The sequence below is a fragment of the Lentzea nigeriaca genome, assembly GCF_016907955.1.
Classification (GTDB): Bacteria; Actinomycetota; Actinomycetes; order Mycobacteriales; family Pseudonocardiaceae; genus Lentzea; species Lentzea nigeriaca.
Window position 1 is genome coordinate 632511 of the sequence record NZ_JAFBCX010000004.1, and the last position, 56248, is coordinate 688758.

Annotated in this window: 64 protein-coding genes (2 of these 64 only partly in view); 12 read left to right on the top strand and 52 right to left on the bottom strand. The window is 66.8% G+C overall.

Going from position 1 to position 56248, the window contains the following annotated elements; all coding sequences use genetic code 11:
* On the bottom strand, nt 1–378 hold the start of the coding sequence (gene eccCa, locus JOD27_RS17450; RefSeq protein WP_204763269.1) for a type VII secretion protein EccCa. 3633 nt of this gene lie to the left of the window's left edge; only the first 378 of its 4011 coding nucleotides appear in the window; it begins with the start codon at nt 376–378; the stop codon falls past the left edge of the window.
* A gap of 234 nt (nt 379–612) precedes the next feature.
* Between eccCa and eccD the strand changes: the two genes are divergently transcribed.
* Nucleotides 613–2016, top strand: coding sequence for a type VII secretion integral membrane protein EccD (gene eccD, locus JOD27_RS17455; RefSeq protein ID WP_204763270.1), 1404 nt, complete (start codon nt 613–615; stop codon nt 2014–2016).
* 8 nt (nt 2017–2024) lie between these two features.
* Nucleotides 2025–3425: a type VII secretion-associated serine protease mycosin gene (gene mycP, locus JOD27_RS17460; RefSeq protein ID WP_239567181.1), complete on the top strand. Its 1401-nt coding sequence runs from the start codon at nt 2025–2027 to the stop codon at nt 3423–3425.
* 69 nt (nt 3426–3494) lie between these two features.
* Here the strand turns inward: mycP and JOD27_RS17465 are convergent, their stop codons facing one another.
* From JOD27_RS17465 to eccB, 3 genes are all read right to left on the bottom strand, one after another.
* A complete protein-coding gene (locus tag JOD27_RS17465) occupies nt 3495–4580 on the bottom strand; it encodes a WXG100 family type VII secretion target (RefSeq protein WP_204763272.1) in 1086 nt (361 codons plus the stop codon).
* A gap of 11 nt (nt 4581–4591) precedes the next feature.
* Nucleotides 4592–4909: a type VII secretion target gene (locus JOD27_RS17470; protein ID WP_204763273.1), complete on the bottom strand. Its 318-nt coding sequence runs from the start codon at nt 4907–4909 to the stop codon at nt 4592–4594.
* A gap of 77 nt (nt 4910–4986) precedes the next feature.
* Complete coding sequence (gene eccB / locus JOD27_RS17475) at nt 4987–6600, bottom strand: type VII secretion protein EccB (RefSeq protein ID WP_204763274.1); 1614 nt, start codon at nt 6598–6600, stop codon at nt 4987–4989.
* Nucleotides 6601–6864: 264 nt separating this feature from the next.
* Here eccB and eccE point away from each other — a divergent pair, with 264 nt between their 5' ends.
* From eccE to JOD27_RS17490, 3 genes are all read left to right on the top strand, one after another.
* A complete protein-coding gene (gene eccE, locus JOD27_RS17480) occupies nt 6865–8079 on the top strand; it encodes a type VII secretion protein EccE (protein ID WP_372441705.1) in 1215 nt (404 codons plus the stop codon).
* Nucleotides 8076–8801 (top strand): hypothetical protein, encoded by a 726-nt coding sequence (locus JOD27_RS17485; protein WP_204763276.1) that lies wholly within the window; start codon nt 8076–8078, stop codon nt 8799–8801. The genes eccE and JOD27_RS17485 overlap by 4 nt, the downstream gene beginning before the upstream one ends.
* Nucleotides 8802–9021: 220 nt before the next feature.
* Nucleotides 9022–10584, top strand: a complete 1563-nt coding sequence (locus tag JOD27_RS17490; RefSeq protein ID WP_204763277.1) for a S8 family peptidase — start codon at nt 9022–9024, stop codon at nt 10582–10584.
* Nucleotides 10585–11032: 448 nt separating this feature from the next.
* Here JOD27_RS17490 and truA read toward each other — a convergent pair whose 3' ends face one another.
* The 37 genes from truA to rpsL all read right to left on the bottom strand — a co-directional run bounded on the left by truA (nt 11033) and on the right by rpsL (nt 35207).
* Nucleotides 11033–11824: a tRNA pseudouridine(38-40) synthase TruA gene (truA, locus tag JOD27_RS17495; protein WP_204763278.1), complete on the bottom strand. Its 792-nt coding sequence runs from the start codon at nt 11822–11824 to the stop codon at nt 11033–11035.
* Between the two features lie 59 nt (nt 11825–11883).
* Nucleotides 11884–12441: a 50S ribosomal protein L17 gene (gene rplQ / locus JOD27_RS17500; RefSeq protein WP_204763279.1), complete on the bottom strand. Its 558-nt coding sequence runs from the start codon at nt 12439–12441 to the stop codon at nt 11884–11886.
* A 48-nt stretch (nt 12442–12489) separates the two neighbouring features.
* Nucleotides 12490–13548 (bottom strand): DNA-directed RNA polymerase subunit alpha, encoded by a 1059-nt coding sequence (locus JOD27_RS17505; RefSeq protein ID WP_109628746.1) that lies wholly within the window; start codon nt 13546–13548, stop codon nt 12490–12492.
* A 163-nt stretch (nt 13549–13711) separates the two neighbouring features.
* A complete protein-coding gene (rpsD, locus tag JOD27_RS17510) occupies nt 13712–14317 on the bottom strand; it encodes a 30S ribosomal protein S4 (protein WP_189257492.1) in 606 nt (201 codons plus the stop codon).
* A gap of 23 nt (nt 14318–14340) precedes the next feature.
* Nucleotides 14341–14748, bottom strand: coding sequence for a 30S ribosomal protein S11 (gene rpsK / locus JOD27_RS17515; protein ID WP_030472036.1), 408 nt, complete (start codon nt 14746–14748; stop codon nt 14341–14343).
* A 37-nt stretch (nt 14749–14785) separates the two neighbouring features.
* On the bottom strand, nt 14786–15166 hold the full coding sequence (gene rpsM, locus JOD27_RS17520) for a 30S ribosomal protein S13 (protein WP_189257491.1): 381 nt from the start codon (nt 15164–15166) through the stop codon (nt 14786–14788).
* Nucleotides 15167–15384: 218 nt separating this feature from the next.
* A complete protein-coding gene (rpmJ, locus tag JOD27_RS17525) occupies nt 15385–15498 on the bottom strand; it encodes a 50S ribosomal protein L36 (protein WP_010148647.1) in 114 nt (37 codons plus the stop codon).
* Nucleotides 15499–15523: 25 nt separating this feature from the next.
* The gene (gene infA / locus JOD27_RS17530) at nt 15524–15745 is read right to left on the bottom strand and encodes a translation initiation factor IF-1 (protein WP_005166804.1); all 222 of its coding nucleotides are present in this window, start codon (nt 15743–15745) and stop codon (nt 15524–15526) included.
* Nucleotides 15746–15867: 122 nt separating this feature from the next.
* Nucleotides 15868–16542 (bottom strand): hypothetical protein, encoded by a 675-nt coding sequence (locus JOD27_RS17535; protein WP_204763280.1) that lies wholly within the window; start codon nt 16540–16542, stop codon nt 15868–15870.
* Nucleotides 16543–16650: 108 nt separating this feature from the next.
* Nucleotides 16651–17433, bottom strand: coding sequence for a type I methionyl aminopeptidase (gene map, locus JOD27_RS17540; RefSeq protein WP_204763281.1), 783 nt, complete (start codon nt 17431–17433; stop codon nt 16651–16653).
* Nucleotides 17434–17486: 53 nt separating this feature from the next.
* The gene (locus tag JOD27_RS17545) at nt 17487–18047 is read right to left on the bottom strand and encodes an adenylate kinase (protein ID WP_204763282.1); all 561 of its coding nucleotides are present in this window, start codon (nt 18045–18047) and stop codon (nt 17487–17489) included.
* Nucleotides 18048–19358: a preprotein translocase subunit SecY gene (secY, locus tag JOD27_RS17550; protein ID WP_204763283.1), complete on the bottom strand. Its 1311-nt coding sequence runs from the start codon at nt 19356–19358 to the stop codon at nt 18048–18050.
* Nucleotides 19359–20663: 1305 nt separating this feature from the next.
* On the bottom strand, nt 20664–21104 hold the full coding sequence (gene rplO, locus JOD27_RS17555; protein ID WP_204763284.1) for a 50S ribosomal protein L15: 441 nt from the start codon (nt 21102–21104) through the stop codon (nt 20664–20666).
* A complete protein-coding gene (rpmD, locus tag JOD27_RS17560; RefSeq protein WP_189259764.1) occupies nt 21101–21283 on the bottom strand; it encodes a 50S ribosomal protein L30 in 183 nt (60 codons plus the stop codon). Before rpmD ends, rplO begins: the two co-directional genes overlap by 4 nt.
* A gap of 2 nt (nt 21284–21285) precedes the next feature.
* Nucleotides 21286–21894 carry a 30S ribosomal protein S5 gene (gene rpsE, locus JOD27_RS17565; RefSeq protein WP_030473451.1) on the bottom strand — a complete coding sequence of 203 codons (609 nt, stop codon included), beginning with the start codon at nt 21892–21894 and terminating at the stop codon, nt 21286–21288.
* Between the two features lie 34 nt (nt 21895–21928).
* Nucleotides 21929–22330 carry a 50S ribosomal protein L18 gene (gene rplR / locus JOD27_RS17570; RefSeq protein ID WP_239567182.1) on the bottom strand — a complete coding sequence of 134 codons (402 nt, stop codon included), beginning with the start codon at nt 22328–22330 and terminating at the stop codon, nt 21929–21931.
* 1 nt (nt 22331) lies between these two features.
* Complete coding sequence (rplF, locus tag JOD27_RS17575; RefSeq protein WP_204763285.1) at nt 22332–22871, bottom strand: 50S ribosomal protein L6; 540 nt, start codon at nt 22869–22871, stop codon at nt 22332–22334.
* 12 nt (nt 22872–22883) lie between these two features.
* Nucleotides 22884–23282 (bottom strand): 30S ribosomal protein S8, encoded by a 399-nt coding sequence (gene rpsH / locus JOD27_RS17580; RefSeq protein WP_204763286.1) that lies wholly within the window; start codon nt 23280–23282, stop codon nt 22884–22886.
* Between the two features lie 138 nt (nt 23283–23420).
* On the bottom strand, nt 23421–23606 hold the full coding sequence (locus tag JOD27_RS17585; RefSeq protein WP_109628763.1) for a type Z 30S ribosomal protein S14: 186 nt from the start codon (nt 23604–23606) through the stop codon (nt 23421–23423).
* Nucleotides 23607–23610: 4 nt separating this feature from the next.
* Entirely contained in the window at nt 23611–24174 is a 564-nt protein-coding gene (gene rplE / locus JOD27_RS17590; protein ID WP_090046580.1) for a 50S ribosomal protein L5, read from the bottom strand.
* Between the two features lie 2 nt (nt 24175–24176).
* Entirely contained in the window at nt 24177–24491 is a 315-nt protein-coding gene (gene rplX / locus JOD27_RS17595) for a 50S ribosomal protein L24 (RefSeq protein WP_030473457.1), read from the bottom strand.
* Between the two features lie 2 nt (nt 24492–24493).
* A complete protein-coding gene (gene rplN, locus JOD27_RS17600; RefSeq protein WP_089949053.1) occupies nt 24494–24862 on the bottom strand; it encodes a 50S ribosomal protein L14 in 369 nt (122 codons plus the stop codon).
* 70 nt (nt 24863–24932) lie between these two features.
* Nucleotides 24933–25214, bottom strand: a complete 282-nt coding sequence (gene rpsQ / locus JOD27_RS17605) for a 30S ribosomal protein S17 (RefSeq protein WP_189259760.1) — start codon at nt 25212–25214, stop codon at nt 24933–24935.
* Nucleotides 25211–25453, bottom strand: a complete 243-nt coding sequence (gene rpmC, locus JOD27_RS17610) for a 50S ribosomal protein L29 (protein WP_030473460.1) — start codon at nt 25451–25453, stop codon at nt 25211–25213. Before rpmC ends, rpsQ begins: the two co-directional genes overlap by 4 nt.
* The gene (gene rplP, locus JOD27_RS17615) at nt 25453–25872 is read right to left on the bottom strand and encodes a 50S ribosomal protein L16 (RefSeq protein ID WP_030473461.1); all 420 of its coding nucleotides are present in this window, start codon (nt 25870–25872) and stop codon (nt 25453–25455) included. The genes rpmC and rplP overlap by 1 nt, the downstream gene beginning before the upstream one ends.
* A 3-nt stretch (nt 25873–25875) precedes the next feature.
* Nucleotides 25876–26700 (bottom strand): 30S ribosomal protein S3, encoded by an 825-nt coding sequence (gene rpsC, locus JOD27_RS17620; protein WP_189259759.1) that lies wholly within the window; start codon nt 26698–26700, stop codon nt 25876–25878.
* Complete coding sequence (rplV, locus tag JOD27_RS17625; RefSeq protein WP_204763287.1) at nt 26700–27098, bottom strand: 50S ribosomal protein L22; 399 nt, start codon at nt 27096–27098, stop codon at nt 26700–26702. Before rplV ends, rpsC begins: the two co-directional genes overlap by 1 nt.
* 34 nt (nt 27099–27132) lie before the next feature.
* Nucleotides 27133–27414, bottom strand: coding sequence for a 30S ribosomal protein S19 (rpsS, locus tag JOD27_RS17630; protein WP_015105260.1), 282 nt, complete (start codon nt 27412–27414; stop codon nt 27133–27135).
* Nucleotides 27415–27432: 18 nt separating this feature from the next.
* Nucleotides 27433–28266, bottom strand: a complete 834-nt coding sequence (gene rplB, locus JOD27_RS17635) for a 50S ribosomal protein L2 (RefSeq protein ID WP_109628772.1) — start codon at nt 28264–28266, stop codon at nt 27433–27435.
* A 19-nt stretch (nt 28267–28285) separates the two neighbouring features.
* Nucleotides 28286–28585, bottom strand: coding sequence for a 50S ribosomal protein L23 (gene rplW, locus JOD27_RS17640; RefSeq protein ID WP_090046572.1), 300 nt, complete (start codon nt 28583–28585; stop codon nt 28286–28288).
* Nucleotides 28582–29268, bottom strand: a complete 687-nt coding sequence (gene rplD, locus JOD27_RS17645; protein ID WP_204763288.1) for a 50S ribosomal protein L4 — start codon at nt 29266–29268, stop codon at nt 28582–28584. Before rplD ends, rplW begins: the two co-directional genes overlap by 4 nt.
* Complete coding sequence (gene rplC, locus JOD27_RS17650; RefSeq protein WP_109628779.1) at nt 29268–29918, bottom strand: 50S ribosomal protein L3; 651 nt, start codon at nt 29916–29918, stop codon at nt 29268–29270. Before rplC ends, rplD begins: the two co-directional genes overlap by 1 nt.
* A 27-nt stretch (nt 29919–29945) precedes the next feature.
* On the bottom strand, nt 29946–30251 hold the full coding sequence (gene rpsJ, locus JOD27_RS17655; RefSeq protein ID WP_003938093.1) for a 30S ribosomal protein S10: 306 nt from the start codon (nt 30249–30251) through the stop codon (nt 29946–29948).
* Between the two features lie 586 nt (nt 30252–30837).
* Nucleotides 30838–32031 carry an elongation factor Tu gene (tuf, locus tag JOD27_RS17660; RefSeq protein WP_204763289.1) on the bottom strand — a complete coding sequence of 398 codons (1194 nt, stop codon included), beginning with the start codon at nt 32029–32031 and terminating at the stop codon, nt 30838–30840.
* A gap of 149 nt (nt 32032–32180) precedes the next feature.
* Nucleotides 32181–34283 carry an elongation factor G gene (gene fusA / locus JOD27_RS17665; RefSeq protein ID WP_204763290.1) on the bottom strand — a complete coding sequence of 701 codons (2103 nt, stop codon included), beginning with the start codon at nt 34281–34283 and terminating at the stop codon, nt 32181–32183.
* Nucleotides 34284–34360: 77 nt separating this feature from the next.
* A complete protein-coding gene (gene rpsG / locus JOD27_RS17670; RefSeq protein WP_189259753.1) occupies nt 34361–34831 on the bottom strand; it encodes a 30S ribosomal protein S7 in 471 nt (156 codons plus the stop codon).
* 1 nt (nt 34832) lies between these two features.
* Nucleotides 34833–35207: a 30S ribosomal protein S12 gene (gene rpsL, locus JOD27_RS17675; RefSeq protein ID WP_030473471.1), complete on the bottom strand. Its 375-nt coding sequence runs from the start codon at nt 35205–35207 to the stop codon at nt 34833–34835.
* A gap of 269 nt (nt 35208–35476) precedes the next feature.
* On the opposite strand from rpsL, the gene JOD27_RS17680 reads away from it, so the two are divergent.
* The 7 genes from JOD27_RS17680 (at nt 35477) to JOD27_RS17710 (ending at nt 38810) form a co-directional block, all read left to right on the top strand.
* Entirely contained in the window at nt 35477–35794 is a 318-nt protein-coding gene (locus JOD27_RS17680; protein WP_204763291.1) for a hypothetical protein, read from the top strand.
* Complete coding sequence (locus JOD27_RS17685) at nt 35791–36240, top strand: LppU/SCO3897 family protein (protein WP_204763292.1); 450 nt, start codon at nt 35791–35793, stop codon at nt 36238–36240. Before JOD27_RS17680 ends, JOD27_RS17685 begins: the two co-directional genes overlap by 4 nt.
* A gap of 27 nt (nt 36241–36267) precedes the next feature.
* On the top strand, nt 36268–37098 hold the full coding sequence (locus JOD27_RS17690) for a phosphotransferase family protein (protein ID WP_307830189.1): 831 nt from the start codon (nt 36268–36270) through the stop codon (nt 37096–37098).
* Between the two features lie 39 nt (nt 37099–37137).
* Nucleotides 37138–37443, top strand: coding sequence for a TFIIB-type zinc ribbon-containing protein (locus JOD27_RS17695; RefSeq protein WP_204763293.1), 306 nt, complete (start codon nt 37138–37140; stop codon nt 37441–37443).
* 90 nt (nt 37444–37533) lie between these two features.
* Complete coding sequence (locus JOD27_RS17700) at nt 37534–37980, top strand: hypothetical protein (RefSeq protein ID WP_204763294.1); 447 nt, start codon at nt 37534–37536, stop codon at nt 37978–37980.
* A complete protein-coding gene (locus JOD27_RS17705; RefSeq protein WP_204763295.1) occupies nt 37977–38414 on the top strand; it encodes a hypothetical protein in 438 nt (145 codons plus the stop codon). The genes JOD27_RS17700 and JOD27_RS17705 overlap by 4 nt, the downstream gene beginning before the upstream one ends.
* 105 nt (nt 38415–38519) lie before the next feature.
* Nucleotides 38520–38810, top strand: a complete 291-nt coding sequence (locus JOD27_RS17710; protein WP_204763296.1) for a DUF4287 domain-containing protein — start codon at nt 38520–38522, stop codon at nt 38808–38810.
* Between the two features lie 399 nt (nt 38811–39209).
* On the opposite strand, the gene JOD27_RS17715 is transcribed toward JOD27_RS17710, so the two are convergent.
* The 11 genes from JOD27_RS17715 to JOD27_RS17765 all read right to left on the bottom strand — a co-directional run.
* Nucleotides 39210–43106 carry a DNA-directed RNA polymerase subunit beta' gene (locus JOD27_RS17715; protein ID WP_204763297.1) on the bottom strand — a complete coding sequence of 1299 codons (3897 nt, stop codon included), beginning with the start codon at nt 43104–43106 and terminating at the stop codon, nt 39210–39212.
* A gap of 104 nt (nt 43107–43210) precedes the next feature.
* The gene (gene rpoB, locus JOD27_RS17720; RefSeq protein ID WP_204763298.1) at nt 43211–46696 is read right to left on the bottom strand and encodes a DNA-directed RNA polymerase subunit beta; all 3486 of its coding nucleotides are present in this window, start codon (nt 46694–46696) and stop codon (nt 43211–43213) included.
* A gap of 586 nt (nt 46697–47282) precedes the next feature.
* Nucleotides 47283–48095, bottom strand: a complete 813-nt coding sequence (locus JOD27_RS17725) for a hypothetical protein (protein WP_204763299.1) — start codon at nt 48093–48095, stop codon at nt 47283–47285.
* Between the two features lie 14 nt (nt 48096–48109).
* A complete protein-coding gene (locus JOD27_RS17730; RefSeq protein WP_204763300.1) occupies nt 48110–48610 on the bottom strand; it encodes an Rv1363c family protein in 501 nt (166 codons plus the stop codon).
* On the bottom strand, nt 48610–49839 hold the full coding sequence (locus JOD27_RS17735) for an MCE family protein (RefSeq protein ID WP_204763301.1): 1230 nt from the start codon (nt 49837–49839) through the stop codon (nt 48610–48612). Before JOD27_RS17735 ends, JOD27_RS17730 begins: the two co-directional genes overlap by 1 nt.
* Entirely contained in the window at nt 49836–50990 is a 1155-nt protein-coding gene (locus JOD27_RS17740; RefSeq protein WP_204763302.1) for an MCE family protein, read from the bottom strand. Before JOD27_RS17740 ends, JOD27_RS17735 begins: the two co-directional genes overlap by 4 nt.
* Nucleotides 50987–52153, bottom strand: a complete 1167-nt coding sequence (locus JOD27_RS17745; RefSeq protein ID WP_204763303.1) for an MCE family protein — start codon at nt 52151–52153, stop codon at nt 50987–50989. The genes JOD27_RS17740 and JOD27_RS17745 overlap by 4 nt, the downstream gene beginning before the upstream one ends.
* The gene (locus tag JOD27_RS17750) at nt 52150–53151 is read right to left on the bottom strand and encodes an MCE family protein (RefSeq protein ID WP_204763304.1); all 1002 of its coding nucleotides are present in this window, start codon (nt 53149–53151) and stop codon (nt 52150–52152) included. The genes JOD27_RS17745 and JOD27_RS17750 overlap by 4 nt, the downstream gene beginning before the upstream one ends.
* Nucleotides 53148–54179, bottom strand: coding sequence for an MCE family protein (locus JOD27_RS17755; protein WP_204763305.1), 1032 nt, complete (start codon nt 54177–54179; stop codon nt 53148–53150). Before JOD27_RS17755 ends, JOD27_RS17750 begins: the two co-directional genes overlap by 4 nt.
* Nucleotides 54176–55492 carry an MCE family protein gene (locus JOD27_RS17760; RefSeq protein ID WP_204763306.1) on the bottom strand — a complete coding sequence of 439 codons (1317 nt, stop codon included), beginning with the start codon at nt 55490–55492 and terminating at the stop codon, nt 54176–54178. Before JOD27_RS17760 ends, JOD27_RS17755 begins: the two co-directional genes overlap by 4 nt.
* On the bottom strand, nt 55489–56248 hold the 3' portion of the coding sequence (locus JOD27_RS17765; RefSeq protein ID WP_189253668.1) for an MlaE family ABC transporter permease. The gene runs 50 nt beyond the window's last position; only the last 760 of its 810 coding nucleotides appear in the window; its start codon lies beyond the right edge, outside the window — the gene reads right to left on this strand; the stop codon is at nt 55489–55491. The genes JOD27_RS17760 and JOD27_RS17765 overlap by 4 nt, the downstream gene beginning before the upstream one ends.

Here is a 56248-nt window from a genome sequence, read left to right on the forward strand (position 1 = left end):
CTCGGCACGCTGCTCGTCGGCCGCCTCGCGGGCACGGTCGCGCATCTGGCCGAGGTACCGCAGGTAGTCCTTGCGGTCCTCGTTCATCTCGGCTTTCTTCTGGCCCTTGCCGGAGCCCATGCCTCCCGCCATCATGCCGATGGTCGAGATCATCATCATGCCGGGCATGATCATCGCGGCGGGCTGCTTGTTCGAGTACACGAACATCATCGCCATCATGCCGACGGACGCGATGATCATCACGACGGGCATCGCCTTCATCATGATGTTGCCGGGGATGATCCGGGGAACCTCGGGTGGCGGCTCGAGGTGCACCTCACCGCCAGGAGGCCGGGGAGCAGCAAGGCGTGCCGTTCGCTTGAACTGCAGCGTGCTCAACTGACAGGCACCTCTTCGACTCTCGTTACGCCACCAGTAGCAACCGACACTATTGCGCATCTGCGCGCGCCACGAAGGTGGGTCGGGAAAAAACCCAGTCGGACGTGTTCCCGCGAACACCACGTGCGAAGGCCGTCGGTGCGGCCATACTAGGGCCGCCCGGCGCGCGTCCGAGTGGACCAATAGGGTCGGGCACATTGTTTTGCACACGCTGATCTGACTTAGGGGGCCCTGGTGGCGACCGGTACGACGGTGTTCAGCCGTGTCACGGTGGTGGCACCTCGAACGCGTATCGACGTCGCGCTGCCTGCCGACGTGGCGGTGGCCGATCTCCTGCCGATGCTGCTGGACATGGCGAGAGAGGCCACTCCGGACGGTGGTGTCCGGCACGGCGGCTGGTGCCTCGCGAAGCTCGGCGACAGCCCGCTGGACCCGGCGCGCACGCTCGCGTCGCTCGGCGTCGTCGACGGCGAACTGCTGCAGTTGCGCCGCCGCAACGAGAATCCTCCGCCGCCGCTGTACGACGATGTCGTCGACGCGATCGCGGAGTCGGACCCGGACTCGTTCCGGCCGTGGACCAAGGAAACCGCGCAGAAGTTCGGTCACATCGCGGGCGCGCTCGCGTTGATCGGCGCGGCGGTCGCCCTGTTCCTGTCCGCTCCGGTGATGCTCGGCGGCAAGGGCAGCGGTCTCGCTGCCGCGATCGCCGCGGGTGTCGCGGCCATCGCCGCGCTGGCGACGGGCGCGACCATCGCGCGCGCGTACCGGGCGGCGTCGACGGGTGTGCTGATCGCCGCGTGCGGTTCGCTGCCGATGGCGTTCGTCGCGGGCTTCCACGCGGTGCCCGGTGTCGACTTCAACCCGAAGATGCTGCTCGGCTCGGCACTGCTGATGATCTTCGCCTGGGGCGGGATCCTGCTGATCGGCCACGGCATCACGGTGTTCATCGCCGCGGCGACCGGCGGCACGCTCGTGGCGCTCGCGTTCCTCGTCGCGACGTTCGTCGACCACCCGCTCGCCGGTGTGGCGGCCGCGACCGGCGCAGTGGCACTCGCCGCGCTGTCGATGCTGCCGAGGATCACGCTGCAGCTGGCCAAGATCCCGCCGCCCGTCGTACCGACGAACGCGGAGGACCTGAAGGAGGACACCGGTTTCCCGGAGTTCGCCGTCATCGAGCGCCGCACCGCCGTCGCGCACGAGTACCTGACCGGCATGATCATCGGAACCGGTGTCGTGGCCGCGCTGGGCGCCATCGTCGCCGCGTCCTCTGACACGATCTGGGGCCCGATCTACGGCGTCGCCGTCGCGATCGTGCTGATGATGCGCGGCCGGGCGTACGCGAACGGCGCGCAGGCCGTGGCACTGCTGTCGACCGGCATGGTCGCGAGCGCAGGCATCCTGCTCGGCTGGCTGATCGAGTCGAACGAGTTCAACCGCATCGTCTTCGTGTTCGGGACGCTGCTGATCCTCGGCGCGGCCGCGCTGGTGCTCGGAGTCGTGTTCCCCGGCCAGAAGTTCTCGCCGCCGCTGCGTCGCACCGTCGACATCATCGAAGCGATCCTCATCGCCGCGGTGGTGCCGCTGGCGCTCGCGGTGATGGACCTGTACGCCGTGTTCCGGGGCCTGATCAACGTATGAGGACGGGCATGAGGCGCACCACGGCGGTGGCGACCGCCGGACTGCTGCTGCTGACGGGGGCGTTGCCGCACGCCTCCGCGCAGCCGTCCTCGTCAGCACCGGCAGCGGCCAAACCGAACTCGGTCCCACCGGACCTGCCACCGAACGTCGGTCCGCCGCAGGACAAGGGTGGACCGGACGTCAAGTACGAGCGCAACAACAAGGGTTGCGTCGAATCCGACACCAAGAGCGAACTGATCAAGTACATGCCCTGGGGCCAGGTCAACCTGAACCTGGATCAGGCGCACAGGTTCGCCAAGGGCAAGGGCGTCCGGATCGCGATCATCGACACGGGCGTCGACCCGCGCAACCCGCGCTTCGGCAACCGGGTCGTCCCCGGCGGCGACTACGTCGACAACAAGAACGGCATCGACGACTGCGACGGCCACGGCACCGAGGTCGCCGGTGTCGCCGCGGCGGCCAAGACCGAAGGTGACTTCATCGGCGCCGCACCGGAAGCGGAGATCCTGGCGATCCGCCAGACCAGTGACCGGTACGAGTTCAAGGGCGACGCGAACAACGAGAAGCGCGCCTCCGCCGGCAAGGTCAGCACCCTGGCGATGGCGATCGTCCGTGCGGCGACCATGAATGCCAAGGTCATCAACATCTCGCTGACGAACTGCGGCAAGCCCAAGGGTTTCAGCGCGGACGACCAGGCCCTGCAGGCCGCGATCAGGTGGGCGGTCGACGTCAAGGACGTGGTGATCGTCACGGCGGCCGGCAACCTGAGCGATCAGGGCACCGGATGTCCCGAGCAGAACAACAACCTCGACCCGAACACCGTGAACTCGATCTCGTCGCCGGCGTGGTTCGCCGACGACGTGCTGTCGGTGGCGTCGATCGCCCGCTCGGGCGCTGTTTCGTCGTTCAGCGTCTGGGGTCCGTGGGTCAGCATCGCGGCGCCGGGTGAGGAGATCATCTCCGTCGACCCCAAGGGCACCGGCCTGACGAACGCGAACGTCACCGCCCAGGGCACGACGGACATCAAGGGCACCAGCTTCGCCTCGCCGTACGTCGCGGGCATCACCGCGCTGGTGCGCGAGAGGTTCCCCGACCTCAAGGCCCGCGAGGTGATGAACCGGCTCAAGGCCACGGCCCTGCACCCCGGCAACGTGTCCGGAAAGGACAACAAGGTCGGCTACGGCATGATCAACCCGGTGGCGGCGCTCACCGCGGTGCTGCCGTCGGAGGCGAAGGGCTTCCAGAAGCCGCAGCCGAAGGACATCGCCACGTCCGTCACGCCGCCGCCCAGGGTGGACTGGCCGCCGATCATCGTTGCGCTGTCGGGCATCGGTCTCGGTGGCGCGCTGCTGATGCTGACGTTGTTCGTGCGCAACTCGCTCAGCCGGAAACGCGGTAAACAGGCCTAGCCCGCGAAACACGGCGGCCCCGCTGGTGATTGTCACCGGCGGGGCCGTTCTCGTTGTCTCCGGCGACGTTCAGTCGTCGTCGCCGATCACCTTCGGCGCGGCCTTCTTGGGCTTGCCGAGCAGGTCGTCGATCGAGCCGGTGAGCCGCTGCTTCGACTTGTGCTCCTTGTCGCCGCCCTGCTGACCGCCACCCATGCCGCCCATCATTCCGCCGCCCATCATGCCGCCGCCCATCATCCCGGCACCGCCTGGCGCGCCCCCAGGACGTCCACCAGCGGCCGCGACGGCCTGGGCCGCTGCCCCGCCCTTCTCCACGGGCGGAGGCTGCTCAGAAACGCCTGTGGCGCCTCCGAACTGCATCTGCTGCGGGTGCCCGGCGGACGCGGCCGGCGCACCGACCGAACCAACGCCTCCCGCGCCGACGCTGCCGCCACCGGTCGACGGCATACCGCCGCCGGAGCTCGCGGCGGCCGTGGCGGAGACCTTCGCCGGTTCCGGGGTCGTCTTCGCCTCCGGCTTGGCCGGAGCCGTGTAGGTCCAGTCCTTGTCGGGGTACTTGTGTTCCATCCGCACGTCGCCGAAGTTGCCGCTGTCGCCGGAAACCCCTTCGCACAGCTTGAGAAACGCCTCGAGCACCTGCCGCGCGGACTCGTGCAGCTCGCGGACCGGCTCCTTGAGCTCCTCGATGTGCTTGATCGCGCGCTGGTCGCCCTCCAGAGGAAGAGCCGCCGTGCCGGACACCGAGTCTGCGGCGTCGGCGAGCACGTGCGCCATGTCCTGCACGATGTCGCGAACGCCGTCCGCGGTCTCCTCCAGCGCGTCCGCCATCACGTTCATCGCGTCGGACATGTCGCCGCCCGCGAGGCCGACCTTGCGCATGTGCTCGATGAACGCGTCGGCGTCCTTGCCCTGCCACCGCGCGTCGACGCCGCCCAGCGGTGCCGCCACGTGCTTGGTGACCGCCTCGGTCACCTTCGCGGCCTTGCGCCAGCGTTCGGACTCCTCGCGCAGGTCGTTCCAGTCGCCCACGAGCGGGTCGAAGAAGTCGTGCACGAGGTCCACGACACCGAGCTTCCGGCTCACCCGCGAGAGGTAGTCGAGCTCGGGACCGACCTCGGCCGCGATCTGCCTGCCGTCTGTGCCGTTCCTGGTCACCACAGCCTCACCTACCGCCGATCAGCCTTCTTGATGGCCTGCAACGCCTCGTCGTCGTGATGCCCGTGCTGCTTCGCGACCGCGTGCAGGCCCTTGGCGGCCGCGTCGAGCGTGTCGCAGGCGCGGGCCAGCTGCGAGTTGAGCAGTTCGGCCGCACGCGCGTAACCCTGGGAGTTGCCCAGCGACTTGCCGATCTCGCCGAACGACTCGGGGCGCAGCGGCGACACCTTCATGGCGTCCCGCACCCGCCGCAGATCGTCCGTCGTGCCGTCGATCCGGTCGGCGTACGACTCCAACCACTCCGGATCAACGGAAATCCGACCGGCCACACCGTCCCCCTAAAGACACGTCCGGGTGCATTCGTCGCAAATCCGACGATGATGCACCCGGAACGGTTCCGCTACTTCTACTTCTGGGTCTGCTGCGGATCCTTGATCGTGCCCTTCTGGGCCGGGGTGATCGCGTCGAAGCTGCGGTTGGCCTCGTTCTTGTTGAGCTGCGGTCCCATCGGCAACAGGCTCAGGATCTGGTTCGGTGCCGGCGGGAACGTGCCGTCCAGCCCCAGTGCCGCCGCGGTGCCTGCGTCCGGGATGCCGTAGCGGACACCGCGTCCCGTGACGATCTGCGCCGGGCCCGTGCCGTAGTCGCCGACGCTCTGACTCGCCCGCACGACCGCCTGCTTGCCGGGCAGCATCAGGAACTGGTCGACGATCTCGCCGCCGGCGCCCGCCGCGTTCAGCTCGACCGGAGTCATCTCCTTCGGGCCGGGCAGCTTGGAGCCGATCGTCACCGACGTGTGCTCGGACGGGTTCTCCGCGCCGTAGTTCTCGGCCTTCCATCCGAGGCACACCACGGTGTTGTTGGCGTTCGCCTCGAGCGTGGTCGGGATCTTGGCCGGGTACGAGTCGAGCTTGAGCGGCTTCGCCGGGTCCTTGTGGTCCGCGATGGCGCTCGGCGAGAGCTTGATCGCCTGCTTGTTGTTCGAGTACGCCCAGCGCAGCAGGTCGGCGACGGTCTCGTCGACGGTCTGGAAACCATCCTCCAGCGCCACCATGGACTCGGTTCCGGCGGCGCGCTCGACCTCGACGAGCTCACCGATGTTGACGTTCGCCTCGGTGACGTAGGTCGCCTTCTTGCCCTGGTTCGGGATGATCGGCGCGCTCAGCGGGGCGACCTCGGGGATCGCGTTCAGCAACGCCGTGCTGATCGCGCGCGGGGTCTTGCCCTTCAGGTTGAGGGCGTTGAGCGCCTTGTCGTTCTTCAGGTCCACCTCGGCGCGGACCGTCGAGGACGAGATGTCCTTCAGCTGCTGCGGCTTCTTGTAGATCAGGTACGCCTTCTTGGCGCCCGTGCGCTGCTGCACGAGCACGGCTTCGTCGCCCAGCTCCGGGTTGCCGCCGCTCACACCGGCGATCACGGAGGTCTTGATCTGGTTCTCCGCCGCCTGGTCCTCGCGGAACTTGTCCAGGGCGAGCGCGTCGCAGACCGACCACTGCGCATCGATGCGGAGTTCCTGCTTCGGCAACACGTCCGGCGCGTCCGGCAGACCGGTGAGGCGGCCGCGCGGCAGTCCGGCCAGTGTCGCCTCGCTCACGAGCTTCGGCTCGCCGCCCGCGACCTGGGGCTGCCCGCTGTTCGCGACGCCGCCGGGCGCGTCGCCGCCACCGGCCTGCTGGTCGGGGTTGTTGCGCGAGTACCAGAGCAGCCGAGCCGAAGCCAGGTTCGTCATCGGGATCAGGCGCTTCGGCGAAGCGTCAACGACGTAGACCTGCCCGGTCTCCTTGCTGATGGCGATCTGCGTCTGGTCGTCCAGTCGTGGCGCAGGGCTGAAAAGCCCGTACACCAGGAAGCCGAGCAGACCGACAACGCCCAGGACCACACCGACCGCTGTCGCACGCGAGTGGCTGCGCATGGGGTCATGCAGCATCACCGCGTCTCTGCGGACCAGTGCGGACTGCATCCGCCGCAGGACGAATTGGTAGGCCTCGACGTGTGACTTGGTGGTGGGTGTTGATGCCATTCTCGGCTCGCTGCTCTCCCAGTCGCGGTACGGTTCGGCAGGATAGCCGGACGCAGGTTGCTCCGTGGGCCGGTTCGCCAAGCCCACCGACCATCGAGGGGAAAGAGACCACAACGGATGTCCGTGACCACTCCACATCCGCCCCGGCCGAACCCAGGGATGGCGCGGCCGCAGGGACCTGGGGGTCCTGGCCCGCAGGCACCTGTGCCCCCACGTCCTGTCGGGCGTGTCCGGCGCAGAGCTGCCGGAGTCAGCCTCGGCTCTTTGCCCGTCTCGAACGTAGTCACGATCGAGATCGGTCTCGCCATCGCTCTCCTCGTTCTCACCCTCATGGGCGTGAAGAACTCGGCCGGCGCGCTCAACGTCGTGTCGGTGTCGATCGCCGGCGGTGTGCTGTTGATCGCACTGATCCTGGCGTTCACCCGATCGCGGGGTCGTTGGCTCACCCAGTGGATCGGTGTCCGGCTGCGCTACGCCTTCCGGTCGCACAGCCGGACCGCGAAGCGCGTCGCGCCCCAGGAGTCCAAGCCCGGTGACGACGAGATGCAGGTGCTCGGCCCGGAGGACCCGCGCGTCGCGTTGCTGCGCCTCGCGATCCCGGACCTGGTGATCGCGAAGGGCGTGGACCACGAACGCCGCCCGCTCGCGCTGTCGTGGCACGACGGCGTGTGGACGGCGGTGCTGCTGGTCGACCCGACCCCGCCGCTGATCTCCGCGGTCGGCTCGGCCCCGTCGCTCCCGCTCGGCGCGCTGGCGCCGTGCCTGGAGGACCGCGGTGTCGTCCTGGACGCGATCACCGTCATCTGGCACTGCTACCCCGGCAGCGCGGCGCTTCCGCCGAACTCGCCGGCGATCAGCTCGTACATGGAAGTGCTCGGCTCGATGCCCGCGGCTGCCCGGCGCACCACGTGGATCACGGTGCGGCTCGACCCGCGCCGCTGCGGTGAGGCGATCAGGGAGCGTGGCGGCGGCGTCGTCGGCGCCCACCGCGCGTTGATCGGCGCGTTGTCCCGCGTCCGCAACGCGTTGGAGTCCGCGGGCGTGGCGATCCGCCCGCTCGACTCGGACGAGCTGCTGCGCGCGGCGATCTCGTCGGCCGAGCTGACCGCGGCCGTCGGCAACACGAACCCCGTGTCGCTGCGGGAGAAGTGGTCGGGCGTCACCGCGGGTGGCGTCGGTCACGCGAGCTACGCGATCACCGGCTGGCCGTCGAAGGGCTTGCGGGGCAGCCTGAACTCGCTCACGGGCGTGCGCGCGCTGTCCTCCACGCTGGCGATGTCGATCTCACCGTCCCGTGAGGACGGTCAGGTCTCGCTGCGCGGCCTGGTGCGGGTGAGCGCCCGCACGCCGAGCGAGCTCGACCGCGCCGAGAACCAGCTGGAGAAGCTGAGCGACAACCTCGACATCACGCTGACCCCGTTGCGGGGCATGCAGCTCGCCGGCCTCGCCGCGACGCTGCCGCTGGGAGGTGTGGCATGAGCTCGTCCCGTCTGCTCGACGCGCGCGGCCGCGACGGGGTGGCACCGGAGTTCCTGGTGTCGCCGACCATGCTCGACGTGGTCAGCCCGAGCGGCGACCGCGGCGGCATGATGCTCGGCCAGGGCGTCAAGGGCGAACCGCTCACGGTGTCCGTGCTGCGCCCCACGCCGACCCGCATGGTGGTCGTCGGCGGCCTGTACCTGGCTCGCCAGATCGCGTTGCGGGCCATGGCGACCGGCGCGTTCATCATCATCGCGACGGGCCGCCCCCAGGCCTGGCAGCCGGTCGTGCGCGCGGCGGGCCAGGGCCCGGACGGCCGTCCGTCCCAACTGGTGCAGCTGCGCCGCCTCTCACCGGCCGACCTGCCGCGCCCGACCGAGGACATGCCGCTGCTCGTGATCCACGACGGCGGCCACGTCCCGCAGGAGCTGTTCCCGCCACGCGCCCCGTGGCAGACCACGATGTACGTCCTGCCGTACCTGCACCCGCAGGCCACGTCGACGGCGAACAACGCGGACCTCGTGCTTCTGCAGCGCCTTCCGATGGGCCAGGCGCAACTCGCCGGTCAGATGTGGCGCCTGCGGCCGCAGATGTTCCAGCAGCTGACGCAGCTGAAGGACGACCAGGTGATCGCCATGGGCCAGGACATGTGGGCACACCTGCGCCTGTACACGACCCCGGCCGAGCAGCAGATCCTCGGAGCGGTGCGCCGAGGCGATTGAGACGCTCGACAAAATAGGCGAAACCTGCGCCCCGGACGGTTGAACCGTTCGGGGCGCAATTGTTTTGTCCATAGCTCAGCGGCACCAACTAATTCACAGGGCCCGCAAATCTGTGGATTCGCCATTCGATGGCAGTTTCGTGGACCTTCTTGTGCGAAATCCGTCTGCGCCACTAAGAAAACTCTCACTGCACCACCCTGCGACGAGGGAGCACGCTGCTATGGGTGAATCGTGGCTCAGACGAGCGGCTGGAATCGGACTGGTGGCGGGCACCGCGCTCGCGTTGACGTCCGTCTCCGCCACCGCTGCGCCCGAGGGGGAGATTCGGAACCTCGGTGCGTCCAACGCGGTCAAGGACAACTACATCGTCGTGCTGAAGGACATCAGCACCGCGAGCGTCGAGAACATCAGCGCCAAGTACAGCGCACAGGTGAAGCACTCCTACAGGTCCGCTCTGCGCGGTTTCTCCGCCCAGATGTCCGAGGCCCAGGCCAAGCGCCTGGCCGCCGACCCGGCCGTCGCCTACGTCGAGCAGGACGCCGAGGTCCACCTGACGGACACGCAGACCCCGACCCCGTCCTGGGGCCTCGACCGCATCGACCAGCAAGCCCTCCCGCTGGACAACAGCTACACCTACCCGAACCGCGGCGCGGGCGTCACCGCCTACATCATCGACACGGGCATCCGCTTCAGCCACAGCGACTTCGGCGGCCGCGCCGTCTCCGGCCGCGACACGGTCGACAACGACAACGATGCCACCGACTGCCACGGCCACGGTACCCACGTCTCCGGCACCGTCGGCGGCACGAAGTACGGCGTCGCCAAGGACGTGAAGCTGGTAGGCGTCCGAGTCCTGAACTGCAGCGGCTCCGGCACCTTCGCAGGCGTCATCGCCGGCATCGACTGGGTGACCGAACAGGTCACCAACAACCCGGCCAACAAGCCCGCCGTGGCCAACATGTCCCTCGGCGGCGGCGCCAACGACACCGTCGACGCGGCCGTAAAGCGCTCCATCGCAGCAGGCGTCACCTACGGCCTGGCCGCAGGCAACGACAGCGGCGCCAACGCCTGCAACACCTCGCCGGCCCGCACCCCGGAAGCCATCACGGTCGGCTCCACCGACCGCACCGACGCCCGCTCGTCGTACTCCAACATCGGCACTTGCCTGGACATCTTCGCCCCAGGCCGCGACATCACGAGCGCCTGGCTGACCGACGACAACGCCACCAACACCATCAGCGGCACCTCGATGGCCACCCCGCACGTGGTGGGCGCGGCAGCGGTGTACCTGGGCTCGTCCCCCACGGCCACACCGCAGCAGGTCCGCGACGCCCTGGTGGACAACGCCACCTCCGACGTGGTCACCAGCCCAGGCACCGGCTCCCCGAACAAGCTCCTGCACATCACCGGCACGGCCCCCGGCAACCCGCCGGGCCAGTGCCCGGCCGTCACCAACGACACCGACATGGCCATCCCGGACGCCTCGTCCGTGACCTCGTCCATCACCATCGCCGACTGCAACGGCAAGGCCAGCGCCACCGGCACCGTGAAGGTGGCCATCAAGCACACCTACCGAGGCGACCTGGAACTGGCCCTGATCACCCCGTCCGGCGCGGTGAAGACCCTGAAGGTCTCGAACGGCAGCGACAGCGCCGACGACATCAACGCCACCTACAACGTCAATGTGTCCACTGAGGACGCCAACGGCACCTGGCAACTACGAGTCCGCGACCTCTACCGCCAGGACACGGGCACGATCGACTCCTGGACCCTCGACATCTGATCCACCACTCCACCCCCGGAGCCCCCGGTCCCCCCGCCGGGGGCTCCTCCCTTTCCACGCCAAGCCGCAGCGCAGGCTCACGCAGGCGTCCCCTTGGATTCAGGCTCCCCCGCGACCCAACGTACCCGGCAGGTCTGACACTCCTGAGGCAATGACCAAGCCGAGGCACGTCCCGAAACCGCGATGCGAAGCGAGCCGGAAAGACCTGTACCCCACCGGCTAGCGGTAATTTCGCGGAACGCGGCCGCACAAACGCAGCCACGTACGCAGGCGATTGGGGCTTGACTTGAGTGCGAGGTAGTACCGCGTTCTGATCGGCCGGGCTCTTCATTCCCGGCTTTCATAGGCCGATACGCGCCTCGCAAGGGCCCTCGCGAAGCGGCGATGAAATGACCCGACTCATCAAGACCCACGCAACCACGCTGGAACCGGCCCCCAACAGCCCAGGTCAGCTGGACAGCGTCCGAACCCTCCGAGTCGCCTCAGCCCGAGCGGCCAGCTCCGAATCAGCCGGAAAATCAACCCGCACCAGGCTCAACCCGTGCGCAGGAGCCACGGTCACGCCGCTGGATCGAGCGTGGAGCGACAAGAGCGACCCCGGCCACTCGACCGCCTTCCGCCCCTCCCCGACAGCCAGCAACGCCCCGATGAGCGACCGAACCATCGAGTGGCAAAAAGCATCAGCGGAAACAAACGCGGTGATCACACCGTCCGAAGCACGCACCAGCTCGAGCCGCTGCAGCTCCCGGATCGTGGTAGCTCCTTCACGCCGCTTGCAGAACGCGCAAAAGTCGTGCTCCCCCAGCAACAACTCGGCCGCAGCGTTCATAGCGGAGACATCGAGCGGCCGCGGCCAGGCCAACGTGTCCAGCCGCCGCATCGGATGCGCCCCGAAAGCAGCATCCGTAACCCGGTACTCGTAGTGCCGCCGCAGGGCGGAGAACCGCGCATCAAACGCAGCCGGCACCACCCGAGCGGCAAACACCCGCACGTCGGAAGGCAGCACCCGAGCCAGCCGACGAGGCAGCCCATCCACGTCCACAGTGGACGGCAAGTCCACGTGGGCGACCTGCCCCGAGGCGTGCACCCCGGCATCGGTCCGCCCGGCCACGGTCAGGACGACGTCCTCGCGCAGCACCATCGACATGGTGTCCTCCAGGACGCCGCACACGGTCCGGCGCGACGGCTGGCGGGCCCAGCCCGAGAACTCCGTGCCGTCGTAGGCCAGGTCCAGGCGCACACGAACGAGCCCGCCGTCCCCGGAAGCGGGAACGACGGGCTCGTCAGCAGACGTACTGCTCAGGACTCGTCCTTCTTGGACTCGGCCTTCTCGTCAGCAGCCTCTTCGGCCTCGACGGCCTCAGCGGTCGGCTCGCCGTCAACCTCGACGGCGGCGTCCTCTGCGGCAGTCTCGTCGGCCTCGACGACAGCGGCCTCAGCCGGCTTCTCGTCCTTGGCGAACTTGGTCTTGCGCGCAGCCTCGGCCTCGGTGGAGACGAGCTTCTGCTGCACCAGCTCGATGATGGCCATGGGGGCGTTGTCGCCCTTGCGCGCCAGCGTCTTGGTGATGCGGGTGTAGCCGCCGGAACGGTCGCTGAAGAACGGACCGATCTCCGCGATCAGCTTGTGCACGACGTCCTTGTCGCGGATCACCTTCATGATCTCGCGACGGTTGTGCAGGTCGCCGACCTTGGCCTTGCTGATCAGCTTCTCGGCGTACGGACGCAGCCGCTTCGCCTTCGCCTCAGTGGTCTTGATCCGGCCGTGCTGGAACAGCGCCGTCGCCAGGTTGGCGAGCAGCAGCCGCTCGTGCGCCGGAGACCCACCGAGCCGGGGGCCCTTGGTAGGGGTGGGCATCGCTTACTCCTGTAACTGAAAGAGATCCTCTAGCTCTGATTCAGAGCGTCAGAGCTGCTCGGTCTCCGCGTAGTCCTGACCGTCGTCGTGGGGGTCCAGACCGGCACCGGCACCCCAGCCGCCATCGGCGGGGTGGTAGTCCGACGCGGCGGCGGACGGGTCGAACCCAGGAGGCGAGTCCTTCAGCGCGAGGCCGAGGCCGACGAGCTTCATCTTGACCTCGTCGATCGACTTCGCACCGAAGTTGCGGATGTCCAGCAGGTCCGCCTCGCTGCGCGACACGAGCTCACCGACGGTGTGGATGCCTTCCCGCTTCAAGCAGTTGTAGGAACGGACCGTGAGGTCCAGATCCTCGATAGGCATCGCGAACGCCGCGATGGTGTCGGCCTCGGCCGGCGACGGGCCGATCTCGATGCCCTCGGCGTCGATGTTCAGCTCGCGAGCGAGGCCGAACAGCTCAACCAGGGTCTTACCCGCGGAGGCAACCGCGTCCCTCGGAGTGATCGAGGGCTTGGTCTCCACGTCGAGGATCAGCTTGTCGAAGTCCGTGCGCTGCTCGACACGAGTCGCCTCGACCTTGTACGTCACCTTGAGAACCGGCGAGTAGATCGAGTCGACGGGGATGCGGCCGATCTCGGCGCCCGCCTGCTTGTTCTGCACGGCCGGGACGTAGCCGCGACCGCGCTCGACCACGAGCTCGATCTCCAGCTTGCCCTTGCCGTTCAGGGTCGCGATGTGCAGGTCGGGGTTGTGCACGGTGACACCGGCCGGAGGCACGATGTCGCCCGCGGTCACCACACCGGGGCCCTGCTTGCGCAGGTACATGGTCACCGGCTCGTCCTCCTCGGACGAGACGACGAGCTCCTTCAGGTTCAGGATGACGTCGGTGACGTCCTCCTTCACCCCGGGAACCGTGGTGAACTCGTGCAGCACGCCGTCGATGCGGATGCTCGTGACAGCAGCACCGGGGATCGACGACAGCAGCGTGCGGCGGATCGAGTTGCCGAGCGTGTAACCGAAGCCCGGCTCCAACGGCTCGATGACGAACCGGGAACGGGTCTCGGAGACCGCTTCCTCGCCGAGCGAGGGGCGCTGGGAAATCAGCACTGGGTTCTTCCTTCCTACGACGACGACCGCTATTTGACGCCGTCAAGACGCCGGTGCGGAGACCGGCAAACGCACTCGGCGCACCCTTCGCGCCGAAGCGGGACCCGACCCGAGCCACTGTCCGCAGTGTTTGATCACTTTGGAGACAGTGGCTCGGAGAGGATCACTTCGAGTAGAGCTCGACGATGAGCTGCTCGGTGACAGGCGTGTCGATCTGCGCGCGCTCGGGCAGCTGGTGCACGAGGATGCGCAGGGTCGACGGGACGACCTGCAGCCAAGCCGGGATCGGACGGTCACCGAAGGAAGCGCGAGCGGCCTCGAAGGGCAGCGTCGGCTGGGACTTCGGCTTCACGTCGATGATGTCGAACTTCGACACCTGGTAGCTCGGGATGTTCACCTTCTGGCCGTTGACCAGGAAGTGCCCGTGGCTGACCAGCTGGCGAGCCTGGCGACGCGTGCGGGCGAGGCCCGCGCGGTACACCACGTTGTCGAGGCGGGCCTCGAGGATCTGGAGCAGGTTCTCACCGGTCTTGCCCGGACGACGAACCGCTTCCTTGTAGTAGCGGACGAACTGCTTCTCGAGGACGCCGTAGGTGTAGCGAGCCTTCTGCTTCTCCTGGAGCTGCAGCAGGTACTCGGACTCCTTGACCCGGCCACGGCCGTGCTGGCCGGGCGGGTACGGACGGCGCTCGAACGCCTGGTCCCCACCAACGAGGTCGACCTTCAGGCGGCGCGAGATACGCGTCGCAGGTCCCGTGTAACGAGCCATTAGTTCTTACTCCTCCCCGTGCCTCAGACCCGGCGCCGCTTGGGCGGGCGGCAGCCGTTGTGGGGCTGCGGGGTCACGTCCTGGATGGTGCCGACCTCGAGACCGGCTGCCTGCAGCGAACGGATCGCGGTCTCACGGCCGGAGCCGGGACCCTTCACGAACACGTCCACCTTGCGCATGCCGTGCTCGGCGGCCTTGCGGGCGGCGTTCTCGGCAGCCATCTGCGCCGCGAACGGCGTGGACTTGCGCGAGCCCTTGAAACCCACGTGGCCGGCGGACGCCCAGCTGATCACGTTGCCCATCGGGTCCGTGATAGACACGATGGTGTTGTTGAACGTGCTCTTGATGTGCGCCTGGCCGTGCGAGACGTTCTTCTTTTCCTTGCGCCGGATCTTCTTGACCCCGGCGCCCTGGCGGGACTTCGGTGGCAAAACGAGCTCCTAAGTTGAGGGCAGTAGACGCGAGGTCTTACTTCTTGCCGGCCTTCTTCTTGCCGGCCACGGTCTTCTTCGGACCCTTGCGGGTACGGGCGTTCGTCTTCGTGCGCTGACCGCGAACGGGCAGGCCGCGACGGTGCCGAAGACCCTCGTAGCAACCGATCTCCATCTTGCGACGGATGTCGGCCGCGACCTCACGGCGAAGGTCACCCTCGACCTTGTAGTTCGTCTCGATGTAGTCCCGCAGCTTGGCGAGGTCGTCGTCGTTCAGATCCTTGACCCGGAGGTCAGGGGAGATCTGGGTGGCGGCGAGCAGCTCCTTGGAGCGCGTACGACCGATGCCGAAGATGTAGGTGAGCGCGATCTCCATCCGCTTCTCGCGGGGGAGGTCGACGCCAGCGAGTCGTGCCATGTGGCGATTAACTCCTGTCGATTACTTCCAGGTCTGCTCCTCGCCCAATCCCGGTGACTGACTCGCTGTGTGTCGTCCGGCTGCTCTCACAGCCGGTGTCCCGGCCCCGGCCTGGAATCCGGGGGTGTCCGCACGCTTGAAGCCCTACGTGCGGTAGGTGCGAGGAGTTTCTCGTTACTGCGTCATCGATGATCTCGACGAGCGCGTGGTGGAACTGCTCAGCCCTGGCGCTGCTTGTGGCGCAGGTTCTCGCAGATCACCATGACCCGGCCGTGACGGCGGATCACCTTGCACTTGTCGCAGATCTTCTTGACGCTCGGCTGGACCTTCACGCCTGAGATCTCCTGCTATTGGAGGTCACTTGTAGCGGTAGACGATGCGCCCGCGGGACAGGTCGTAGGGCGAGAGCTCCACGACAACCCGGTCCTCAGGGAGGATGCGGATGTAGTGCTGTCGCATCTTGCCGCTGATGTGTGCGAGCACCTTGTGACCGTTCTCCAACTCGACGCGGAACATCGCGTTGGGGAGCGGCTCGACTACGCGGCCCTCGACCTCAATGGCCCCGTCCTTCTTGCCCATGTCCTCCGCGTTTCGTGACGGTGGTAATAACCTTTGGACGCGCGCCACCCCGGCTCGATCTCACCTCGGAGGGCATGACTGAACCGGCGCGACTGGTGCGCCACCTGACCAGTGTACGCAGTTCACTCCGGCAACCCAAATCGGGCCCCATCAGGGCCGTCGGAGGGCCGTACGGACCGCGCCAGCACAGGCCGGAGCTTGCCGATCTCGGTGATCTCGGCTTCGTGTTTGCCCAGCACCGACCTGAGCGTGCGGATGCGCTGCGAGGCGATCCGATAGCCGTATTCGGACAGGTCAGAGCATTTCTGAGCTGCGTTGTGGAGCGCTACGTCGCCCGATCCGACGCCGTAGCTCTCCAGGGACGGGTCGCCTGGCCCGCGCTGGGTGAACCCCGCCCTGTCGAGGCAGCGCAGCAACGTCACCTCGGCCGCACGCGTCTCCGCGTCCTCGGGTCCGGACTTGAGCCGCGCGTTCCACTCGTTCACGACGGTGTCGTGCAGCGCGGTGATGCGACTCACGGCGTCGACGTACTCGGGCCCGGCGGCGATCCGAGCCTTGCCTCCACACCCGCCGTCGACTGGTGGCGGAGGACTGACGAAGTTCGGCCGGACGATCCGCACGTCGCCGAACGGCGGCGCGCACCGCTCGACCTTGGCGATGGCGTCGGCCAGGAAGATCCGGTCGGCGATCTGGTCCGCGGGAACGTCCTGGTAGGTGAAGTCGGTGGCCGGCTTAGAGGCAGCACAGCCTGAAACTGAAATCAGAAGGGCGGACAGGACGAAACGGGTGACCCCCACAATGCCCCCAAGCATTGACTCGTTCGTCACCCCGACCATATCGGCGTTGACAAACGAAATAACCCCGCTCGCCTCAGGGCGAACGGGGTTATTCCAAGCCTTCTGGGACTAGTCCTCTTCAGGCGCCGTGAGCACCCACGGACCGTCCTCCGTGATGGCGACGCTGTGCTCCCAGTGCGCGGCCCGCGTCCCGTCGAGCGTGATGACGGTCCAGCCGTCCTCGAGCTCCTGGGAGTCGTCCGTGCCGAGCGTCAGCATCGGCTCGATCGCGATGGCCATGCCGACTTTGAGCCTCGGCCCCTTGCCGGGCTTGCCGTAGTTCGGCAGGAACGGGTCCATGTGCATCTTGGTGCCGATGCCGTGGCCGCCGTAGTCCGCGACGATGCCGTACTCGATGCCGTCGCGCTCACCCGACTCGATGGCCGAGGTCTCGATGGCGAACGAGATGTCCGTGAGCCGCCCACCCGGCACCGCGGCCTCGATGCCCGCGAGCATCGACAGCCTGGTCGCCTCGGACAGCTTGTGGTCGGCCGGCGAGAGCTCACCGCAGCCGACGGTGACGGCCGAGTCGCCGTGCCAGCCTTCGAGGATCGCACCGCAGTCGATCGAGATCAGGTCGCCCTCTGCCAGCACCTGCTTCTTGCTGGGGATGCCGTGGACGATCTGCTCGTTCACCGACGCGCAGATGCTCGCCGGGAAGCCGTGGTAGCCCTTGAACGACGGAATGGCGCCGGCGTCGCGGATGGTCTGCTCGGCGATCTCGTCGAGCTCCCACGTGGACACGCCGGGCTTCACCGCGTCGACGACGTTGCGCAACGCCCTCGCCACGACCAGGCCGGAGGCACGCATCGCCTCCAGCTGGCCCGGCGTCTTGATCTCGATCTTGCTCATGCTTTCGCTGCCACCTGTGACGACAGAGCGGAGCCGGTCAAGCAGTCCACCTGTCACTTCTCGTCGCGCAAGTTGTGCAGTGCGGCGAGAGCACGCTCACTGATCTCGTCGATCTCACCGACAGCGTCGATGGAGATGACCTTGTCCGCGTAGTAGTCGAGCAGCGGCGCGGTCTCGTTGCGGTACACCTGCTGCCGGTGCCGGATGACGTCTTCCTTGTCGTCCGTGCGCCCGCGCGCCAGCAACCGCTCCACCACGACGTCCTCGTCGACCCGGAACTCCAGCACGGCGTCGAGCTCGTGGCCACCGACGGCCAGGAACTCACCCAGCTTGTCGGCCTGAGCCACGTTCCGCGGGAACCCGTCGAGCAGGAACCCGTGGGCCGCATCCGACTCGGCCAGGCGCTTGCGCACCATCTCGTTCGTGATGGAGTCAGGCACCAGCGCGCCCTCGTCGAGGATGCTCTGCACCTCGAGCCCGAGCTCGGTCTGGTTGCTGATGTGTGACCGGAAGAGGTCGCCCGTCGAGATGTGCGGCACGCCGAGCTTGCGGCTCAACACTTCAGCCTGGGTGCCCTTGCCCGCACCGGGCGGGCCAACGAGAACGAGTCGCATCTAGCGGAGGAACCCTTCGTAATTGCGCTGCATGAGCTGGCTCTCGATCTGCTTCACGGTGTCGAGACCGACACCGACCATGATCAGAACCGCGGTGCCACCGAACGGGAAGTTCTGGTTCTGGCTGTCGCCAGTGAGGTCCAGGAACAGGTTCGGCAGGATCGCCACGATGCCGAGGTAGAGCGAGCCGGGCAGCGTGATGCGACCCAGCACGAACTTGAGGTACTCGGCGGTCGGACGACCAGGACGGATGCCGGGGATGAAGCCACCGAACTTCTTCATCTCGTCAGCACGCTCGTCCGGGTTGAACGTGATGCCGACGTAGAAGTACGTGAAGAAGACGATCAGCAGGAAGTAGACGCTGATGTGCACCCAGCTCGACTGCTTGACCAGGTAGGTCTGCACGAACGTTGAGAACCAGTTGGCCTCGGGAGAGGAGCCCTGGGTGAGGCGGACGATCAGGTCCGGCAGGTAGAGCAGCGACGAGGCGAAGATGACCGGGATGACACCGGCCTGGTTCACCTTGAGGGGAAGGTACGTCGACGTACCGCCGTACATACGGCGGCCGATCATGCGCTTGGCGTACTGCACAGGGATGCGGCGCTGAGCCTGCTCGACGTAGATGACGCTCGCGATGATGACGAGAGCGGCGACACACACAAGGGCGAAGGTGACGCCACTCTTGTTGAGGATGTTCTTGCCCTCGGCGGGAATCCGGGCGGCGATACCGGTGAAGATCAGCAACGACATACCGTTGCCGATGCCCTTCTCGGTGATGAGCTCACCCAGCCACATGATGACCGAGGTACCGGCGGTCATGGTGATGACCAGCACGATGAGGGTGAAGATGCTGTCCTTGCCAGGAATGACGTCCTGGTCGCACTCACCGAACAGCTGCCCGCGCACCGCCAGCGCCACCAGACCGGTCGACTGCAGAATCGCGAGCCCGATGGTCAGGTACCGCGTGTACTGCGTCAGCTTGCCCTGACCGGCCTGCCCTTCCTTCTTCAACTGCTCGAACCGCGGGATGACCACGGTGAGGAGCTGAATGATGATGCTCGCGGTGATGTAGGGCATGATGCCCAGCGCGAACACGGACAGGTTGAGCAACGCCCCACCGCTGAACAGGTTGATCAGCGAGTAGATGTTCTGGCCTTCGAGCTGTTCGGCACACGCCCGCACGTTCTTGAAGGACACGCCCGGCGCGGGCATGGTCGCACCGAGCCGGTACACAATGATGATCCCGAGCGTAAACAGGATCTTCTTGCGTAGATCCGGCGTCGCGAGAGCCGAGCGGAATGCGCCGAGCACGCGAACCTCCTGAGCGTTGCCGACCCCCAGGGACCGGCACATGCGGTAGTTGGCAGGCCGCAGCAGGCAGCCACGACCAAACAACCCGGAGGACATCCGGGTTCAGCAGGCGACTCTAACAGCCCCCCACGACCTGCCCGTACCCAGTGGCCAATCACAGGTTCCACTCGGTTGATCTCCCACGCCCCGGCTAGGCCATCCGGGGTAGCCTTCCGCCTGAATCCGTGCTATGAGCAGCGATTACGCCAGCCGCGAACGTTTGCGCCCACTCACCAGTTCCCACGATCACGCGGAAAAGTTCAGCTACCCGCAGAACCCACTTGAACGCCCAAGGTCGGCACACTCCGCACCCCAGACGTCTCGCGACGGCGAAGCCGAGCGGCGAGGCCGAAGGCGAGCCGAACCACCCAATACCGGGCCTGGTGGGGTGGGTCCCGTCACCAGCCGTGCCGGAGCGAGCCGCGCTCGGAACCGCAACCACCCACGCGACCGCAAGCCGCCCAAACCAACGGGCGTGCCATCTACCTGCGCGTGGCGCTGGTGGGTCTTTGATCAGACTGACTTTCTGGGGCGAAGCCCCAGAAAGCAGCGCAACAGACGCACGCACCGCAACCAACCTACGGACACGGAACCGGCAGACTCCGACGCAATCGGGGAACGACCACAAACCCACGCGCCCCCAAACCCGGCAGGCGACCGCAGGGGTACCCGCGATCCGGCAGGGTGTCGGCAAAGTCGTGTCCGGCTGGCTGATGGCGTCTGCAAGGCTCCGTTGGCGAATCCTGACCGTGCGACGAGGCCTCCAATTCGAGGACTGTGGAAACGCTCTTATGTGCTAGCCGCACCAGGTTGGTTGTAGAAAGGTGCCGATGACATCGTTGTCAGAACACCCCAACTACAGCCAACTTGCCTGTTCACGTCCGTGAGAGCGCGACCATCAGGTTGGCGAACCGGCTCCGGCCCTGCTCCCGGCAGCCGCTCCCGGCTTCGCCAACGGCGTCTGCAAGTACCACCAACTCAAGATCAACCAGCACTTTTCCACCGCCAACTCGCGGTGCATCGGCCGCCCCAGCGCACCGAAGGCCCGCCAGAGGACGAACCAGTTGGGTGTAGCTGGCGGCGATTCGATCAAGAGTTGGTGGTACTTGCAGACGCCAAGCCCAGCAGGGCGACTTTGCCGGGGCCTGCCCCGAGCTGGGAACCCCTGCATCTCAACGTACTCAGAGGGTCTGACACCCCCGGAGAAACGCCAAAGGGCCCCGAGGCGAAGCCTCAGGGCCCTTCAGACACATCTCAACGAGACGTTCACGCCACAGTGGTGGACCCACCAGCAGCAGCGATCTTCTCCACAGCGGTCTTGGAGAACTTGTTCGCCGTGACGTCCAGCTTGACGCTGACGTCACCGTCGCCCAGCACCTTGACGAGCGCGCCCTTGCGGACGAGCCCGGCCAGCACCAGCGCGGCGACGTCGACCGAACCACCCTCGGGGAACGAGGCGGCGATGTCGGAGACGTTCACCACCTGGTACTCGGTGCGGAACGGGTTGCGGAAGCCCTTGAGCTTCGGCAGCCGCATGTGCAGCGGCATCTGGCCACCTTCGAAGCGCGGCGAGACGTTCTTGCGAGCGCCCGTGCCCTTCGTACCGCGGCCGGCGGTCTTGCCCTTGGAGCCCTCACCACGACCGACGCGAGTCTTGGGGGTCTTGGCTCCGGGGGCGGGACGCAGGTCGTGAATCTTGATGGTCACGACTGGACCTCCTCGACCTCCACCAGGTGGCGCACGGCGTGGATCAGGCCGCGGACCTGGGGAGTGTCCTCACGCACGACCGACTGGCGGATCTTGCGCAGCCCGAGGGTGCGCATCGACTCGCGGTGGTTGTGCTTCGTACCGATGGTGCTGCGCACCTGGGTGATCTTGAGAGCCATGGTCAGACCCCCTGGCCCGCGCGAGCGCGGATCATGCCGGCGGGGGCGACGTCCTCGAGGGGCAGGCCACGACGGGCCGCGACCTCTTCCGGACGCTGCAGGCCCTTGAGGGCCGCCACGGTCGCGTGCACGATGTTGATCGCGTTGTCGGAGCCCAGGGACTTCGACAGCACGTCGTGCACGCCGGCGCACTCGAGGACGGCGCGGACAGCGCCACCCGCGATGACACCGGTACCGGCCGAGGCCGGACGTAGCAGGACCACACCGGCGGCCTTCTCACCCTGCACCGGGTGCGGGATGGTGCCGGCGATGCGAGGAACGCGGAAGAAGTTCTTCTTCGCCTCCTCGACACCCTTGGCGATGGCCGCGGGAACTTCCTTGGCCTTGCCGTAGCCGACGCCGACCATGCCGTCGCCGTCACCGACAACCACGAGGGCGGTGAAGCTGAAGCGACGACCACCCTTGACCACCTTGGAGACGCGGTTGATCGCAACCACGCGCTCGAGGTGGGGGGTCTTCTCCTGGGCCGCGCCGCCGCGGCCGCCGTCACGACGGTCGCGGCGCTCTCCGCGCTCGCCCCCGCCGCCTTCGCGACGCGTACGTCCTGGCATCAGGCGTCCCTCTCAATTCCAGTGATCTTCATTGTCAGAACTCCAGCCCCGCCTCGCGGGCGGCATCCGCCAGAGCAGCGATCCGGCCGTGGTACGCGTTACCACCGCGGTCGAACACGACCGCCGAGATACCGGCGTCCTTGGCACGGGCCGCGGCCAGCTGGCCGACCTTGGCCGCGCGGGCCTTCTTGTCGCCTTCCAGCGCACGCACGTCGGCCTCCATGGAGGAAGCGGACGCCAGCGTGTGGCCCTTCAGGTCGTCGATGATCTGCACGGTGATGTGCTTCGACGACCGGTGCACGACCAGGCGCGGACGCTCGGCGGTGCCGCTGACCTTCTTGCGGAGGCGGAAGTGGCGACGGGCCTTGGCAACACGACGCCTGGTGGAGATGTCCTTGCCCACCGGCTTGCGCTTCGTAACAGTCGACTCGCTCATGTCACTTACCCGTCTTTCCGACCTTGCGACGGATCTTCTCGCCCGAGTAGCGGACGCCCTTGCCCTTGTACGGGTCGGGCTTGCGCAGCTTGCGGATGTTGGCGGCGACCTCACCGACCAGCTGCTTGTCGATACCCGAGACGGAGAAACGGGTCGGGGTCTCCACCGCGAAGGTGATGCCCTCGGGGGCCTCGACCTTGACGGGGTGGGAGTAACCGAGCGCGAACTCGAGCTCAGAGCCCTTGAGCGCGACGCGGTAACCGACGCCGTGGATTTCCATCTTCTTCTCGTAACCCTGGGTCACGCCGACAACCATGTTGTGCACCAGCGTGCGCGACAGGCCGTGGAGCGCGCGGACGCGGCGCTCGTCGTTCGGGCGCTTGACCTCGAGAGTGCCGTCCTCGGCCTTCTCCAGGCTGATCGGCTCAGCGATCGTCAGCGACAGGGTGCCCTTCGGGCCCTTGACGCTCACGTCCTGGCCGGCGATGTTCACGTCGACCCCGGAGGGGACAATGATCGGCTGCTTACCGATGCGCGACATGTCTACTCCCCCTTACCAAACGTAGGCGAGGACTTCTCCGCCCACGCCTGCCTTGTTGGCCTGGCGGTCGGTCATGAGACCGCCAGAGGTCGAAATGATCGCCACGCCGAGGCCGCCGAGAACTCGGGGCAGGCTGGTGGACTTCGCGTACACGCGCAGGCCCGGCTTCGACACGCGGCGGAGGCCGGCGATGCTGCGCTCCCGGTTCGGGCCGTACTTCAGCTCGACGACGAGGTTCTTCGCGACCTCGCCCTCCTCGTCGCGGTACGAGGCGATGTAGCCCTCGCGCTTGAGGATCTCGGCGATGTTGGCCTTCAGCTTCGAGTGCGGCATCACGACCTTGTCGTGGTAAGCCGAGTTCGCGTTGCGCAGACGAGTGAGCATGTCTGCGATCGGGTCGGTCATCGTCATGGTGACCTGGTCAACCTTTCTCGCTGCGGTTCACCGGCTCAGGGTCCAGACCAGCCCTCCCACCCCAGAGAGAATTCAATGGAGCGGAGGGACTGGACGGTCGTGTGCGGGCCTACAGCGAAGTAATGGAGCTTGGAATTACCAGCTGGACTTGCTCACGCCAGGCAGCTCACCGCGGTGAGCCATCTCGCGCAGGCAGATCCGGCAGAGGCCGAACTTGCGGAACACCGCGTGGGGGCGGCCGCAACGCTGGCACCGGGTGTACGCCCGGACCTTGAACTTCGGCTTCTTCGCGGCCTTGTTGATCAACGCCTTCTTGGCCATCGACTCAGTTCTCCTTGAACGGGAAGCCCAGGAGCTTCAGCAGCGCCCGGCCCTCCTCGTCGTTCGTGGCGGTGGTGACGACGGTGATGTCCATGCCGCGGGGACGGTCGATCGAGTCGGGGTCGATCTCGTGGAACATCGACTGCTCGTTCAGACCGAACGTGTAGTTGCCGTTGCCGTCGAACTGCTTGCCCGAGAGGCCGCGGAAGTCGCGGATACGGGGCAGCGCGATCGTCAGCAGGCGGTCCAGGAACTCCCACATGCGGTCGCCGCGCAGCGTGACGCGCGCGCCGATCGGCATGCCCTCACGCAGCTTGAACTGCGCGATGGACTTGCGGGCCCGACGAACCTCGGGACGCTGACCGGTGATGATCGAGAGGTCCTTGACGGCACCCTCGATCAGCTTGCCGTCACGGGCGGCGTCGCCGACACCCATGTTGACGACGACCTTCACGACGCCCGGGATCTGCATCACGTTGGCGTAGTTGAACTGCTTCTGCAGCTCGCCGGTGATCTCAGAGCGGTAGCGCGTCTTGAGCCGCGGGATGATCTTCTCTGCGGTAGTCATGCTCAGATGTCCTTCCCGTTACGACGGGAAATGCGGACCCGCTTGCCCTCGTCGTTCGTACGGTAACCAACACGGGTCGGCTTGCCGTCCGAGTCGACCACCATCACGTTGGAGACGTTGATCGGGGCTTCCTGGGTCACGATGCCACCGGACTGCGCGCCACGCTGGGTCTGCGTGATCCGGGTGTGCTTCTTGATCCGGTTGACACCCTCGACCAGGACCTTGCCGGTCTCCGGGTAGGCCTGGATGACCTTGCCCTTCGCACCCTTGTCCTTGCCGGCGATGACGACGACCGTGTCGCCCTTCTTCACCTTCATGGTCAGAGCACCTCCGGAGCCAGCGAGATGATCTTCATGAACTTCTTGTCGCGCAGCTCGCGGCCGACCGGGCCGAAGATGCGGGTACCGCGGGGCTCGTTGTCGTTCTTGATGAGCACAGCGGCGTTCTCGTCGAAGCGGATGTACGAGCCATCCGGACGACGGCGCTCCTTGACGGTGCGGACGACGACCGCCTTGACGACGTCACCCTTCTTCACGCCGGCACCGGGGATCGCGTCCTTGACGGTCGCGACGATGATGTCGCCGATGCCCGCGTAGCGGCGGCCAGAGCCACCGAGAACACGGATGCAAAGGATCTCCTTCGCACCAGTGTTGTCGGCGACACGAAGCCGCGACTCCTGCTGAATCACTTACTTGCTCCTGACCATTCCTGGCCCGCCGGATTTCCGACCCGACGGGCTCGGTCTGTCTAGAAAGGACTTACTTGGCCTTCTCGAGGACCTCGACGAGCCGCCAGCGCTTGGTGGCCGACAGCGGTCGGGTCTCCATCAGCAGGACGCGGTCGCCCACGCCCGCCGTGTTCTCCTCGTCGTGCGCCTTCACCTTGGTGGTGGAGCGCATGACCTTGGAGTAACGCGGGTGCTTCTTGCGGTCTTCCAGCGCAACCACGATCGTCTTGTCCATCTTGTCGGACACGACGAGGCCCTCGCGGACCTTGCGGTCGTTGCGCTTCTCGGTCTGAACTTCGTTGCTGTCGGTCATGCCGCACCCTCACCAGTGGATTCCGGCGAAGCGGAGAGGCCGAGCTCCCGCTCCCGCATCACGGTGTAGATCCGGGCGATGTCGTGCCGGACCGTGCGCAGCCGCCGGTTGTTGTCGAGCTGGCCCGTGGCCATCTGGAAGCGAAGGTTGAAGAGCTCTTCCTTCGACTCCTTCAGACGCAGCACGAGCTCTTCCTCGGTGAGCTCACGCAGCTCGGAAGCGGTGGTACCCGCTGCCATCAGAACTCACCACCCTCACGCGTAACGATGCGGCACTTCATCGGGAGCTTGTGGATCGCGCGGCGGAGCGCCTCGCGAGCGACCTGCTCGTTCGGGAAGGCCATCTCGAAGAGGACGCGACCCGGCTTGACGTTGGCCACCCACCACTCCGGCGAACCCTTACCGGAACCCATGCGGGTCTCGGCCGGCTTCTTCGTGAGCGGACGGTCCGGGAAGATGTTGATCCAGACCTTGCCGCCACGGCGGATGTGGCGAGTGATGGCGATACGAGCGGACTCGATCTGCCGGTTCGTCACGTAGGCCGGCTCCAGAGCCTGGATGCCGTACTCACCGAAGGTGACCTTCGTGCCGCCCTTGGCAGCACCCGACCGCTTGGGGTGGTGCTGCTTGCGGTGCTTGACCCTGCGCGGGATGAGCATGACTCAGCTCTCCGTCTTCTCTGCAGCAGCCGGGGCCTCGCTGACGGCAGCGTCAGCAGCGGCACGACCGGCCTCGGTGCTCGTCGCCGTGGTGCCGCTGGCACCCGAGCGACGGGCCCGGTTCGGACGCTCGCCGCGGTCGCGGCGCGGGGCACGCTCGGCCGAGGGGGCCGCGTCGCGCTCGCGCTTGGCGGAGATGCCGCCGACCACGTCACCCTTGTAGATCCACACCTTGACGCCGATACGGCCGAACGTGGTGCGGGCCTCGAAGAAGCCGTAGTCGATGTCGGCACGGAGCGTGTGCAGCGGCACGCGGCCGTCGCGGTAGTGCTCCGAGCGGGACATCTCGGCGCCGCCCAGGCGACCGCCGCACTGCACGCGGATGCCCTTGACCTGCGGCGAACGCATGGCCGACTGAATGGCCTTGCGCATCGCGCGGCGGAAGGCAACGCGGTTGGACAGCTGCTCGGCAACGCCCTGCGCGACGAGCTGCGCGTCCGACTCGGGGCTCTTCACCTCGAGGATGTTCAGCTGGACCTGCTTCTTGGTGAGCTTCTCGAGCTCACCGCGAATGCGGTCCGCCTCGGCACCACGACGGCCGATGACGATGCCCGGCCGGGCGGTGTGGATGTCGACGCGAACCCGGTCACGGGTGCGCTCGATCTCCACCTTGGAGATGCCGGCACGCTCCATGCCGCGCGAGAGCAGCCGACGGATCTTGACATCCTCGGCCACGTACTCGGCGTACTGCTTGTCTGCGTACCAGCGGGACTTCCAGTCGGTGGTGATCCCCAGCCGGAAGCCGTGCGGGTTGATCTTCTGGCCCACTACCGCGTTCCCTTCACGCTGGTCTTCTTGGGACGAGACTCCACCTCGATGGTGATGTGGCTCGTCCGCTTGCGGATCCGGTACGCGCGGCCCTGGGCACGCGGGCGGAAACGCTTGAGGGTCGGACCCTCGTCCACGTAGGCCGCCGAAACCCAGAGGGTGTCGGGGTCCAGGGACAGGTTGTTCTCGGCGTTGGCCATGGCGCTGGCGAGCACCTTCGCGACCGGCTCAGAAGCGGCCTGGGGCGCGAACTGGAGCACGGCCAGGGCCTCGCTGGCGTTACGACCCTTGATGAGCTCGACGACGCGACGGACCTTCATGGGGGTGTCGCGGACGTAGCGAGCCCGAGCCACGGCGCGCGGAAACTCCTGCGCCTCAGCGTCCTTACGGGCGTTCATCGCTGCTTTTCCCTTGCTCTTCTCAGTTCGACGCCTAGCGGCGACGAGACTTCCGGTCGTCCTTGATGTGGCCCTTGAAGGTGCGGGTCGGGGCGAACTCGCCCAGCTTGTGCCCGACCATGGCCTCGGTCACGAACACCGGGACGTGCTTACGGCCGTCGTGCACCGCGATGGTGTGGCCCAGCATGTCCGGGATGATCGTGGACCGGCGGGACCACGTCTTGATGACGGTCTTCTTGCCCGACTCGTTGAGAACGTCCACCTTCTTGAGCAGGTGGTCGTCCACGAAGGGGCCCTTCTTAAGGCTGCGAGGCATCCTTCACTCCCTCCCTGCTCAGCGCTTCTTACCGGTGCGACGACGCCGGACGATGAGCTTGTCGCTTGGCTTGCGGCGGCGGGTACGCCCCTCGGGCTTACCAGCCGGGTTGACCGGGTGGCGACCACCGGAGGTCTTGCCCTCACCACCACCATGCGGGTGGTCAACGGGGTTCATGGCGACACCGCGGACGGTGGGCTTCTTGCCCTTCCACCGCATGCGGCCTGCCTTGCCCCAGTTGATGTTCTGGTGCTCGGAGTTGCCGACCTCGCCGATCGTGGCGCGGCAGCGGACGTCCACGTTGCGGATTTCGCCCGAGGGCATCCGCAGCTGGGCGTACGGGCCGTCCTTCGCCACGAGCTGGACCGAGGCGCCAGCCGAGCGGGCGATCTTCGCGCCGCCACCGGGGCGGAGCTCGATCGCGTGGATCACGGTGCCGACCGGGATGTTGCGCAGCGGCAGGTTGTTACCCGGCTTGATGTCGGCCTTGGGGCCGTTCTCAACCGTGTCGCCCTGCTTCAGCTTCTCCGGTGCGACGATGTAGCGCTTCTCGCCGTCTGCGTAGTGCAGCAGCGCGATGCGCGCGGTGCGGTTGGGGTCGTACTCGATGTGAGCGACCTTGGCCGGCACGCCGTCCTTGTCGTTGCGGCGGAAGTCGATCAGGCGGTAGGCCCGCTTGTGACCGCCACCCTTGTGCCGCGTGGTGATCTTGCCCGACGCGTTGCGGCCGCCCCGCCCGTGCAGCGGGCGGATCAGCGACTTCTCCGGAGTCGACCGAGTGATCTCGGCGAAGTCGGAGACGCTCGCACCGCGACGACCCGGGGTCGTCGGCTTGTACTTGCGAATGCCCATCTCTACGCAGTCCTCGTCATCAGGCGGCAGGGCCGCCGAAGATCTCGATCGGCTTGCTGTCCGAGGACAGGGTCACGATCGCGCGCTTCGTGTCCTTGCGCTTGCCGAACCCGGTGCGGGTGCGCTTGCGCTTGCCCTGCCGGTTGATGGTGTTGACGCTGACGACCTTCACGCCGAAGACCTTCTCCACGGCGATCTTGATCTGCGTCTTGTTCGAGCCCGGCGCCACCAGGAAGGTGTACTTGTTCTCCTCGAGAAGCCCGTAGGACTTCTCGGAGATCACCGGCGCGAGCAGGACGTCCCTGTGGTCGGGGATCACTTCGAGGCCTCCTCGTCCACTGCGACCGCCGCGGCCTCAGCGGAGCCGGCGCCGTTCTGCGCCTTGCTCGCCAAGAACACGTCGAGCGAGTCCTTCGTGAACACCACGTCGTCGTTGACCAGCACGTCGTACGTGTTGAGCTGGTCGGGAGCGATCACGTGCACGTGCGGCAGGTTGCGCACGCTGACCCACGCGACCTCGTCGGTGCGGTTCAGCACCACGAGCACGCGACGAGCCTGGGTGACCGACTCGAGCACCTTGCGGGCCGTCTTGGTCGACGGGGTGTCCCCGTCCACCAGACCGGACACCACGTGCACCTGGTTGGCACGAGCGCGGTCGGAGAGGGCGCCACGCAGGGCGGCGGCCTTCATCTTCTTGGGGGTCCGCTGCGTGTAGTCACGCGGCTGCGGACCGTGGACGACGCCACCGCCGGCGAACTGCGGCGCACGCGTCGAACCCTGGCGGGCACGACCGGTGCCCTTCTGGCGGTACGGCTTCTTGCCACCACCGGAGACGTCGCCGCGGGTCTTCGTGGCGTGCGTGCCCTGGCGAGCCGCGGCCTGCTGGGCCACGACGACCTGGTGCAGCAGCGCGACGTTCGCCTGCGCGTCGAACACGGCGGCGGGAAGCTCGACCGTGCCGGCGGACTTGCCGTCCGGCGTACGGATCTCAACCGTCGACATCAGGCACCACCCTTCGCGGCCGTCTTGACGAACACCAGACCGCCCTTGGGACCGGGAACGGCGCCCTTGATGAGCAGCAGGCCGTTCTCCACGTCGATCTTGTGCACCTTCAGGTTCTGGGTCGTGACGCGCACGTGGCCCATGCGGCCGGCCATGCGCAGACCCTTGAAGACGCGACCCGGGGTGGCGCAGCCACCGATGGAACCCGGCGAGCGGTGCTTGCGCTGGGTGCCGTGGCTGGAGCCGAGGCCCCGGAAGTTGTGGCGCTTCATGACACCCGCGGTGCCCTTGCCCTTGCTGGTGCCGGTGATGTCGACAACAGCGCCGGCCTCGAACACCTCAGCGGTGATCTCCTGGCCGACCTCGTACTCGCTGGCGTCGACCGTGCGCAGCTCCACCAGGTGGCGACGGGGCGTGACCCCGGCCTTGGCGAAGTGGCCCGCGACGGGCTTGTTGACCTTGCGCGGGTCGATCGCGCCGGTCGCCAGCTGGATGGCCGTGTAGCCGTCCTTCTCCTCGGTGCGAACCTGGGTGACGACATTCGGCTCAGCCTTCACGACGGTCACCGGGACGACCCGGTTGTTCTCGTCGAAGACCTGAGTCATGCCGAGCTTGGTGCCCAGGATGCCCTTGATCTGCCTGTCAGACATTGGTCCGTTACTCTCCGCGCCCAACGCTTACTGGATGTTGACGTCGACGCTGGCCGGCAGGTCGATGCGCATGAGCGCGTCCACCGTCTTCGGCGTCGGGTCGAGGATGTCGATCAGTCGCTTGTGCGTGCGCATCTCGAAGTGCTCGCGCGAGTCCTTGTACTTGTGCGGCGAGCGGATGACGCAGTACACGTTCTTCTCGGTGGGCAGCGGCACCGGCCCGACGACCCGAGCGCCGGTGCGCGTCACGGTCTCCACGATCTTGCGCGCAGACGCGTCGATCGCTTCGTGGTCGTAGGCCTTGAGCCGGATGCGGATCTTTTGTCCCGCCATGATGGCTTGCCGTTCCTCTGCTTCTCGTACCGCTGCGGTGCGGTGCCTCGGATGAGGCCTGTTACAGCCTCTTGGCGCGCTCCGCCCCTGTTGAAGTGTCATGGTGCCCGGTCCACGCGGTCGGGCGTGTCGCGCCCGGTGCGCATACCGGTCCCACTCAAGGTCTCCCCGGTGGGATTGGGCCTACCACAGCCCATGCACCCTGATGCCCATCTCCGCAAGGAGGCGTTCACTAACAGGGCGCGGACGCTCGGTGAAGGGCACGGGCACACACGAAGTGGCTCGGCCTTCGTCGAGCAACCCGTAAAGGATGCCACACGGGCGTGAGGCGCTCCAAATCGGGGTGGGTGAGTTGGAGGCAGATCACGTGCGGATCTTGGCCGGTGAACCGCCGTGTTCGTCGCATGTGGAGCGACACTCGTGACGGTTCCGTTGTGCGGCAACGGAATCTCCGCAGTGGATCTGCTCCCGCCGCACCCTGCGCGGGGTGACGTGAGCTGTCGCACAACTCACGTCGGTGAACGACGAAGGCCGGACCAACGAGTCGTTGGCCCGGCCTTGCGCCGAACTGCTGGCTACAGCTGGGTCACTTGACGATCTTGGTGACCGAGCCGGCGCCGACGGTGCGGCCACCCTCGCGGATCGCGAAGCGGAGGCCCTCGTCCATGGCGATCGGCTGGATCAGCTTGACCGACATGAAGGTGTTGTCACCCGGCATGACCATCTCGGTGCCCTCGGGCAGCGTCACAACGCCGGTCACGTCCGTGGTCCGGAAGTAGAACTGCGGACGGTAGTTGTTGAAGAACGGCGTGTGGCGGCCACCCTCGTCCTTGGACAGGATGTAGACCTGCGCCTCGAACTCGGTGTGCGGGGTCGTGGTGCCCGGCTTGACGATGACCATGCCGCGCTCCACCTCCTCGCGCTTGATGCCGCGGAGCAGCAGGGCGGCGTTGTCGCCGGCCTGGCCCTCGTCGAGGAACTTCTTGAACATCTCGATCGAGGTGACCGTGGTCTTCTTCGAGGTCTCCTTGATGCCGACGATCTCGACCTCTTCGTTGACCTTGATGATGCCGCGCTCGATACGGCCGGTGACGACCGTGCCACGACCGGTGATCGTGAAGACGTCCTCGACGGGCATGAGGAACGCCTTGTCAACCTCGCGCTCCGGCTCCGGGATCGCCGAGTCGACGGCGGCCATGAGCTCCAGAACGGACTTGCCCCAGGTCTCGTCGCCCTCCAGCGCCTTCAGCGCCGAAACGCGCACGACCGGCAGGTCGTCGCCCGGGAACTCGTACTCGGAGAGCAGCTCGCGGACCTCGAGCTCGACGAGCTCCAGGATCTCCTCGTCGTCGACCATGTCGGCCTTGTTGAGCGCAACGACGATGTAGGGGACGCCGACCTGGCGGGCCAGGAGGACGTGCTCCTTCGTCTGCGGCATCGGGCCGTCGGTCGCCGCGACCACCAGGATGGCGCCGTCCATCTGCGCCGCACCGGTGATCATGTTCTTGATGTAGTCGGCGTGACCGGGGCAGTCGACGTGCGCGTAGTGACGGTTCTCCGTCTGGTACTCGATGTGCGCGATCGAGATCGTGATGCCGCGCTGCTTCTCTTCCGGCGCCTTGTCGATCTGGTCGAACGCGAACGAAGCGTTCACATCGGGGTACGCGTCGTGCAGAACCTTGGAGATCGCCGCGGTCAGCGTGGTCTTGCCATGGTCGATGTGACCGATGGTGCCGATGTTGACGTGCGGCTTCGTCCGCTCGAACTTCGCCTTCGCCACTGGATTGTCCTCCTGGACTTCTTCTTTGCTGGTCCGGCGGGCAATGTAGTGGCCGCCCGCCGGACTTACACGTCAGGGTCGGATAGTGCGGACCCCAGGGACTTAACCCCGGAGAGCCCGCGGTGGAACTGCGGTGCTCCGGTGCGGGGTTATTCCCCAGTCGCCTTCGCGATGATCTCCTTCGAGACGTTCGCGGGAACCTCTGCGTAGGAGTCGAACACCATCGAGTAGTTGGCACGACCCTGGGTCTTGGACCGCAGGTCACCCACGTACCCGAACATTTCCGACAGCGGGACCAGCGCCTTGACGACACGGGTACCGCTGCGCTCCTCCATGGCCTGGATCTGGCCACGGCGGGAGTTCAGGTCGCCGATCACTTCACCCATGTAGTCCTCGGGCGTCGTGACCTCGACGGCCATGATCGGTTCGAGGATCGCGGGAGACGCCTGACGGGCGGCTTCCTTGAGGGCCATCGAACCAGCGATCTTGAACGCCATTTCCGAGGAGTCGACCTCGTGGTAGGCGCCGTCGAGCAGCGTCACCTTCACGCCGACCAGCGGGTAGCCCGCCAGCACGCCGTACTGCATCGCGTCCTGCGCACCCGCGTCGACCGACGGGATGTACTCACGCGGGATGCGACCACCGGTGACCGCGTTGACGAACTCGTAGAGAGCGCCGTCCTCGGTCTTCGGCAGCGGCTCGACGGTGACGAGCACCTTCGCGAACTGGCCGGAACCACCGGTCTGCTTCTTGTGGGTGTAGGAGTACTTCTCCACCGCCTTGCGGATGGTCTCCCGGTACGCCACCTGAGGCTTGCCGATGTTGGCCTCGACCTTGAACTCGCGGCGCATGCGGTCCACCAGGATGTCCAGGTGGAGCTCGCCCATGCCGGCGATGATGGTCTGGCCGGTCTCCTCGTCCAGGTTGACCCGGAAGGTCGGGTCCTCCTCAGCGAGCTTCTGGATCGCGGTGCCCAGCTTCTCCTGGTCGGCCTTCGTCTTGGGCTCGATGGCGACCTGGATGACCGGCTCCGGGAACGTCATCGACTCGAGGACGATCGGGTGCGCCGGGTCGGCAAGGGTCTCACCGGTCGTCGTGTCCTTCAGACCGATCACGGCGTAGATGTGACCGGCGATGGCCTCGGTGACCGGGTTCTCCTTGTTGGCGTGCATCTGGAAGATCTTCCCGATGCGCTCCTTGCGGTCCTTGGTCGCGTTGACGACCTGGGTGCCGGAGGCGACCTTGCCCGAGTAGACCCGGATGTAGGTCAGCTTGCCGAAGAACGGGTGCACGGCGATCTTGAACGCCAGCGCGGAGAACGGCTCGTCCGACGACGCCTTGCGGGTCGCGATGGTCTCGCCGTCCTGCAGCGTGCCCTCGACCGGCGGGAGGTCCAGCGGCGACGGCAGGAAGTCGATCACCGCGTCGAGCATGGGCTGAACGCCCTTGTTCTTGAACGCGGAACCGCACAGCACCGGGTAGGCGGAACCCTCGGCGACGATCTTGCGGATACCCGCCTTGATCTCGTCGACCGTGAGGTCGCCCTCCTCGAGGAACTTCTCCATCAGCTCGTCGCTGGTCTCAGCGACGGCCTCCAGCAGTCCCTCGCGGTACTCCTGCGCCTTGTCGACGAGGTCGGCCGGGATCTCCTCGACCGTGTAGTCCTCGCCCTTCTGGACCTCGCCACGCCACGTCAGAGCGCGCATCTCGACCAGGTCGACGACGCCGATGAAGTCGCTCTCGGCACCGATCGGGATCTGAATCGGGAGCGGCTTCGCGCCGAGGCGCTCGGAGATGGTGCGGATGGTGAAGTAGAAGTCCGCGCCGAGCTTGTCCATCTTGTTGACGAAGCAGATGCGCGGGACGTCGTACTTGGTCGCCTGCCGCCAGACCTGCTCGGACTGCGGCTCGACGCCCTCCTTGCCGTCGAAGACGGCAACGGCGCCGTCGAGGACGCGCAGGTTGCGCTCGACCTCGACGGTGAAGTCGACGTGGCCGGGCGTGTCGATCAGGTTGATCTGGTGGTTCTTCCAGTAGCAGGTCGTCGCGGCGGACGTGATGGTGATGCCGCGCTCCTGCTCCTGCTCCATCCAGTCCATCACGGCCGCGCCGTCGTGGACCTCGCCGATCTTGTAGCTGATCCCCGTGTAGAAGAGGATCCGCTCAGTCGTCGTGGTCTTGCCCGCGTCGATGTGCGCCATGATCCCGATGTTGCGGACCTTGGCAAGATCAGTGAGCACGTCCTGTGCCACGGGTCTTTCCCCTGTCTTGAGCTTGTCAGCTCACTAGGGCCGGGAGAGCCCGGCTCCTCGCGGAGCCGGGCGTCACATCACCAGCGGTAGTGGGCGAAGGCCTTGTTGGACTCGGCCATCTTGTGCGTGTCCTCACGGCGCTTGACGCTCGCACCGAGACCGTTGCTCGCATCGAGCAGCTCGTTCATCAGACGCTCGACCATGGTCTTCTCACGACGCTGCCGCGAGAAGGTGATCAGCCAGCGGAGCGCCAGCGTGGTGGCACGGCCGGGCTTGACCTCGACCGGGACCTGGTAGGTCGCGCCACCGACGCGGCGGCTCTTGACCTCGAGAGCCGGCTTCACGTTGTCGAGCGCGCGCTTCAGCGTGACGACCGGGTCGGTACCGGTCTTCTCGCGAGCACCCTCGAGCGCTTCGTAGACGATCTTCTCGGCCACCGAGCGCTTGCCGTCGATCAGCACCTTGTTGATGAGCTGAGTCACGAGCGGCGAGCTGTAGACCGGGTCGGAGATCAGCGGCCGCCTGGGGGCCGGTCCCTTGCGGGGCATCTCAGCTCTTCTCCTTCTTCGCGCCGTAACGGCTGCGAGCCTGCTTGCGGTTCTTCACACCCTGGGTGTCGAGAGAGCCACGGATGATCTTGTAACGAACACCCGGCAGGTCCTTCACACGACCGCCACGCACGAGCACCATCGAGTGCTCCTGGAGGTTGTGGCCCTCACCGGGGATGTACGCCGTGACCTCGATACCGCTGGTCAGCTTCACGCGAGCGACCTTGCGCAGTGCGGAGTTCGGCTTCTTGGGGGTGGTGGTGTAAACGCGGGTGCACACACCGCGCCGCTGCGGCGAGCCCTTGAGGGCCGCCGTCTTCTGCTTCGCCACCTTGTCCTGGCGGCCCTTGCGGACCAGCTGCTGGATCGTTGGCATTCGCCGGCTGCTTCTTCCGTCTTTGCGGGTTCCCCTCGCGGTTCACCCTGGTGTTTCTTGATCCCTCTCTGCACCCGAGGTCGGGCGTGTCGCCCGCTCCCAAGGTCCGCAAGCAACAGTTCAGACCAACAACGGCTTCAACTGTCCCTGCGAGTGGAGGACACCACGGCCTCACGGGCACGCGGAGCGGCCCGACATGGGTCGGGCACGAGTAGCAAAGATACCCGCCCACGTCTACCCGGGTCAAAACGGGGGTACCGGCGCGACGCGTGCAGTACACATGGCACCTGCGGATTCACCTCGACGGAAGGCGCGAAACGGTGTGGCGGCAGTGGATCGCGCCGGTGGTTCCCACGGCGCTGAGCGTGGTGGGCCTCACAGCGCTCTTCGGTCATTTCCACGAGGAGAGCCGTCCGGACGCCGTCGGCGACTGCTGGGCAGTGCGATACGAGAAGATCGAGTGCTCGGCCTACGCCGGTCGCCGGCCCCGAGCTCAGGGAACGCGCCGTGCTCTGCGTGCCGAGTGCGACGGCGCGCCGAAGGTGACCGCGGTCCTCACCGGCTCTTCTGGCGAAGGGAAGCCATGAAGTTCTCCGTTCTGGTCGCCGTGCTCGCACTGCTGTTGTCCGGCTGCTCCGGGTGGCACGAGCAGGCCGGTGTCGGCGAGTGCGCGAAGCAGGTCGACGTGAACGACACGAGCGTCGACATGGCCGAAGTGGACTGTTCGTCCCAGGAGGCCGCGTACCGCGTGTCGTCGCGCGAGAAGCGGACGATGTGCCCGACCGGCGACTACCTCGACGAGACGTCGGGCCGGTCGAGGAGGACCGGCAAGACGCGGTACTGCTACGTGCTCAACGTCGAGGAAGGCGACTGCCTCAAGGCGACCAACCAGTACTTCCAGAAGGTGAGCTGCGGTGCCGGGACGCGCAAGGTGACCAAGGTCGTCGACGGCAAGTCGGACCGCATGTTGTGCGTCGGGCAGGACTCGAAGACGTACTCGCAGCCGCAGCGGACGATCTGCATCACCAAGTGAATCTCGGTGGTTGGCTCCTGCTTGACTGTGTTCGTGGACGACCTGATCGCGGCAATGGCCTCGCTGACCGGCTCTTCCTCCGATCCCGAGGTGCTCGGCGGCGACCGCGGTGACGTCGTGGTGGTGCGCGTCGGCGACGTGGTCGCCAAGGCACACCCCGCGGACACCGAAGTGGACGCGCTGCGGCAACGGCTGGAGATCGCGGCGGCACACCCCGAGCTGATGCTGCCGCCGCTGAAACCGCTGCAGTTCGTGGAGGACCGGCCCGTCACGGTGTGGCCGTACGGCACGCCGGTGAGCCAGGCGGACCCCGACGCGGCGCCGTGGGAGGAAAGCGCCGCACTGCTGGCGCGGCTGCACGCGCTGCCCGTGCAGGGCCCGGTGGCGGGCGCTCCGGAACGAATCGTGCGGGCCATCAAGGCCATGCCACCCGATCTACCGAACGCCGACGTCGTCTTGGAGGCCTTCCAATCCCTTCCGCCGTTGGACATGAGCGGCCGTGCGCTGATCCACGGCGATTGGCACCTCGGACAGCTCGTGCACCGGGGTGCGTGGCGGCTCATCGACGTCGACGATCTGGGGGTCGGCGATCCGGTGTGGGACCTGGCCCGACCTGCGGCTTTGTTCGCCGCAGGCATCCTTCCGGGTGATCTTTGGGCGCGGTTTCTCAACGCCTACCGTGAAACGGGAGGTGTGGCGCTGCCGACATCGGAATGGGAGGCGCTCAACATCCCGGCTCAAGCGTACGTTGTGCAAATGGCAGCGCGGGCACTAGTGACCGGCCTGCAAGCAGTGGAACCGCTGGTCGAGGCATGCCGTCGGATCATCGCTACGTACGGCAACGGCGACCGCGGCTAATATCGTTTTTGTCCGGTCCCACCCAGGAGGCTCACCACGATGCAGTGTCCCAAGTGTCATGCGAACATGCGCACGTTCGACCGCATGGGCGTCCACATCGAGCAGTGCGACGGCTGCCGCGGGGTCTTCCTCGACTACGGCGAGCTCGAGTCGATCACCCGCCTCGAGGCCACGTTGCACACGCCGCCGCCCGCAGCCCCGGCCCCTCCGCCCGCCGCCTACCCGCAGCCGGTTCAGCCCGCGTGGGGTGCCGCCCCGCAGCAGATCCACCACCACCACGGCGGCCACGGCTACTACGGCCACCGCAAGCACCACGGCCTCTCGGGTCTCTTCTTCTCTTCGTGAGCCCGGTGACGGCCCCGGATCCCTGCTCCGGGGCCGTTGACGACTACCGAATTTCGGGGCGATAATCGGTAGTCAACGGGAGGAGTAGCCATGTCTGTCGCGACCGAGGCCGCCCACATCCGCGATCTCTTCGCAACGATCGAGGAGATCGAGTCCGTGGCGTCGTCCCTGGCAGAAGACGACGAACGCCGTCACAAGCTCGACGGCGTAGTGGCAAAGACCCTGCGCCAAGCCCCACCCGTCCGCCCGGTCGTGGCCGGCGAACTCCTCGACCTCACCGAGAAAACCGTGAAGGCCTGGGCCCGCGAAGGCGTACTGGCCATCCACAGCCAAGAACCGCGCATGCTCCTCGACACCGTGCGCCTCCACGAGGTACTCCACCTCGTCTCCGACCTCCGCCGCGCAGGCAAAACCCGCGGCCTCATCGACGAAGTCCACCGCCGCCTCAGCGACCAGTCCCTCCTCGACCGGTCCGACCTCGCCTCCTCGTTGGACGAGATGCGCAGCGGCAAGGGACGCGTGGTCCGCCCAGTTTGATCCAGGTAGTAGAAACCCACACCGCTCACGCCCAGGCCAACGGCCTCCGCGGCCGAGCCCGCCTGGCCTACGAACGCTTCCTGGACGAACTGTCCCACTCCGGCTGCGCCGCCCTCGGCTACCGCGTGACGGGCCCGGAACCTCTTCCGCGCCTGTGCGTCAAACATCTGCGCGGTACCGACCGGGTGGTGGTCGCCTTCCCGTCCCCAGAAGTCGTGTGGGTCCTGCTGGTCGGCCCGCACGACGACGACCCCGGACTCGACCTCTACGAAGCCCTCTACGAGATGGCCGGCGTCCGCCCGCGCCTCTCCGAGAAGCGCACCAAGCCCCGCTGCTGCACCGACGAGTCCGGCATCCCACCTCTGGTGGACGAACACCTGGTCGACGACCTGGTCATCCGCGCCCGAGCGCTGGCGCGCGTCCGTCGCCGCTAGGACCCCTGATCGAACACGAACCCCTATCGACACTACCGACAAATTTTCTTGTCAAGACAGACTGAGTTGTCTTACGCTCGATCCCAACGACGAACGGAGACCACGATGTCCTTCCAGGCCTACCTCGACGGCGCGGAGAAGAAGACCGGCAAGACCCCGGCCGAACTGCTGGCGGCGGCCGCTGAGCGTGGCTACGACGCCACCACGAAGGCAGGCGTGGTCCTCGAGTGGTTGAAGAACGACTACGACCTGGGCAGAGGCCACGGCATGGCGCTGTACCACGTGCTGAAGAACGGCCCAGAGATCAGCGACAAGCACGTGGGCGCCAAGGGCAGCCACCGAGACGAGTCGACCACGCTACGACTCGACGGCATCGCCAACCGCCAGGCATGCTGACGCAAGGGTCCCCCGCGATTTCGGCTCCCCCGCGACCCAACGTACCGAGCGGGTCTGACACTGCCAGCGATCTCACGGCGATGGCGTAGGCGAGCGGCGAAGGCGCAGCCGAGTCGCCCCGAAGCGGACGGCGAGGCCCAAGCGAAGGCGGAGCCGAGCAGTCCTAGCACACCGGGCCGGTGGGGTAGATCCCGCCCGGACGTAACCACCCACGCAACCGCAAGTCGCCCAACGCACCAAGCGTGCCATCAACCCGTGCACGGCGATGGCGGGTCTTTGATCAGATTGGCGGGATCCGGGGCGGAGCCCCGAAAGCCTGAAACCCACCCGCCAAACGCAACCCACAAACAAAACAGCCCCCGGAAGCCAAGGCTCCCAGGGGCTGTTCAGCACCAACGACTAGCGGTAGTCGCGACCGAAGTCGTAGTCGTCCAACGGCACCGCGGCACCAGTTCCAGTCCCGAAGACGTCCGGCGTGTAGTACCCGTCGTCGTAGGAGGGGATCGCGTACGCAGCCGCACGCGCCTCCTCGGTCGGCTGAACCTGGATGTTCCGGTACCTGTTGATGCCCGTACCAGCCGGGATCAACTTACCGATGATCACGTTCTCCTTCAGACCGATGAGCTTGTCCGAACGCCCGTTGATGGCGGCGTCGGTCAGCACACGAGTGGTCTCCTGGAACGACGCCGCGGACAGCCACGAGTCGGTCGCCAGCGAGGCCTTCGTGATACCCATCAGCACCGGACGACCGGCTGCCGGCTCGCCACCCTCGGCGACGACGGCGCGGTTGCCCGACTCGAAGTCCGCGCGCTCGACCAGCGAGCCCGGCAGGAACTCCGTGGCACCCGAGTCGATGATCGTGACCCGGCGGAGCATCTGCCGGACGATGACCTCGATGTGCTTGTCGTGGATGGCCACACCCTGGGCGCGGTACACCTTCTGCACTTCCTGCACCAGGTGCAGCTGGGCCTCGCGCGGGCCCATGACGCGCAGGACCTCGTGCGGGTCCGGGGTACCTTCCAGCAGCTGCTGGCCGACGGCCACGTGGTCGCCGTCCTGCAGCGGGCCGGTCGCCGTGTTGGCGAGACGCTGACGCTTGGACAGCTTCTCGAACACGATCTCCTCGGAGCCGTCGTCCGGGATCAGCGTGATCTTCCAGAAGCGGTCGCCGTCCTCGATGCGAACGCGGCCGTCGACGTCGGCGATCGGCGCCTTGCCCTTCGGGACACGGGCCTCGAAGAGCTCCTGGACACGGGGCAGACCGGTCGTGATGTCGTCACCGGCCACACCACCCTGGTGGAACGTACGCATCGTCAGCTGCGTACCGGGCTCACCGATCGACTGGGCGGCGACGATGCCGACGGCCTCGCCGACGTCGACCAGCTTGCCGGTCGCCATCGAGCGGCCGTAGCAGGACGCACACACACCGACGGCCGACTCGCAGGTCAGCACCGAGCGCACCTTCACGCGGATGATGCCCGCATCGACCAGCGACTGCATCGCCGGGTCGCCGAGGTCGTCGCCGCGGTTCAGGATCAGGTTGCCCTGAGCGTCGTGGATGTCGTCCGCGACCGTGCGGGCGTAGACCGACGTCTGCGCGAACTCGTGCAGGACGACCTTGTCGCCCAGCTGCTCGCCGACGGTCATGTTCACGCCACGCGTGGTGCCGCAGTCGACCTCGCGGATGATGACGTCCTGCGAGACGTCCACCAGACGACGGGTCAGGTAACCCGAGTCGGCGGTACGCAGCGCGGTGTCGGCGAGACCCTTGCGGGCACCGTGCGTCGCGATGAAGTACTCCAGCACCGACAAGCCCTCGCGGAACGAGTTCTTGATCGGGCGCGGGATGTACTCACCCTTCGGGTTGGTCACGAGACCACGCATACCCGCGAGTGAACGGACCTGCGTCATGTTGCCGGCGGCGCCGGACTGGACGATGACGCGGATCGAGTTGTCCTCGGGGAAGTTGTCTTCCATGATCTCGTGGACCTGCTCGGTGGCCTTGGTCCACACCTTGACCAGCTCGGAGTTGCGCTCCTCGTGGGAGAGCTGACCGCGCTGGTAGCGCTTCTCGACGGCGTCCGCGAGGCGCTCGTGCTCCTCGAGGATGTCCTGCTTCGCCGCGGGCACGAGGACGTCCGAGATCGCGACGGTCACGCCGGAACGGGTGGCCCAGTGGAAACCGGCGTCCTTCAGCTTGTCCAGCGTCCGGGCGACGGTGACCATCGGGTACCGCTCGGCGAGGTCGTTGATGATCACGGCCTGCCGCTTCTTGGGCATGACCTCGTTGATGAAGGCGTAGTCCTGCGGCAGGATCTCATTGAACAGCACACGACCCAGCGTGGTCTCCGCGAGCCACGGCTGACCGGGCTCCCAGCCCTCCGGCTCCTGGCCCTTCGGCGGGTTCTTGTCCGTGATGCGGATCTTCACCATCGCCTGCAGGCCCAGGACCTTGCGGTCGAACGCCATCAGGGCCTCGGCGGGCGACGAGTAGGAGTGACCCTCGCCGATGTCGCCGGCCTTGTGCCTGGTCAGGTGGTACAGACCCGTCACCATGTCCAGACGCGGCATGGCCAGCGGCTTGCCGGACGCCGGGGACAGGATGTTGTTCGACGACAACATCAGGACGCGGGCCTCGGCCTGCGCCTCGGCCGACAGCGGCAGGTGAACAGCCATCTGGTCACCGTCGAAGTCGGCGTTGAACGCCTCACAGACCAGCGGGTGCAGCTGGATGGCCTTGCCCTCGACCAGCTGCGGCTCGAAGGCCTGGATGCCGAGGCGGTGCAGCGTAGGAGCACGGTTCAGCAGCACCGGGTGCTCGGTGATGACCTCTTCCAGCACGTCCCACACGGCCGGGCGCGCACGCTCGACCATCCGCTTGGCGGACTTGATGTTCTGCGCGTGGTTGAGGTCGACCAGCCGCTTCATCACGAACGGCTTGAAGAGCTCCAGCGCCATCTGCTTGGGCAGACCGCACTGGTGCAGCTTGAGCTGCGGGCCGACCACGATGACCGAACGGCCGGAGTAGTCGACGCGCTTGCCGAGCAGGTTCTGGCGGAACCGGCCCTGCTTGCCCTTCAGCAGGTCGGACAGCGACTTCAGCGGGCGGTTACCGGGACCGGTGACCGGGCGGCCGCGGCGGCCGTTGTCGAACAGCGCGTCGACGGCCTCCTGCAGCATCCGCTTCTCGTTGTTGACGATGATCTCGGGCGCGCCGAGGTCGATCAGTCGCTTGAGGCGGTTGTTGCGGTTGATGACGCGGCGGTACAGGTCGTTCAGGTCGGAGGTCGCGAAGCGGCCACCGTCGAGCTGCACCATCGGGCGCAGGTCCGGCGGGATGACCGGAACGCAGTCGAGCACCATGCCCTGCGGGTTGTTGCGGGTCGCCTGGAACGCGGCCACGACCTTCAACCGCTTGAGCGCACGCAGCTTCTTCTGGCCCTTGCCGCTGCGGATCGTCTCGCGCAGGACCTCGGCCTCGGCGTCGACGTCGTAGTCACCCAGCAGCTTCTGGATGGCCTCGGCGCCCATGGCACCGGTGAAGTAGTCGCCGTAGCGGTCGTACAGCTCGCGGTAGAGCAGCTCATCGGCGATGAGCTGGCCCTTCTCCAGCTTGGTGAAGGTGCTCCAGATCTCGTCGAGCCGATCCAGCTCGCGCTGGGCGCGGTCGCGGAGCTGGCGCATCTCGCGCTCGCCGCCCTCCTTGACCTTGCGGCGGACGTCGGACTTGGCGCCCTCCGCCTCCAGCTCGGCCAGGTCGGCTTCCAGCTTCTGAGCACGCGCCTCGACGTCCGCGTCACGGCGGTTCTCGACGCGCTTGCGCTCGACCTGCATCTCGCTCTCGAGCGTCGGCAGGTCGTTGTGGCGCAGCTCGGTGTTGACGCCCACGATGACGTAGGCGGCGAAGTAGATGATCTTCTCGAGGTCCTTGGGGGCCAGGTCGAGCAGGTAGCCCAACCGGCTGGGAACGCCCTTGAAGTACCAGATGTGCGTGACCGGAGCGGCGAGCTCGATGTGGCCCATGCGCTCACGACGCACCTTCGCACGGGTCACCTCGACGCCGCAGCGCTCACAGATGATGCCCTTGAAGCGCACGCGCTTGTACTTGCCGCAGTAGCACTCCCAGTCCCTGGTGGGACCGAAGATCTTCTCGCAGAACAAGCCGTCCTTCTCGGGCTTGAGCGTGCGGTAGTTGATGGTCTCGGGCTTCTTGACCTCGCCGTAGGACCACTGGCGGATGTCGTCCGCGGTCGCGAGACCGATGCGGAGCTCATCGAAGAAGTTGACGTCGAGCACGTCTACTCTCTTCCCCTTTTTAGATCGGTGGCAGCAGGAGCTGGTCGGAAAGGTCAGGGAGCGCTACGCGGGAGGCATTGCGCTCCCTGACCCGAGCGAGGTGACTAGTTGACGACGTCGTCCACGGAGGGCGACTCGGACCGCGACAGGTTGATGCCGAGGTTCGCGGCCGCGCGCTCCAGGTCCTCGTCGTCGCCGTCGCGCATCTCGATCGCGGCACCGTCCGAAGACAGGACCTCGACGTTGAGGCACAGCGACTGCAGCTCCTTGAGCAGCACCTTGAAGGACTCCGGAATACCGGGTTCCGGGATGTTCTCGCCCTTGACGATGGCCTCGTAGACCTTCACGCGGCCGAGCACGTCGTCGGACTTGATGGTGAGCAGCTCCTGCAGGGTGTACGCGGCGCCGTACGCCTGCATCGCCCAGCACTCCATCTCACCGAAGCGCTGACCACCGAACTGCGCCTTACCACCCAGCGGCTGCTGCGTGATCATCGAGTACGGGCCGGTCGAACGCGCGTGGATCTTGTCGTCGACCAGGTGCAGCAGCTTCAGGATGTACATGTAGCCGACCGACACCGGGAACGGGTACGGCTCGCCGGAGCGACCGTCGAAGAGCTGAGCCTTGCCGTTCTCCTTGACCATCCGCTCACCGTCGCGGTTCGGGATGGTCGAGCCCAGCAGACCCGTGATCTCCTCTTCCTTCGCGCCGTCGAACACCGGCGTCGCCGTCCGGGTGTTCGGCTCGACGTCGTACAGCTCCTCGGGCAGGTTCTTCGCCCAGTCCGGGTCGCCGTTGATGCTCCAGCCCTGCTTGGCGATCCACCCGAGGTGGGTCTCCAGCACCTGGCCGATGTTCATACGACGCGGCACACCGTGCGTGTTCAGGATGATGTCGACCGGCGTGCCGTCCTCGAGGAACGGCATGTCCTCGACGGGGAGGATCTTGCCGATGACGCCCTTGTTGCCGTGGCGGCCGGCGAGCTTGTCACCGTCCTGGATCTTGCGCTTCTGGGCCACGTAGACGCGGACGAGCTCGTTGACGCCCGGAGGCAGCTCGTCGTCGTCCTCACGCGAGAAGACGCGGATGCCGATGACCTTGCCGTACTCGCCGTGCGGCACCTTGAGCGAGGTGTCGCGGACCTCGCGCGCCTTCTCACCGAAGATCGCGCGGAGCAGGCGCTCCTCGGGGGTCAGCTCGGTCTCGCCCTTGGGCGTGACCTTGCCGACGAGGATGTCGCCCGGCTGCACCTCGGCACCGATGCGGATGATGCCGCGCTCGTCGAGGTCGGCGAGGACCTCCTCGGAGACGTTCGGGATGTCCCGCGTGATCTCCTCGGCGCCCAGCTTCGTGTCGCGGGCGTCGATCTCGTGCTCCTCGATGTGGATCGAGGTCAGGACGTCGTCCTGGACGAGACGCTGCGACAGGATGATCGCGTCCTCGTAGTTGTGGCCTTCCCACGGCATGATCGCCACGAGCAGGTTCTTGCCGAGCGCCATCTCACCGTTCTCGGTGCACGGCCCGTCGGCCAGGACCTGACCCACCTCGACCCGGTCGCCCTCGTTGACGATGGGCTTCTGGTTGATGCAGGTGCCCTGGTTCGAGCGACGGAACTTGTGCAGCGCGTAGGTGTTGCGCGCACCGTCGTCGGCCATGACGGTGATGTAGTCGGCGGAGACCTCCTCGACCACACCGGTCTTCTTCGCGACGACGACGTCACCGGCGTCGACGGCAGCGCGCAGCTCCATGCCGGTGCCGACCAGCGGCGACTCGGAACGCAGCAGCGGCACGGCCTGACGCTGCATGTTCGCACCCATCAGGGCGCGGTTCGCGTCGTCGTGCTCGAGGAACGGGATCATGGCGGTCGCGGCCGACACCATCTGGCGCGGCGAGACGTCCATGTAGTCGACGTCCATCGGGTCGATGAACTCGACCTCGCCGCCCTTCTTGCGGACCAGGACGCGGTCGTCGGTGAAGTTGCCCTCGTCGTCGGTCGGCGAGTTGGCCTGCGCCTTGACGAAGCGGTCTTCCTCGTCCGCCGTCAGGTAGTCGATCTGGTCGGTGACCCGGCCGTCGACGACCTTGCGGTACGGCGTCTCGATGAAGCCGAACGGGTTGACCCGCGCGTAGCTCGAGAGCGAACCGATCAGACCGATGTTCGGGCCTTCCGGCGTCTCGATCGGGCACATGCGGCCGTAGTGCGACGGGTGGACGTCGCGGACCTCCATGCCCGCCCGCTCACGGGACAGACCACCGGGGCCCAGCGCCGACAGGCGGCGCTTGTGGGTGAGACCCGCGAGCGGGTTGGTCTGGTCCATGAACTGCGACAGCTGCGAGGTGCCGAAGAACTCCTTGATCGCCGCCACGACGGGACGGATGTTGATCAGGGTCTGCGGCGTGATGGCCTCGACGTCCTGCGTGGTCATGCGCTCGCGGACGACGCGCTCCATGCGGGACAGACCGACGCGGATCTGGTTCTGGATCAGCTCACCGACGGTGCGCAGGCGGCGGTTGCCGAAGTGGTCGATGTCGTCGACCTCGACGGGAACCTCGGTGCCGTCGGCACCGTCCATCTGCGTCTCACCCGCGTGCAGGCGAACGAGGTACTCGATCGTCGTGACGATGTCGTCCTCGGTCAGCACACCGGTGTTGATCTCGGTGGTCAGGCCCAGCTTCTTGTTGACCTTGTACCGGCCGACCTTCGCCAGGTCGTAGCGCTTGTCCTTGAAGAACAGGTTCTCCAGCAGGGCCTGCGCCGACTCCTTCGTCGGCGGCTCGCCCGGACGCAGCTTGCGGTAGATGTCGAGCAACGCCTCGTCGGTACCCGCGGTGTGGTCCTTCTCGAGCGTGGTCAGCAACGTCTCGCTGAACGCGAACCGCTCGCGGATCTGCTCGGTGCTCCAGCCCAGAGCCTTCAGCAGCACCGTCACCGGCTGGCGACGCTTGCGGTCGATGCGGACACCAACGGTGTCGCGCTTGTCGACGTCGAACTCCAGCCAGGCACCCCGGGACGGGATGATCTTGACGCTGAAGACGTCCTTGTCCGTCGTCTTGTCGACCGCGGTGTCGTAGTAGACACCAGGCGAACGCACGAGCTGCGAGACAACCACGCGCTCGGTGCCGTTGATGATGAACGTGCCCTTGTCCGTCATCATCGGGAAGTCACCCATGAACACCGTCTGGCTCTTGATCTCACCAGTGGTGTGGTTGGTGAACTCCGCCGTGACGAACAGCGGTGCCGCGTACGTCATGTCCTTGTCCTTGCACTCTTCGGTCGAGGCCTTGACCTCGTCGAAGCGCGGGTCGGAGAAGGACAGTGACATGGAGCCGGAGAAGTCCTCGATCGGCGAGATCTCGTTGAGAACCTCTTCGAGACCACTGGTCGGGGTCTCGTCACCGGCGTCTACGCGGCGCTGGAACCACGCCTCGTCACCGGTGAGCCATTCGAAGGACTGGATCTGCAGGTCGAGCAGGTTGGGCGTCGAGAGCGGCTCGTGAATCTTTGCGAACGAGACGCGCTTCGGCGCTCCAGGGATCCCCGACGTGGAGTTGGTCGCAGCAGTGGCCTTGGTCGCGCGAGAGATCGCCAAGATGCGTCCTTCCAGGGACAGGTAGCTGGCTAGAGCGAACTAGCACGGCTGTCAAGGGTGCGGCGATGCCCGACTAATCCACGCTCTCGGCGAAGGGCAAGCGGAAAATGGGCAGCGCAAAGGGGCAGTCTAGCCACGCGCACGGCGACTGTCGAGAGGCACCTGGAAGGACCCTCCTCTTGCTCACCGACAGAGTGACCCTGCATGAGCGTGCAGTCAAGATGTGGGCGACCGATCCACTCTCTGGATGGAGCGCTCTTCACCGTCAGTCACCCATTTGACCTGCACAAACACGTGTGCAGCCGACTTGGTGGGAAGTTGGCGGGTTTCAAGCGGACTTACAGAGCGCCACGAGAATTGTGTGACTGAGATCACGCGTGTCGGGGCTGGCGGAGGGGGTCCTGCGGGTGCTTTCAGGGCATCCCTGAGGGTTGTCGATCTTAGGGGACGATGTCGGGCGGGATTGCACCGACCTGGGCCAAACGATCGGCTCGAGGCGCCGCCGTCAGTACGCGGGGAGCTTTCGTACTCCAGGACAGGACGAAAGGGCCCCGCGTGCGACCGAGCAGCGGAGGGAGCGCTGGGGTCAGCAGTTCTGGAGTTGCTGGTTCTGCTCGGCTGTCGCGCCGAACATCTCCATGTTGTCGATCTTCCACCGGCCGCCCTGGTCGACCGCGCTCACGCGGAGCATGGCGGTGCCGCCGCCCGACTGGTTGTCGGTGGTGCGGGTCGTGACCTGGTCGGCGAAGACCAGGACGGTGGCGTGGCCGTTCTTCAGGGACGACACGGCGGACGACACGACTCGGACGGTCACGACCAGCTTCTGCTGGGGCGCCACCTGCTTCACCGGGCCGAACACGGCGTTGTACTGGCACAGGGCCTTGCCGGTCAGCAGTTCGCGGGCCGCCTTCTCGGTGGACTCGACGTCGGCGAAGTTGTAGGAGAAAGACTTCTCGACGGCCTCGCGGACCTGGCCGTTCACCGCGGAGGTGGTCGCGGAGTCGACGAGCGCGGCGTCGTAGGTCACCGAGCGGGACTTGAACAGGAAGAACGTGCCCAGGCCGCCCAGCAGCACCGCGACGACGAGCAACGCCACCGGCAGCAACCAGGCAGGCCTCGACGCGGGCTCATCGGGCTCGTCGGCCTTCTGATCGCCCTCCGGGTCGGACTTCGAGGGCTTCGGCTGCTTCGTGGCCGGAGGCGTCCACTCGACCGCCGTGGGCGCCTTCAGCTCCTCGGCCTCCTCCGCGACCTCCGGAACAGCGGCCTCAACGGTCTCAACGGCCTCCACAGCCTCTGCGGGCTCGTCGGAGGTCGAAGCACGCCTGTGCAGGCCGGCCACCTTCGGGCGGCCACCGACGGGCGGCGTGGGGATGGGGCGGCGGCGGGATGGGGGCACGAGAGCTCGTCCAATCAGACGCCCGCCCGCAGCGGACCCAGCTGGCTCAGCTTCCAGCCGTCGTCGGTGCGGGTGAGCTTGGTCAGGTACCGGTTGATCTTGGTGACCTTCTGGCCGTTGTCGGGGGTCACCGTGCTCTCGACGACGGCGATCATCGTCGCGGTGCCGGCGCGGTCGTCGAGCTCGGTGATGGCCGCGTCGAGGACCTTGGACGTCGTCGCGGACTTGGCGTCGACCAGCTGCTTCTTGCGCGAGTCCTTGTCCTTGTCGATCTCGGCGCGCAGTTCGCCGGTCGACGAGTTGAGCCAGCGCTGCAGGTCCTCGTCGACCTTCTTGTAGTCGAGCGTCAGGAAGTTCGTGATGCCCACCTGGCCGGAGCGAAGGGCGTCGTCGCGCGCCGCGGCGAAGGAGGACTCCGACGAGTGCGACGCCGAGTACCAGGCCACGCCGAAGTACGCGGCATACCCGAACGTGAGCACCGCCAGCACCGCGGCGATCACCGTGAAGATCCGCACTACTTCTTCTCCTCTGGCAAACCGAGCAACTGGCCCAGCGACGTCAGCAGCGGCAGCTCCGGCGCGGACTGCTGTCCGGTCGGCTCCTGGCCCGGCTGGGTCGTCGCGTTGCCGACCGGCGTCGTCGGCGTTCCACCGTACGGAGCATTCTGCGAGCCTCGCACCGAGGTGGCACTACCGCGCGCGAGAGCGCAGTAGGCCTGGGTGTTCAGCGGCGCGGCGGACGTGTCGTTACCAGGGCGGATGGTCGTGCCCTCGTAGCCGACGGTGCAGGGCATGGGATCGAACACGTTCAGCGCGAGGCCGAAGTGCGCGGTCCCGTCACCCGGCGCCACGGTGAAGCCACCACCGACGGCGATGGGATAGGTCACCGCGATCTGCTCCAAACCATCGCGCCTGGTCACGAGGATGTTCGACGTGGTCAGCAGGTTCGCGAACACCACACCGAGGTTCGGGCCGCTCTCCTTCAGCAGCGCCGACACCTGCTCGGACGCCGGCGGCACCGCCACGATCAACCGCCTCAGGTCGCCGTCGGACGCCTTCAGCTGCTCCGCGATCAACCGCAGGTCACCGCTGAACGACCGGATCGCGCCGCCGGAGGAGGCCTGCGTGGCCAGCACGATCTTGCCGTCCTTGAGCAGCTGTGTCGTCTGCGGCAGATGCTCGGACGCGGCCGCGGTGAACGCCGCGGTGTTGTCGATCAGCACCTGCAGGTCTCCGCCCGTGCCGCTGAACGCGGTGTGCAGCTCGTCGACGACGGTCTTCAGCGAGTCCGTCGGCACCGACGACGCGAACGCGTCCAGGTTCGACAGCAGGCCGTCGACCGGAGGCGGCGTCTTGGTCGCCGACCGCGGGATGACCGACCCGGCCTCGAGGTACGGGCCGCCGTCGCTCTTCGGCCGCAGGTCCACGAACTGCTCACCGACGGCCGAGCGGTTCGCCACCACGGCCTCGGTCGACGCGGGCACCGGCGGGGCGTCTGCCTCCAGCTCGAGGTCGACCTCGATTCCTTCCGACGTCAGCCGCAGCTGTCCCACGCGGCCGATCGTCACGCCGCGGTAGGTGACCTCGGCGTTGGTGAAGATGCCGCCGGAGTCGGCGAGCTGCATCGTCACGACCTTCGACGACGACCGGAACAGCCCGACGTAGTTGGCGCTCACGTACGAGATGCCCAGCAACGCGACCAGCACGAACGCCGCGATCTTGAACTTGGTGCCCCGCGTGATCACTTGCGACCACCTCCCAGCAGGCCGCCGAGCAGGTCGCCCAGCCCCGACCCGGTGCCCTGCCCGAGGTTCGGCAGCGGGATGTTCGGCATCGGCAACGGCGTGCCCTGGCTCGGCAGCAGGCCGTCCAGCGGGGACTGCCGCGACCGGCTGAGGTTGTCGAGCACCGTGCCGAGGTTGAGGTCCAGGTCGATGAACGCGTTCGAGTAGTCGCCCTTGACGCCGTCGACCGCCTCGTCCGGGAACGGGTAGGTCAGCAGCAGCTCGAACGCCTTCGGCAGGTTCTGCCCGGACTCGACGAGCTTCGTCAGTGTCGGCTGCAACGACTTCAGGTCGGCCACGATGTCGTCCCGGCTCTTCTTCACCGTGTCCGTCGCGACGTCGGAGAGCTTGTCCAGCGACTGCAGCAGCGTCACGAGCTGCTTGCGCTGCTCGGCGATCACCCGCAGCCCCGGCTCCAGGTCCGTCAGCGCCACCGCGATCTTCTCTCGCTGCTGCGCCAGCGTGCCGGCGAGGCGGTTGATCGAGTCGAGCGCGCGGACGATCTCCGCCTTGTGCTTGTCGAGCTCCCCGACGAACGTGTTCAGGTTGCCCAGCAACGAGCGGATCTCCTGCTCGTTGCCCTCCAACGCCGCGTTGAGCTCCTTGGTGATGTTCTGCAGCTGCGCCACACCACCGCCGTTGAGCAGCATCGACAGCGCGCCGAAGACCTCTTCGACCTCGGGGTTGCGGTTCGTCTTGGCCAGCGGGATCACAGAGCCATCCACGAGCTTCCCCGCGGGCGGCTGTGTTTGATCATTTTTGGGAGGCTTGCCCAGCTCGACGAACTTCTCGCCCAGCAACGCAGACTGCCGCAGGTTCGCGAACGCGTTCGCCGGCAGCTGCACGTCACCGTTGACCAGCATGGTGACCTCGGCGGTCCAGCCGTCGGGCGCCAGGTCGATCTTCTCGACCCGGCCGACCGGCACGTCGTTGACCTTCACGCCCGCCTGCGGCACGAGGTCCAGCACGTCCTTGAACTGCGCCTTGACCCGGTACGGGTGGTCACCGACGTCCGCACCGCCCGGCAGGGGCATGTTGTAGACGCCGTCGAACCCACCGGATCCACAACCGGCCAGCACCAGGGCCGACAACACGATCGCGAGCTTCTTCACCGGGGCACCCCCGCGAGCGGAAGGGGCAGCGGCAACTTGCCCGCCTGCAGGTCGCTGACGACCTGCGCGGGTGAGTTCAGCGGCACCGCACCGGACAGGATCGGCTCCAGCTGCTTGCACGTCTGCGCGAGCACCTGCGGCACGTTGCTCGGCGCCGCCTGCTTCACCAGCTTGCAGATCAGCACGATCGGCGGCTGGTTCAGCTCGTTGATGTTCGCGCGGGTGTCGAGCGTGCCGGAGGCCGCGTTGTAGGTGTTCTGCAGGTTGCCCAGCGCGAGCGGCGCCACGTCGAGCGTTTCCGCCAGCGCGGCCCGCTGGTTCACCAGCACCTGCGTGATCGAGGCCAGCTTGTCCACATTGGACTTGAGCACCTCGCGGTTGTCCTTGATGAAGCCCTGCACCTGCTGCAGCGCGGTCGCGAGCTCGTTCAGCGCGGCACCGAGGTCACCGCGCTCGTCGGCGAGCATCTTCGACACGTCCGCAAGCTGCTTGTTGAAGTCCCGCACCTGGCTGTCGTTCGCGGCCAGCATCGCGGTGAACTTCTGCAGGTTGTCGACGGTCGCGAACAAGTCCTCTTTGGACCCGGAGAGCGTGCGCGTGGCCTGGCCGAGGTTCTTCAACGTGTCGTTGAGCGCCTGGCCGTTGCCCTCCAGGTTCTTCGCGGCCGCGTTCAGCAGGTCCGCCAGCGCCCCGTCGGCGTTCGCGCCGTTGGGTCCCAGCGCGGTCGTGAGCTTGTCCAACGACTGGTAGAGGTCGTCCAGCTCGACCGGCGTCGCGGTGCGCTCGCGCGGGATCACGGCGTCGTCGCCCATCGTCGGCCCGCCGGTGTACGCGGGCGCGAGCTGCACGTACCGGTCGCTGACCACGCTCGGCGCGACCACGACGGCCTGCGCGTTCTCCGGCACCCGCACCGAGCGGTCGACGGTGAAGACGACCCTGACCGTCTTGCCCTCCGGCACGACCTCGTCGATGGTGCCGACCTTCACGCCCAGCACCCGCACGTCACCGCCGGGGTAGACGCCGACGGCCGCGGCGAAGTGCGCGGTGACCTTGCGCCCGTTCATGCCGGCGAAGACCCACCACATGCCGGCCGTGACGACCAGCGCGAGTACGCACGCGATCGCGATGAACCGCCCGATCCTGCTGTTCGCCGCCGTTGTCATCGCTGCACCCCCGGAGGCAGGCAGCCTTCCTCGTTGAACCCGACGACGCCGAGGTTCACCGAGGGCGGCAGCAGACCGCAGATGTAGGTGTCGAACCAGCGCCCGTTGCCGAGGGTGTTCGCGAACACCCGGTAGAACGGCGCCATCAGCGCGAGGCTGCGGTCGAGGTTGTCCTGGTTGCGCTGCAGGATCGTGGTGACCCTGCCGAGCTGCTCCAGCGCGGGCTTGAGCTGGTTCTGGTTGTCCTGCACCAGACCGCTGAGCTCCCGCGAAAGGTCACGCGTGCCGGTCAGCAACGAGCTGATCGCCTCCCGCCGCTTGCGCAGCTCGCCGAGCAGCAGGTTGCCGTCGGACAGCAGCTTCTCGAACTCCGCGTTGCGGTCGGCGAGCGTCTTGGTCAGCTGCCTGGTGTTGTCGAGCAGCTTGGCGAGCTGCTCGTCGCGCGACGAGATCGTCTTCGACAGCGCGGACAGGCCGTCCAGCGCGCCCCGCACGTGCTCCGGCGAGTTCTTGAAGGTGTCGGACAGCACCGTGAAGCTGTCCGCGAGCTGCTTGGTGTCGATCTGGCCGACGGTCGTCGCGAGCCCGTTGAACGCCTCGTTCACGTCGTACGGCGCGAGAGTGCGTTCCTTCGGGATCGGGTTGCCCGGCGACAACGGCTCGGAGCCTTGCGGGTCGAGCGCCAGGAACTTCTGGCCCAGCAACGTCTTGATGCGGATCATCGCGGTCGTCCTGTCGCCCACCCAGGCGTCCTTGACCTTGAACGTCACCCGCACGCGGTCGCCGTTCAGCTTGACCTTGGTGACCTTGCCGACCTTCACGCCGGCGACGCGGACCTCGTTGCCCGGCACCAGTCCCGCGGCCTCGCTGAAGTCCGCGGCGTAGCTCGTGCCACCGCCGACGATCGGCAGGTCGTCCGAGTAGAACGCGGCCAGCAACAGCAGGGCGATCAGGGTCAGGCTGATCGCGCCGGTCCGGATCGGGTTGCGCTGTTTCATCGGCGGCACCTCTGCTGTGTCACCGGCAACGGCGTGATCGGAATGGGGTTGTTGATGACCGGCGGCACCGCGACCTGGCCGGTGCCCTCGCACAGGAAGAAGTTGAACCAGGAACCGTAGGTCGCGGTCCGGGTGATCGTCTCCAGCTTGTTGGGCAGCCGCTGCAGCACGCCGTCGACGATCTGCTCGTTGTCCGCCAGCGTCTGCGAGACGAGGCCGAGCTGCGCGATGTCGTTCTTCAGCGGGGCGCGGCCCTGCTCGAGCAGCCCCGCCGTGGCGTTGGTCAGGTCGCCGAGCGCGGTGATCGCGTCACCGATCGGCTGGCGGTCCTGCGCGAGTCCGGACACCAGCGTCTGCAACGTGCCCACGAGACGGTTGAAGTCCTCGTCGCGCGAGTTCACGGTGTCGAGCGCGGTGTTGAGGTTGTCGACGACCTCGCCGATCACCTTGTCCTTGCTCGCCAGCGTGCTGGTCAGCGACGCCGTGTGCTTCAGCAGGCTGTCGATCGTGCTGCCTTCTCCCTGCAGCACTTGGATGATCTCGAACGACAGCTTGTTCACGTCCTCCGGCGACAGCGCCTGGAAGAGCGGCTTGAAGCCGTTGAACAACACCGTGAGATCGAGCGCGGGCTTGGTGCGCTCCAACGGGATCGTGCCGCCCTCCGGCAGCACTGCCTTGGTGTCACCGGTGCCGGACTCGAGCGCGATGTACCGCTGTCCCACCAGGTTGCGGTACTTGATCGTCGCGATGACCGACGCCGGCAGCTTGCGGTCGCCGTCGATCGAGAACTCGACCTCGGCGGTCTTGCGGTCGACGACCTTGATCTCGTCGACCTGCCCTACGCGCACACCGGCGATGCGGATGTCGTCACCGGAGTTCAACGCGGTGACGTCGGTGAACCGCGCCTTGTAACCCGTGGCACCGGCCAGGTTCACGTTGGCGATGGTCACCGCGAGCAGCGTCGTGGCGAGGACCGTGACCACCGCGAAGGTGATCAGCTTGACCAGCGGACCGAGCACTCCCCTCACTGGACCGTCACCTCCGTTCCGCGAACGAGCGGCCCGAGCAGCAGGCTCGACCAGCTGGGCATGTCACGCGGGTCCATGCCGAGCTGCGGCCCGTAGAGCGCCGCGATCAACCTGGCTTCCTCCGGCGAGTTGGCGAGCCTGAGCACGTCCTGCGCCGACGAGGTGGAGACGTTGCCGGCGTTGGCCGGCGGCAGGATCCCGTCGTGGGCGACGCGGGCGGGCGAGGGTGAGGTGGAGCCGTCCTTCACCGGCCCGTCCGGCGGGTACTGCGGGAACGGGTTCGGCCGCGGCACGATGTCGTAGCAGCGGGGTCCGCGCTTGTCGGAGTACTTGGGCTCGTCGGCGTTCGGCTTGTACTTGCCGCGGTTCTGCGTGATCTCCAGCGTGATGTGCAGGCCGGGCTCGTCGGTGCCGGCGCCGAACGCCTTGCTGATGATCGGCTCGAACTCCGCGAGTCCCTTGAGCAGGCACGGGTACTCGGGCGCGTACTTGGCCAGCAGCTCGAGCGTCGGGCGGCTGGTGTCGGCGAGCGCGATGATGTTGTTCTTGTTGACCGTCACGAAGCTGGTGAGGTCCTGCGACGAGGTGGTCAGCGATCCGTACAGCGCCAGCAGGTTGTCGCGCTGCTCGACGACGGTCTTGGTCGTCGTGGTCATGTCGTTGAGCGCCTGCAACAGATCCGGCGCCGCGTCCGAGTAGACGTTGGCGACGTCCGCGAGCTTGGAGATGTTCTCCTTCAACGCGGGCAGCTGCGGGTTGAGTTCACCGAGGTAGGAATCAAGCGACACCAGCGTCTGGCCGAGCGGCTTGCCCCGGCCGTCCAGCGCCTGCGACAACGCGGTCAGCGTGGTGGCGAGCTTCTCCGGCTGGATCGCCTGCAGCACCGGCATCAGGTTGTCGAGCACGCGTTCCAGCTCGATCGCGCTGCTGGTCCGGTCCTGCTCGATGACCGCGCCCGCTTTGATCGCCGCGCTCTTCTGCTGCGGCAGCACGAGGTTCACGTACCGCTCGCCGAACAACGTCTTCGGCAGCAACCGCGCGCTGACGTTGGCCGGGATCTCGTTCACCTTGTCCGGCAACAGCGCGAGCTCCAGCTCGGCGCCGTCCCCGCTGGTGCGGATGGACTTCACCGAACCGACGATCAGGCCGCGCACCTTGACGTCGCTGGCCGTCTGCAGCTGGTTGCCGATGTGGTCGGTCTTGAGCGTGACCTTCACGTACTCGCCGAAGGCGTCCTTGTAGAGCGCCACCGTCAGCGACAGGAACATGGCGATCGCGAGAAGAAAGGCGATGCCCAGCACGCGTTTCCTCATCCCGCGATCCTCACCGTCGTCGTCGCACCCCAGATCGCGAGGCTCAGGAAGAAGTCGAGCAGCGCCGTCGTGACGATCGCCGTCCGCACCGCGCGGCCGACCGCCACGCCGACGCCCGCCGGGCCGCCGCTCGCGCGGTAGCCGTAGTAGCAGTGGGTCATGATGATCACGACGGCGAAGACCAGCACCTTGCCGAACGACCACAGCACGTCGATCGGCGGTAGGAACAGGTTGAAGTAGTGGTCGTACGTACCCGCTGACTGCCCGTAGAACTCGACCGTGATCGTCCGCGCGGCCAGGTAGCTCGTGAGCAGGCCGATCACGTACAGCGGGATGATCGCGACGAACCCGGCGATGATCCGCGTGGTGACGAGGAACGGCAGGCTGGGAATGCCCATGACCTCGAGCGCGTCGATCTCCTCGGAGATCCGCATGGCACCGAGCTGCGCCGTGAAGCCGGATCCGACCGTCGCGCTCAAGGCCAGACCGGCGACCAACGGCGCGATCTCACGGGTGTTGAAGTAGGCGGACACGAAGCCGGCGAACGCCGACGTGCCGATCTGGTTGAGCGCGGTGAAGCCCTGCAGACCGACGACGGTGCCGGTGAAGACGCTCAGCCCGACCATCACACCGATCGTGCCGCCGATGACCGCGAGAGCGCCGCTGCCGAAGCTGACCTCGGCCAGCAGCCGCATGGTCTCCTTCGAGTACCGCTTGATCGCACGCGGCGTCCACGCCAGCGCCTTGAGGTAGAAC

Bases quoted from the DNA above. Each gene is read 5' to 3' on its own strand.
- rplP (WP_030473461.1), bottom strand. From the start codon at position 25,872: ATGCTCATCCCGCGCAGGGTCAAGCACCGCAAGCAGCACCACCCCAAG.
- infA (WP_005166804.1), bottom strand. From the start codon at position 15,745: ATGGGCAAGAAGGACGGGGCCATTGAGGTCGAGGGCCGCGTAGTCGAG.
- rpsG (WP_189259753.1), bottom strand. From the start codon at position 34,831: ATGCCCCGCAAGGGACCGGCCCCCAGGCGGCCGCTGATCTCCGACCCG.
- JOD27_RS17710 (WP_204763296.1), top strand. From the start codon at position 38,520: ATGTCCTTCCAGGCCTACCTCGACGGCGCGGAGAAGAAGACCGGCAAG.
- rplD (WP_204763288.1), bottom strand. From the start codon at position 29,268: ATGTCGACGGTTGAGATCCGTACGCCGGACGGCAAGTCCGCCGGCACG.
- JOD27_RS17685 (WP_204763292.1), top strand. From the start codon at position 35,791: ATGAAGTTCTCCGTTCTGGTCGCCGTGCTCGCACTGCTGTTGTCCGGC.
- rplV (WP_204763287.1), bottom strand. From the start codon at position 27,098: ATGAACGCCCGTAAGGACGCTGAGGCGCAGGAGTTTCCGCGCGCCGTG.
- map (WP_204763281.1), bottom strand. From the start codon at position 17,433: ATGAGCAAGATCGAGATCAAGACGCCGGGCCAGCTGGAGGCGATGCGT.
- rpmD (WP_189259764.1), bottom strand. From the start codon at position 21,283: ATGGCTCTCAAGATCACCCAGGTGCGCAGCACCATCGGTACGAAGCAC.
- rpsQ (WP_189259760.1), bottom strand. From the start codon at position 25,214: ATGACCGACAGCAACGAAGTTCAGACCGAGAAGCGCAACGACCGCAAG.
- JOD27_RS17545 (WP_204763282.1), bottom strand. From the start codon at position 18,047: ATGCGACTCGTTCTCGTTGGCCCGCCCGGTGCGGGCAAGGGCACCCAG.
- rpsE (WP_030473451.1), bottom strand. From the start codon at position 21,894: ATGCCAGGACGTACGCGTCGCGAAGGCGGCGGGGGCGAGCGCGGAGAG.
- JOD27_RS17695 (WP_204763293.1), top strand. From the start codon at position 37,138: ATGCAGTGTCCCAAGTGTCATGCGAACATGCGCACGTTCGACCGCATG.
- rpmC (WP_030473460.1), bottom strand. From the start codon at position 25,453: ATGGCAGCGGGTACCACCGCTTCCGAGCTGCGTGAGCTCACCGAGGAA.
- JOD27_RS17490 (WP_204763277.1), top strand. From the start codon at position 9,022: ATGGGTGAATCGTGGCTCAGACGAGCGGCTGGAATCGGACTGGTGGCG.
- JOD27_RS17585 (WP_109628763.1), bottom strand. From the start codon at position 23,606: ATGGCCAAGAAGGCGTTGATCAACAAGGCCGCGAAGAAGCCGAAGTTC.
- rplC (WP_109628779.1), bottom strand. From the start codon at position 29,918: ATGTCTGACAGGCAGATCAAGGGCATCCTGGGCACCAAGCTCGGCATG.
- JOD27_RS17750 (WP_204763304.1), bottom strand. From the start codon at position 53,151: ATGAAACAGCGCAACCCGATCCGGACCGGCGCGATCAGCCTGACCCTG.
- rplR (WP_239567182.1), bottom strand. From the start codon at position 22,330: ATGAGCGAGTCGACTGTTACGAAGCGCAAGCCGGTGGGCAAGGACATC.
- rplQ (WP_204763279.1), bottom strand. From the start codon at position 12,441: ATGCCCACCCCTACCAAGGGCCCCCGGCTCGGTGGGTCTCCGGCGCAC.
- rpsM (WP_189257491.1), bottom strand. From the start codon at position 15,166: ATGGCACGACTCGCTGGCGTCGACCTCCCCCGCGAGAAGCGGATGGAG.
- rplX (WP_030473457.1), bottom strand. From the start codon at position 24,491: ATGAAGGTGAAGAAGGGCGACACGGTCGTCGTCATCGCCGGCAAGGAC.
- JOD27_RS17700 (WP_204763294.1), top strand. From the start codon at position 37,534: ATGTCTGTCGCGACCGAGGCCGCCCACATCCGCGATCTCTTCGCAACG.
- rpsJ (WP_003938093.1), bottom strand. From the start codon at position 30,251: ATGGCGGGACAAAAGATCCGCATCCGGCTCAAGGCCTACGACCACGAA.
- mycP (WP_239567181.1), top strand. From the start codon at position 2,025: ATGAGGCGCACCACGGCGGTGGCGACCGCCGGACTGCTGCTGCTGACG.
- rpsS (WP_015105260.1), bottom strand. From the start codon at position 27,414: ATGCCTCGCAGCCTTAAGAAGGGCCCCTTCGTGGACGACCACCTGCTC.
- eccB (WP_204763274.1), bottom strand. From the start codon at position 6,600: ATGGCATCAACACCCACCACCAAGTCACACGTCGAGGCCTACCAATTC.
- JOD27_RS17760 (WP_204763306.1), bottom strand. From the start codon at position 55,492: ATGAGGAAACGCGTGCTGGGCATCGCCTTTCTTCTCGCGATCGCCATG.
- rpsH (WP_204763286.1), bottom strand. From the start codon at position 23,282: ATGACGATGACCGACCCGATCGCAGACATGCTCACTCGTCTGCGCAAC.
- JOD27_RS17745 (WP_204763303.1), bottom strand. From the start codon at position 52,153: ATGACAACGGCGGCGAACAGCAGGATCGGGCGGTTCATCGCGATCGCG.
- rpsD (WP_189257492.1), bottom strand. From the start codon at position 14,317: ATGGCTCGTTACACGGGACCTGCGACGCGTATCTCGCGCCGCCTGAAG.
- rpsL (WP_030473471.1), bottom strand. From the start codon at position 35,207: ATGCCAACGATCCAGCAGCTGGTCCGCAAGGGCCGCCAGGACAAGGTG.
- rplF (WP_204763285.1), bottom strand. From the start codon at position 22,871: ATGTCGCGCATCGGTAAGCAGCCGATCATTGTCCCCTCCGGGGTCGAC.
- JOD27_RS17485 (WP_204763276.1), top strand. From the start codon at position 8,076: ATGAGCTCGTCCCGTCTGCTCGACGCGCGCGGCCGCGACGGGGTGGCA.
- rplB (WP_109628772.1), bottom strand. From the start codon at position 28,266: ATGGGCATTCGCAAGTACAAGCCGACGACCCCGGGTCGTCGCGGTGCG.
- rplE (WP_090046580.1), bottom strand. From the start codon at position 24,174: ATGACTACCGCAGAGAAGATCATCCCGCGGCTCAAGACGCGCTACCGC.